Here is a 57,485-nt window from a genome sequence, read left to right as displayed (position 1 = left end):
GCCCCAGACGGGAAGACGCTGGCCACCGGCGGCGAGGACCGCACGGTACGACTGTGGGACATACGCCGACCGGATCGCGCCCGGCAGACCGGGGAGGAACTGGACGGGCACCGCGGGCCGGTCAGGTCGGTAGCCTACTCGCCTGACGGGAAGACACTGGCCACCGGCAGCAGCGACCACACGGTCCGGCTGTGGGACGTGGCACAGCCGGACCGTGCCGAGCCCGCCGGCGGGGAACTCACCGGACACCTCGACACCGTCACCTCCGTCGCCTTCAGCCCGAAGGGCGACACCCTTGCCTCCGCCGGCTACGACCTGACGGCCCGGGTGTGGCTCCTGAACACGCACTACGCCGCGGTCTACGTCTGCGACCACACCGGCGGCATTCTCACGCGTGCCGAATGGGAGGAGCACCTGCCGCAACTCGGACACCGGACGGTGTGCGACACCCCTTGAGCGGTACCCGTTGCACATATCACCTGCACGCGCCCCCTGGCTGCGCCCCCGGCGACAGGCCGGCGGCCGGGCGGGATGGCAGTGCTCAGGGGGTGAGGCTCAGAGGGTGCTGAACTTCAGCACGGCGCCGTCCTCATGGTGTGCAACGACGCTCGCCTTCAACTCGTCACCGAACCCGGCCTCGCCGCCCAGCTGTATCACGGTGTCCGGCGTCTAGAAGATGAGGGAGTCGTCGGCCACGGTGACATGCACGCTCACCCCGTTCGCCGTGGTGTCCGCCGTGGAGGTCACCAGGACCTCGCACGCGCCGTCCGAGCAGGCGTCGGTGTTCATTTCCGTCCGCCGCCTTGGGCAGCGGACCGGTGGGGTCAGACGGGGGGCGAGTCCGTCCCCTCGCCGGGCTCTTTGTGCTTCCAGCCCGCAGAGCACTGCTTCGCCCGCTCGTGCTCCAACTTCTTCAGCCAGGAGGCCAGCAGCCGGTCGGCCGCGGGAACGCCCGACGCGTTGAGCTCCTTAAGGTCGCGGTCCACGGCTTCCACCGCGCTCGGTGTCCCGGAGAGGTAGCTCATGGCAAGGAGTTCGGCCGACGGGCCGGCCTCTGCCGGATTCCGGATCTTCTTCAGATCCGCCGCGCTGTCCTTCCGAGGTTCTCGAGCGTGGTCATCGACTCGCACAGACCGCCGACCCACTGCACCAGCTCCTTGGACGGCGACCGTGTCAGCGCAGGCTCGGCTGACCGCATCGTGATCAATTTTGACCTGTCGCAGCAAAGGCTGAGCGTTCTCATCGAAGGTTGAGCGCAGAACGGCGCGGGACAGGACGGGCCGGGACCGTGTGACGTCCTCCACTGCCCTGGGTTCTACCGCGCGCTTGCCAGCGCCACCCCGTCCCGGGCGCAGCCGCGAATTGTTCAGGGGGACGGATCAGGTTACTGAACAACCAGGCGGATGCTGGAATCGGTGCAGCGGGGCACCGGCTGGCCGGCTCGGATCCGAGCACACAGGGTGCCTGGGCTCCGGCGGCGTAGGAATTCCCCGCCGTACCGTTTCCGACTGAAGGGCGATGACGTGAACCGTATCCGCCGACTGACAGCCGCCACCCCGGTGGCCACCGCCGGTATGCGCCGACGGGCCGCGACGACTGCCGTGACGCTGACCATGGCGGGCACACTCGGGTTCGGCGCGATGACGCCGGTGGCCTCTGCCGCTAACGGGCCCTGCTATGACGGGCGATGCAAGATCACCGTGTCGGCGCCCAAGACCATCAAGGTGGACAGTCGCAAGTTCGGGTTCGGGAAGTTGAAGATCACAAGCGTCAGCTCCCGATTCGTGAAGATGTCGGCCGCCGACGGGCGCCTCAGCGGCAGCACCAGCCCGGGCGGTACCGTCAAGTTCAACAACCTGAAGATTTGGGTGAAGTCGGTCTCCGGCAAGAAGGCCAAGCTCCAACTGTTCCCTACGCGGTACTGAGCCTGTCGTCGAACCCCAGCGCGTTTCTCTCGCGCCAGAGTTCAACGTTTCCCGGATGGCAGGCGTGGCCCTCCTCGCGCTTCGAGATTCGAGCAACGGAGCGCGAGGAACCGGCCGCTTCGACGAGGCTTCTGCGCGCAGAACCTGCCTCACTCCACTCAGCGACCACACTCCGACGAGACCCGCGGACCGCACAAACTTCGATGAGAATGCTCAACCTTCGCTGCAAGAGATCAGTTGGACCGGGGTGACTATCAGTCGTCTTGGCTGACTGATCCCGCCAACTGACGAATTCACCGAGGCTGGTCACGGCAGATTCCTGCTCTACCCGACTTGGCCTCAGAATGAGCAACGACCAGGAGGACGTCAAGCATGAGTACTCGCAATACCTTCGTTGGAACCTTCGCCGCAGCAGCCCTCACCTCAGCCATGCTCACCGTGGTGACTCCAACCACGGCTCAGGCCGCCGAAGGCTGCACCTACGACAACCCCAGGACGGTCGCGTCCACCTCGATTCGCTCCCGCGGCATCGAGCTGCGATACAACGGAACGTGCGCATGGGGCAGGATCACCAACGGCTCCGTGGGCGACCTGGTGTGGGTGGACCGCAGTTTCGACGGCGGCCGAAACTGGACACAGCTCCACGTCGCTAGGATCAACACTGGCGGCAGCCAGAAGACTGAGGCGTATAACAACAAGCGTAACCTCATGCGAGCCTGCGGCAAGGCTAGCAACTATCCCGAGGTCGCCTGCACCACATGGTGGTGATCCGACACCATGGCAGAGGCCGCCAGGAAATCCAGGCGACCTCTGCCATCTCGTCGACGAGGCCGCCGCCCGCGCTGCCGTGAGCGAGGTGGTAGGCGACTGCCAGCCTGTTCACCGCAGGGGGCCTGCGTAGACCCGTTCCGTGTTCGGCGAGCGGCCCTTGCTACGCAATCCCGCCAGCACCACCGTCTCTGACCCGGCCGCCGCCAAGGCCCCGGACCTGATCGGCCGCGCCCGAGACCCGTTCCTTCACCGACCGCCCGATCAGCGAGGGCCGCGAATGCCGAGGTGGAGGCGTATCCGCTGTCGGCGAGCCAGAGCAGGACGGGATGCGCACAACCGGTGCGCTGCTGATCGCAAACCGCGGCGCGCACGGACCCGACGCCCGGTGGCTGGCCCCGCGGCCACTTCGCACGTACGCGGGGCCAGCTGTCTTATGAAACAGGCGCCGCCTACCGAGACGCGTGGCAGTGCTCTGCACTAAGAAGTGCGGGCAAGAGCAGGGGGCTCCTCTCCAGGACGATCCCCGCCCCGGATCGACGACCTACTGCTCAGCTGCTAGCCGCTTCGCTGTGCACGGTGAGAAGCCGCGACAGGAGGACCTGTTGCTGCTCAACTGCCATCTTCTGCACCACCAGTTCCGCGATAGCGTCGCCGTCGTGCCATGGCATTTTGGTCACACGGCCAATCGGCACGAAGGCCGATTCCCCCGGTGCCAACTCCGGAAGGTCTGCCTGCTGTGGGTCGGCTTCCGTGCGCTGGGTTGGCAGCTCGTCAGGAGCGTCCCCCGCCTTTGGGTGAGCGGTTGAGTTATCACGGCGTGATAGGTCTGGCTGCCCCTGCGGTGCGGTCAGCACAACGGTCGGTGCCTCAGGCTGCGTCGTCGGGGCGACGCTCTGCACCACTCCCCCGCTCGGGGCGACCGAAGACTCCTGCTTGACGGAAGCAGCTGCTCGCGCATCCGCCTTCTGGCGCTGCTCCTCCGGGGGCAATTTAGCTAGGTTCCGCACGTGCTCGATTGTGCGGCGGCCCGCGACGAGGTCCGCTTGAAGTTCGGGATTGAGGTCGAGGATCGACAGCTTTGACGAGATGGTCGACTGACCGATGCCCAGCCTCTTGGCCGCCTTGTTCTGCGATCCGTAGAACTCGACGAGCTTGCGAAGAGCCTGTGCCTGCTCGAGAGGATTCATGTCGTCGCGGTGGACGTTGGCGACGAAGGCTGCTTCTAGAAGGGATTCGTCGGTGGAGACGAGGGCGTTGTCGACGCTGACCCTGATCGTCGGAGCCCCGGCAAGCCGAGCAGCCTCGAGGCGGCGGTGGCCATCGATGACGATGTAGCTGACGCCTTCGTCCAGGTCCTTTGCCCTGTCCGGGCGCTCGGCGAGGTAGGCACCCACGCTGGCGATCGTGATGGCGTTGATAAGCCCGATCTCGCGGATGCTGTCGGCCAGGCCGTCGAGGTCGCGGAGCTCGGCCCGCGGGTTATCGGGATTCTGGCTGATCTCGTCGAGGGGGAGTTCGGTGGGATCGGGGACTCCATCGGTCGCCGCTCCGGTGGCGGCCCCGATGGCTGCTCGGCGTGCGCTGATGGGGCGTGCCTGGGCGAAGGATGATCCGGCGCCGAGGTTCTTGGCCTTGCTCACTTGCTGATCTCCCGGGCGAGGGCGCGCAATGCGACGGACTGGTCGCAGCGGGGCGAATAGGCGAGGAGGGGTCGCTTGGCGCGGACGGCCTCCTTCTGTTCCTTGAGGTCTCCGATGACGCCGACGACTCGGGGATCCTTTATGTCCATCCAGGACTGTAGGGATGAGGTGGCGATGTAGCCGCGGCGGGCGTCGTAGTGGTTGACGACGAGCCCGAGGTAGTCGACGTCAAGTCCGAGGTCGGTGCGCATGTCTTCGATCTGGGACGTGAGGAGTCCGTAGGCGTCGGCACTGCTGTCTTCGGCCTGGACCACGATGAGGGCGCCTGAGTTGCCTGGGGACTCCTGTCGGTGGCAACGCGGGTGGGGTAGATCGGTCGCTGAAGGGCCCTACAACCGGTTCGGACGGCTCCCAAGACGAGTCTTCACTGGTCACCGGGATGCCAACTTCGGCTATCCGCCTCGGTGGATATAGATCAAAGCGAGACACCACGCCGTTGACCTGCACCTTTGTTTCGACACATGATCCTCACAGCTTGTTAATAATGAAAGATTAAAGGGGCGGGTTCGGGCGTGTTGACGCAAAAACGGCGGCATGGATGGCGTCAGGCGGTGCGAAGTGGGGCGATGGCCCTCACGCTCCTGGGGGGTGCGGTTCCGGTAGTTGGGGCCGGGGCGACTCCGGCACTCGCCGATGACGGGGCCGCCTCGGTAGCGGCTGATAAGACTCCGGAGTCGGAGGCGAGTGCTCTTGCGGAGGAGAGCGGTGAGCGGGTGGTCGTGGACGCGGAGATCACCAAGTCGTCCCAGGTCTTCGCCAACCCGGACGGCACCTTCACCCAGGAGATGAACGCAGCGCCGGTCCGTGCCCGGAAGGGTGACGGCACCTGGGCGCCCATCGACACCACCCTAGTGCGCGAGGCCGACGGCTCTGTGCGGGCGAGAAATACGACGACCGGTCTTACGTTCACCGGCGGCGGCAGCGGGGACGCCCTGGTGACGCTGGAGGACGAGGGACACGAGCTGCAGTTCGGCTGGCCCACTGTGCTCCCCGAGCCCACACTCGATGACAACACCGCCACCTACGCCGGAGTCATTCCAGGCGTCGATCTGAAACTGACCGCGTTGAGCTCCGGCTACACCTCGGTGCTCGTGGTCAAGACCGCGGAGGCGGCAAAGAGCCCCGCGCTCGCGACGGTCAAAATGAACGTCTCCGCAAACGGCTTGGACATCGCCCCGACCGCCGACGGCGGTTTCGTCGCGCGCGACGGCAACGGCACCCCGGTCTTCGAGAGCCCGGCGGGTCGGATGTGGGACTCGGCCGGTGACACCCCGGCCACTGACGGCGCGACGGCCGGTGTCACCACGCAACTCTCCCGCACTGCTACTTCTTCGGCACGGGCAGAGGGTGAGCTGGAGGCGTCGGAGGCGGCCCCACTGCCCGCAGCCGAGGGCGAGCCGGCCCCTGCGGAGGGCCCCAGCAGCGGTGACGCGGCGGCCGAGCTCCCGCTCAAGGTCACCGGCACCACCCTGGAGATCACACCCGATCCGGCCCTGCTCCACGGCGAGGACACCGTCTTTCCGCTCTACATTGACCCGCCGACCAAGGGCATCGCGCTGGGCGACTGGACGGCTCTGTCCTCGGACGGTGACAAGTTCTGGGAGTTCGACGAGACAAAGGGTGTGGGGCGCTGCTCCAACTACGCCGGCTACCTCTGCTCCTACAGCCCCTACTACCAGCGTTTGTACTTCGAGTACCCGCTCTCCTCGATCCACGGCAAGAAGATCCTGGACGCGACGATGGAGGTGTATCAGGAGTGGACGTTCACCTGTGATCCGCACTGGTACGACCTGAGCCGGGTGGACAAGGGCATCACCTCCAGCACCACTTGGTCGTCGCGTCCTGCCGAGGTGGATCTGATGGGCGACCGGAACGTGGCTTACGGGCGGGGCACCCTGTGTGACCCCTCGCAGCCGGCGGACTGGGTGCGCTTCAGCGACAATGTGGGCGACGAGACGAATGAGAACCTGACGACGACCCTCGCGTCCTACGCCGCGAACAAGACGTCGCAGATCACTTTCTCGCTGACCGCGCATGACGAGTCCGACGCGGGTGCGTGGGCTCGGTTCCGCAACGACGCCAAGCTGTCGGTGACCTATGTGTCCTACCCGGCCACGCCGACGTCGTACGGCGTCCAACAAGGCACCACCGGGCGGGCCTGCAACGCCTCCACATTGCCCTTCGCCACCAGTGACACCACGCCGAAGATGCTGGCAACGGTGCAGTCTGCCGACGGCGCCAACTCTCAGCTGCGCGCTCTGTTCGAGGTATGGAAGGCAGACGGCTCCAGCCGTGCCTGGTACGCGGCGTCGCCGGACGCTGCCTGGGTGGCCGACAACGCTCCGCGCGACGCGACCTCCAGCGCACTGCCCGTGCAGACGGATTATCGGATGCGGGTCATGACGCAGGGGTACTACAAGACGGACCGGGGTGCCACAGGTGTGCTGAACTCGGCTTGGTCGTCCTGGTGTTACTTCCGGGTCGACACCGATTCGCCGCCGCCACCGGTGGTGACCAGCGCAGACGGCATCTACAAGTCGGCCGAAACCTATCCGGCGGCAGGCGGAGTGGGTTCAGCGGGCAAGTTCACCTTCACCCCGCAGACACCAACCCCAACCTGGCCGGCATCCAGTCCGACGTCGTCAGTTACAAGTGGCGGCTGAACAGCGGCGCGGTCTCCGCTCCGATCACAGTGGCTAAGGGCGCAGCCACCACGCAGACGATCACGCCTAACCAGGCCGGTGAGAACACCATCCAGGTCTGGGGCTACGACGCTGCTGCTCACAGCTCACTCACCGGCTACTACAGCTTCCTGGTGAAGGGCGCCGAGAAGCCCTCAGGGCACTGGCACCTGGACAACAGTGGCGTCGACAGCACCTCCGCGACTCAGCATCCGCTGACGTTGGGTGGCTCGTCCGTTTACACGGCGCTGGCACGGTCCGGTGCGGGTGCGCTGAAGCTGAACGGAACCAGTGATTACGCCGCTACCAGCAGCGCCGTGCTCGACACCAGCAAGTCCTTTGCCGTCTCGGCATGGGTACGTCCGGGCGACGTCTCCCGCAGCCAGACGGTCCTCTCGCAGAAGGGCACCAATCTGTCTGGCTATGCCCTGCACTTCTCCGCGTCGGCCGGGAAGTGGGCATTCAGCAAGTACGCCAGTGATGCCGTGGGTGCTGCCACCGTCCGTTCGTACTCCACCGCACAGCCGGTAGCGAATGTCTGGACGCACCTGGCAGGTGTGTACAGCGCGGCGGACCAGACCATCCAGCTGTTCGTCAACGGAGTGCCGCAGGGCCAGCCGGTCACCAGCACGTATGCCTGGAATGCCAGCGGGCCGATGCAGTTCGGACGGTTCCACTCCAGCGGCAGCTACGTCGAGAACCTGAACGGAAGCCTCGACGAAGTCCACGTCTGGTCCCGTGCTGTCACAGACACCGAGATCGCACACGATGCCTGGCTGGAGGACGAGGACATCAGCGACGGCACCGCAGGCGACCCAGTCCCGGCACTCGTCGCCAAGTGGGACGCCACGGACATGGCCAACGCGACCGGCACCACCGTGAAGGACACCAGCGGCTTCGGCCGCAACCTGACGCTCAACGGGGCAGCGCTCACCCAGTTCTCCACCGGCGACCCGGACATCGGCGAGGAGGTCACGACCACACAGACGATGACCTTGAACGGCACAAGCGCGTACGCCACCGCCACCGGTCCGGTCGTCGATGACTCCGGCTCGTTCACCGCGACCGCCTGGGTGACGCTGGACCCCGCCAAACTCGCCGACACCAGCAAGTCGTATGCGGTGCAGGTGTTCGGCCAGTCTGGGACAAGCCGGTCCTCCTGGGGTGTCTGGTACGAGCAGCCCGCAGGCAGCGCCCAGGGACGATGGACGTTCGGCCGTCCCGACAAGGACGCCACCGGGGCGGTCTGGACCGAGAGCAAGTCCACCGCGTTCACCACAGCCACGCTGGGCGTACCCGTCATGGTGACGGTCGTCCACGACGCCCAGGCAGCCGCCGATCCCGACGACACCTCCAAGCTCGGCGGGCTCAAGCTCTACGTCGACAGCGCTCTGATGGGCGATGAGGCCGGCGTGGCGTACACGGCCCCCTGGCAGGGCGGCGGAGCGTTCGAGATCGGCCGGGCGAAGATCAACGGCGCTGCCGCGCGCTACTACCCCGGGAAGATCGACAGCGTCCGCATCTGGGCCGGAGCCACCTCCACCGACACGATCGCCAACCGGCGCAACACCGAACAGTAGAAGAGCCGGACAGCAGGGCGGGTTCCCTCAACCGTCCTGCTGTCCGGCTGGACACACCGTGCGTCCCTGTGGGCGCACCACCGAAATCCAGCGTTCCCGGGTGCCGACGATGCTGCCCGGGCGCTTCCTGCCCAATTCCGAGAACCGGGACATCACCGTGTCTTCATCACCCTTCCGCCGACGCGTGCCAGGGGCGGCCATACGCCGCTGGCTAGGCCGTGGCGGACTCGTCATCTCCCTCTGCCTTCTTCCGCAAGTCGTCGTGCCTGCAGGCTTCGACTTCGCAGCACAGGCCCGGTCCGCAGCAGCTTTTAAGCAGCTAGAAGACCGGCTTGACGCGAAGATCGACAAGGTGGGTGTGCTCAAGCCCGGTACATCCAAAGCCCCGAAGGACAAGGCCGCCTTTGCTGCACTCAAAACCCGTGAGCGGCTGAAGAAGGCCGCCTGGCCGAAGGCCGGTAGGGCCGCTGCCGAGGTCGCTGCTTCTGGCGAGGCCGTTGTTGCCGTCGGTGGGCTCGGCGTTGAGCTAGCCCAGGAACCCGCCGCCCCGGCACGCAAGGGGACCGAGAGTAATACGGTGGTGAAGGCCGCGGGCCCGGCCGAGCAGGTGGCACTCAGCGTCCACTCCCAGTCGGCCGCGAAGAAGGCGGGCGTCAACGGCGTCCTTCTTACCGTCGACCCGAAGGGGGGCACATCCGGGGACTCCGCCGCTGACACAGACAAGCTCCGGGTCTCCCTGGACTACTCCTCCTTCAGCGACGTCTACGGCGGCAACTTCGGCCCTCGTCTGAGCTTGGTGACGCTACCGGTGTGTGCGCTGACCACTCCGGAGAAAGAGTCCTGCCGCACCCAGAGCCCCGTGGCTGGCGCGGACAACGACGCGGAGTCCCACACCCTGACGGGCACTGTCTCCGCCCGCACCCTCGCAGCCGGCACCCCGATGCTGCTGGCTGCCGCAGCCGACAGCTCGGGCGGCGGGGGCGACTACAGCGCCACCCCGCTGTCCCCGACCGCGACCTGGGAGGCCGGCGGCAGCACAGGTGACTTCACCTGGAACTACCCGCTGCGCGTCCCCCCGGCGACGGCCGGCCCGTCCCCGAACCTGTCCATCTCATACAACTCCGCCTCGGTGGACGGCCGCACGGCCGGGGAGAACAACCAGACCTCGGTTGTCGGCGAGGGCTTTTCGATCACCGAGTCCTACATCGAACGCAAGTACGGCTCCTGCAAGGACGACGGCCAGACCGGCAAGGGCGACCTGTGCTGGAAGTACGCCAACTCCACCCTGGTCCTCAACGGCAAGGCCGTCGAGCTGGTCAACACCTGCGCCGACAAGGCGGCCTGCGACACTGCCGCCCTCTCCGAGGCGTCCGGCGGCTCCTGGAAGACCAAGAACGAGGACGGCACCCGCGTCCAGCACCTGACCGGCGCCACCGCCAACGGCGACAACAACACCGAGTACTGGAAGGTCACGGACGCCTCCGGCAACCAGTACTTCTTCGGCAAGCACCGGATGACCGGCTGGAGCGACAACGGCACTGCCGCCGACGACCCTGTCACTAACTCCGTGTGGACAGCCCCCGTCTTCGGCGACGACTCCGGCGAGCCCTGCTACAAGTCCACCGGGTTCGCCGACTCCTCCTGCAACCAAGCCTGGCGCTGGAACCTCGACTACGTCGAGGACACCCACGGCAACGCCTCCACCTACTGGTACGGCAAGGAGACGAACTACTACTCCAAGAACGCCGACACCACCGTCAACGGCACCGGCTACACCCGCGGCGGTTACCTCGACCGCATCGACTACGGCCAGCGCAGCGACCTGATCTACACCAAGCCCGCCGCCCAGCAGGTCAGCTTCACCTACGCCGAGCGCTGCATCGTCTCGGGCGGCTGCTCCAGTCTGACGGCGACCACCAAGGCGAACTGGCCAGACGTGCCCTACGACATGGTCTGCGCGTCCGGCACCAAGTGCACCACCCAGATCGGCCCGGCCTTCTTCACCCGCAAGCGCCTTACCGATGTCACCACCTCGGTGTGGACCGGCACCGGAACCACCCGCCGGAACGTGGATGCATGGCACCTGGAGCAGAGCTTCCCCGACACCGGTGACGCCTCCTCGGCGAGCCTGTGGCTGAAATCCATCCAGAACACCGGAAAGGCCAACACCACCGCTGCCGTCATGCCACCGGTCGTCTTCGGCGGTATGCAGTTGTCCAACCACGTCGAGGGCAGCGGCCCGGACACCCTGCGCTACATCAAGTGGCGCGTGCGCACCATCAAGTCAGAGACCGGATCGACCCTCACCGCCAACTACTCCGACCCCGACTGCATCTGGGGCTCGAGCATGCCGGCGAGCGTCGACAAGAACACCCGCCGCTGCTACCCGGTCAAGTGGTCCCAGTCCGGAGCGACCCCGGTCACCGACTGGTTCCACAAGTATGTGGTCACCTCCGTCTTCCAGGACGACCCCTACGGTCACGGCGACACGGGCGAGACGTACTACGACTACCAGGGCGGCGCCGGCTGGGCCTACGCCGACGACGAGGGCCTGACCAAGGCATCCAACCGCACCTGGTCACAGTGGCGCGGCTACGGCAAGGTCGTGGAGACCTCCGGCGACACCGACGTGGGCCCGCGCTCCAAGAAGTCCACGCTCTACATGCGCGGCCTGAACGGCGAGAAGGAACTCGACGGTACCGCCCGGGTGGAAAAGGTCACCGACTCCACCGGCACCGCCATCGACGACTCCCGCCAGTACGCCGGCTTCGTCCGCGAGACCATCGCCTACAACGGCACCGAGGAAATCAGCGGCACCATCAACACCCCCTGGTCCCACAAGACCGGCAGCCATGTCTACAGCTGGGGCACCACCGACTCCTGGATCGTCCAGGCCGGCGAGACCACCACCCGCTCCAAGACCTCCACCGGCACCCGCACGGTCAAGCAGAAGACCACGTACGACACCACGTACGGCATGCCGATGACAGTGGAGGACACTGGCGACATCGCCAAGACCGGCGACGAATCGTGCGTGCGGACCACCTACGCCCGCAACACCTCCGCCTGGCTGGTGAACGCGGCTTCGCGCACCGAGACCTTCTCGGTTACCTGCGCGACCACCCCGGTGATTCCCAATGATGTCGTATCCGACATCACCCGGGCCTATGACAACCAGGCGGTCGGGGTGGCGCCCACCAAGGGCGATGGCACCGCCTCCTACCGGCTGTCGAGCTATGGCGAGCTCGACCGGAAGCCCGTCTACCAGCAGGTCTCCAGCTCCACCTACGACAAGCTGGGCCGCCCGCTCACCGAGACCAACTCTCTCAACCGCACGATCAAGACCACCTACGTCCCTGACGACACTGGCTACGGCCCGCTGACGTCCAAGACCACGACCGACCCCAAGCTTTACACCTCCACCACCGAAGTTGACCCGGCCTGGGGCACGGCCACCAAGACCACCGACGCCAATGGCAACGTCACCGAGTGGTCCCTGGACGCGCTCGGCCGCCTGCGGTCGGTCTGGAAGCCGGACCGTTCGCACACGCTCGGCGACGCCGCCAGCATCGTCTACGCCTACAGCGTCAACAACGACAAGGAGACCTGGGTCCGCACCGACGCCCTCAAGGCCGACGGACAGACATACAACAGCTCCTACGAGATCCTCGACAGCCTGCTGCGATCCCGCCAGACGCAGACTCCCGCGCCGAACGGCGGCAGGGTGATCTCCGAAACCCTCTACGACGACCGCGGCCTGGCGTACGTCACCAACGCGCAGATCCACGACAACAACGCACCCTCAGGCACTCTGGCCAACACCTTCCCCGGCTCCGTCCCCGCCTCCACCGAGACGCTCTTCGACGCCGCCGGCCGCGCCACCGAATCAATCTTCCGCGTCTACGACCAGGAGAAGTGGCGCACCAAAGCCGACCAGCAGGCCGACCGCACCTCCGTCACCGCCGCCGCGGGCGGCACCGGCACCCTCACGATCGTCGACGCCCGCGGCAGGACCACCGAGCGCCGTGAGTACGCAGGCCCACTTCCGACCGGCAGCGACTACACCCGCACCCTGTACGAGTACACCCCCGGCGGCCAGCTCAAGAAGATGACCGGTCCGGATGGCGCGGTCTGGACGAACGACTACGACCTTCGAGGCCGCAAGACCACCTCCACCGACCCCGACCAGGGTCGTGTCGACACCACCTACAACGACGCCGACCAGCCACTGACCGTCACCACGACCCTCAACGGCGTCTCCCGCACCCTGATCACCGACTATGACGAGCTCGGCCGCACGATCGGAACCTGGGACGGAGTGAAGGACAACGCCCACCAGCTGACCAAGTTCACCTACGACTCGCTGGCCAAGGGAAAGCCGACCGCCTCGATCCGGTATGTCGACGGGACTACTGGCAAGATCTACTCCCAAGTTGCCACCGGCTACGACTCACTGGGCCGCTCCAAGGGCACCAAGACCGTCATCGCCGCAGGCGACCCCTTGGTCGCCGCCGGTGCGCCACAGACTTTCACCACCTCCTCCACCTACAACATCGACGGCACCGTCCAGTCCACCTCAATGCCCGCGATGGCCGGCCTGCCCGCCGAGACCGTGACCAACAGCTACAACAGCCTGGGCATGCTCACCGCCACCGACGGCATGACCGACTACGTCCAGAACATCGGCTACTCCCCATACGGTGAGACCGAAGAGACCCGCCTGGGCACCTCAACCGGTGCCAAGCAGCTCCAGATCCTCAACCGCTACGAGGACGGCACTCGCCGACTGGCCAACACTCACACCGTCGATCAGACCAACACCGGCTACACCAGCGACGCCGACTACATCTACGATGCCTCCGGCAACGTCAAGTCGATCACGGACAAGGCCAACGGCAAGGACGCCCAGTGCTTCGCCTACGACGGCTACCGCCGTCTGACCGAAGCCTGGACCCCGTCCTCCAACGACTGTGCCACCGCCCGCTCGGCGTCCGCCCTCGGCGGGCCGGCCCCTTACTGGACCAGCTGGACCTACAAGCCCGGCGGCCTGCGCGACACCCAGACCGAGCACAAAGCCACCGGTGACACCAAGACCGGATACGCCTACCCCGCCGTCAACGCCTCCGGAACCGGCCAGCCCCACACCCTGAGCTCAGTCACCGTCAACGGCGGCACCGCCAAGTCGTACACCTACGACGAGCAGGGCAACGCCACAAAGCGCTACAGCCCCACCGGCGCCACGCAAAACCTCACCTGGGACATCGAAGGAGAACTCGCCCGCCTCACCGAAGGCACCAAGAGCACCGACTACCTCTATGACGCCAACGGCGAACTCTTGATCCGCCGCGGCCCCGTCAAGACCGTCCTTTACCTGGGCGGTCAGGAACTCCACTACGACACGGCCGCCAAAAAGTTCACTGCTCAGCGCTACTACCCGGCAGGTAATGCCACCGCCGTCCGCACCGAGACCGGCCTGTCCTGGATGGTCACTGATCACCACGGCACCGCCTCGATGACAGTGGACGCCACCACCCAGGCCATCACCCGCCGCTACACAAAGCCTTTCGGCGAGGCCCGCGGCACGACACCACAAGCCTGGCCCGACGACAAGGGCTTCCTCGGCAAGCCCGCCGACGCCGACACCGGACTAACCCACATCGGTGCCCGCGAGTACGACCCACCCACGGGACGCTTCCTCTCCGTCGACCCCATCCTCGCCCCGGAGGATCACGAGTCCCTCAACGGTTACGCGTACGCCAACAACACCCCCGTCACCCTGTCCGACCCCACCGGACTCCGCCCCGACGGCGCGTGCGGTGGTGCCTCAAGTTCCTGCAACGGTGGCACCGAGACCTGGACCAAGACCAGCTCTGGCTGGGACTGGTCGTACACGAAGACCTACACCCAAACGTTCCAGTATGCGGAGCAGGACGGCACGGCCGGAAGCGGCACCATGACCACCACGGTCACCCAGACCGTCGGCGCGACCACAGCAAAGATCGTCTTCAAGAAGGGGCCCGACCCCGAGCCCAAGAAGAACGATGGCGCCTGCAATGCCTGCTGGATGATGGGAACCAATCCCCAATACGACCCCCACGCCAACGACCTGCCAGACGCAGGAGAGCTCGCAACCTGGCAGAAAGTTGCCCTGGGCGCCGTAGCAGCCGTGGGGCTGGCTGTGGCCGTTGCACCCATTGCCGCAGCCATGTGGACGGGATGCCTGGCCACCGCGCCAGTGTGCGCTGCAGAGATCGCGGAAATGGCGACCGGCGGAGCCGCCGGCGGGGGCGTGACGGTTGCGGGAGCTGGAACTTCCTTCACCTGGGCGACCAGCGAGGTGAGGTACAGCAGGACTGCCACGGCCATCGGTGACGACCCCAATACGACACAGAACTTCCTGCGGTCGACCGGCGCCAGGGGGCATGACGTGATTGTGCACGGAGATGAGGCGGGCAATTTCCGGGTGGACGGCCTTCTTACCAACCCTCAGCAGATAGCCCAACTCGTGCGAGAGAATCCGCATTACGAGGGAGGTCCTATTCAGATCGTTTCCTGCCATGCTGCCTGCGGTTCTGCCGGGGAGCTCGCGAAGATTATGGGGGTGCGAATCACTGGCGCAAGCAGGCACCAGGTGGACCTCGACCCCCTCTTGGGTACAGTGCGGGAGTGGCCGACCGGTCCCAGGGGTGAACCGGTGCCATGGGGGATGCGATAGCGAGTAAGATGCATCTGAAAAGCACATAGCGTTACCCCATCCTTCGACTGGGAGACGGTCTTCCGTCTCCCAGTCGAGGGTCGCTTCTATCGTCTGGACATTTCACATGACGCACGTCATCCCCCTAGGGATATTGGGAACAATCGCGAGCCAATCTGCCTTCTCAGAGTACGCTGATGAGCTCCGGCAGCAGACAGGAGCGATTCCGAAAGGGGAGCGATCGAAAGTCGCCGCATACCTTCGTTCTGGCACACCCATCATCGCGCTGATGGGCTTCTCGGAAGATATTTTGGGTGATAAATTTTCCCGACCTGGTGGCACTGCAATTATGAGCGACGGCCGGTTCTTCTGGCGTTTCGACGCTGCTGACTACGTGGAGCATTACGGAATTGCACTGCCGGAGCAGTTCATGTCTCACGGAAATTCTCAGCAATGGAACCCTACCGCTCTCTCTCGAGAAGAGGTTGCTGCTGTTGACGGCCACCTCTGTCATTTGAGGCAGATCGGGGCCCTGTAAGAGAACCGCTGATTAATATTTATGTCGGCGTGACGGGCATATTCTTTTTGATTCGCCAGGGGTGGCGCAGTTTCTTCCGTCACCTCAGACCGTGTTTGAGATCTCGCGCTGTGGTCGGGTAGCCGGAGATCAGCAATGGTCTTCGGCTACGCGGCCACACGCATTCACGGGAGAATGGTCTGGTGACTGTATCTATCCACCGTCGTCCGTCCCTTGAGGAGCTTGAACGTGATCACTGGGAGGCGCCCCCGCCTGACGCCACCCGCCTCATCGCGACGGCGCATGCCCTGCGGAGCCGGCCGGTCGGAACTCTGACCGTTGAGGACCTGCGCCTGCTGATCGGGCAGAACATTGGACTCCCGGTGCTTCTTCCGCTCGCGGTGGAGGTGCTTGGTGACAACCCTCTGGCCGAAGGCCACATGTACGAGGGCGACCTGTTGCGCACGGTCCTGACCAGGAACTCAGCTGTCTGGAGCGCCTATCCGGAACTTGCGAGGCAGCTGACCTTCATCGTCGGCGGCCTCTCCGGCCTCCCGCCGACCTGCGGAGCGGTTCGTAGGCGCCGTCCTGAATTCCTGACGCGCTGCAGGTGCCTGTTGCCTACTACAGGCCTGTACACCGAAGACGTGGTCCTGGCCGGTTGGCCGGGGCAACCGGGTTCGGCGACGGCTCAGAGGTATACCAGAAATGCGGTGAGTTCGATAGACAACCCGAGGGTCCCCCAGAGGAGGATGTCACCAACTGGCCGGACCGGACGTCCTGCTTCTTCACGCAGCACAGTCATGTGGACGGCAAGGGAAGCCGGCGCCGAAGCGGCCCAAAGCACTCCCGCAAACAGCAATCCGTCCAGGGCGAGTTGTCGCCACTCGTGGTCCCGCTCTGCGACATTCGGGCCATCGCGGGCAGGCCGAATGCGGGCAGAAGCCCCACGGCCGTGCTGGCCGCCACCCACCACCACCTTCTCCCGTGCCCTGCGAGTCGCCCGAACCAATGCCCCAGGGCCACAGTCGGCAGGATGTATACGGCGGTCAGCAGCGCGCTCGCTGCCAACAGCACTGGCGGCCCGGCCACCAGCGTGAGGGCGAGCAAGGCGACGCCCGCCGGGAGACTGTCAAGCCTTCCGGTCCAGACCAGTGCCAACGCAGCTCTGCCCGCGCAAGTGCGCAAGTCGGGCCACAAGCATCCGTGGGCATTTAGCCGCCACCCTGGACCCATTTCTGAACACTTTCAATGAGAGATCAGACGCGTGTGCCCGGCATCCGGTGGAGAACCCACCGATCACCCCCGACCCATCGGACACGCCCTAGAACCTCTCACGAAATGACTTCACTGGGCTTGCTGGTGAGCTGGGAGTGTCCAATAGACGGCGGATCCGATGATCAAGGAGACGCCTGAAATGAGCGAGACCATCAGCGAGCACGAGTCGGTGGAGGAGCCGGTCGTCGAGTCGGCCGCGGAGGCGGTATCGGACGAGCAGTTGATCTCGATGCTGGTCGACCGAGCTCGTTTCGACGGGCTGCAGCTGACTGGCGAGGGAGGGCTGCTGCAGCAGTTGACCAAGTGAGTGCTGGAGTCCGCCCCGGAGGGCGAGATCACCGACCACGTCGGCTATGACAAGCACGACGCGGCCGGCCGGAACAGCGGCAACTCCCGCAACGGCACCCGTTCGAAGACCGTGCTGACCGACGTTGGCCCGGTCGAGGTGAAGGTGCCCCGCGACACGGCCGGCACCTTCGAACCGCAGCTCGTGAAGAAGCGGCAGCGCCGACTGACCGGCGTGGACGAGATGGTGCTGTCACTATCCGCGAAGGGCCTCACGCACGGGGAGATATCGGCTCATCTCGCCGAGGTGTACGGCGCGGAGGTGTCCAAGCAAACCATCTCCACGATCACCGACTCGATGATGGAGGGCACGGCGGAATGGCAGGCCCGACCGCTCGATCGCGTCTATCCGGTCGTCTTCGTGGATGCGATCAACGTGAAGATTCACGATGGCAAGGTCGCTAACCGGCCCATCTACGTCGCGATGGTCGTCACCGTCGACGGCACCCGCGACATCCTCGGCATCTGGGCCGGTGATGGCGGTGAGGGCGCCAAGCACTGGCTCCAGGTCTTCCCCGAGCTGAAGAACCGCGGGATTGAGGACGTCCTCATGCTCGTCTGCGACGGACTGAAGGGCCTGCCCGACGCCGTCGAGACAGTCTGCCCCCGAACTGTCGTCCAGACATGCATCGTTCACTTGATTCGCAATAGCATCCGCTACTGTGCCCGCCAGGACTGGGACAAGGTCTCCAAGGACCTTAAGCCCGTCTACACCGCGCCGAGCGAGGCCGCCGCGACCGAACGGTTCCTGGAGTTCTCCGAGAAGTGGGCCAACAAGTATCCGGCCGTGATCAACCTGTGGTCCGACGCCTGGACCGAGATGGTGCCCTTCCTCTCCTTCGACGTGGAGATCCGCAAGGTCATCTGCAGCACGAACGCGATCGAGAGCGTGAACGCCCGCATCCGCAAGGCGCTCCGGGCCCGCGGGCACTTCCCGAACGAGGCCGCCGCCTTGAAGTGCGTCTACATGGCGCTGATGAGCCTGGACCCGACCGGCAAGGGCCGGCGCCGCTGGACGATGCGTTGGAAGGCGCCACTGAACGCCTTCCAGATCGCCTTCGAAGGACGCCTCACCCCCACCACCAGCCACTGACCCTCAATAACCAAGATCAGCCGTTGACTGGACACACCCCCTCATCAGTGCATCTACGGTCAGGAGTTACACCGTTCTTGTTGCCGGCTTGTTGCGTCGCGCCGGGGCTGCTGGCGCAGCCTGGAGGGTGACGGACGTTGCCGGGCCTGTGCCCTGTGGTGGGCTTCGGCGCTCTGGGGAGGGGGCATGGTGGTTGGGCATCGCGGTTGGCGCGGTGTTCGGCGCTGGGGAGGCTGACGTGGTTGGTGCTTCGTGTCCTGAGTGGATGATGCAGCCGGGTCGGAGGCAGTGGGTTCGGGAGTGCGCTTCATATGCGTTTACCGAGGTGCAGCGGGCGGACGTGAAGGCCACGGTGCTGTGTGGGGTGGCCGGGGCTCTGTTGGGTGTGGGGGTTGTCTGTCTGACAGATGCGGGGGGTGTTCCGTGGGTGTTGGCCTGTTCTCTGACGGTGGCGTGTGTGCTGCTGGGGTTGAGTGTCGGCGTTTCGCTGTGGGCCATAAGGCCGGTGATTCCTGCTGGGGGGTTCCAGCGTGAACTGGCGGGGTGTGGGGGCGTGCGCGGTCTTGGGCAGTTCGTGGCCGCAGTCGGGCGTGAGGGTGCGGTCGAGGAGCAGTGGTGGGAGGTGCGTCGGTTGTGGGTGCTGAGTGCGCTGGCCGGTCGCAAGTTGATGTGGGTGCGTCTAGGGGTTGATTTGGTCATTGCGGCTCTGGTTGTGGCTGGATTGGGTGTGTTGATTACCTACGTGCTGGGTTGAGACGATCCATCGTGTGTGCTCGTGAGCACACGTGATGGGGGGCATGTGTACAAGTCACATCTCGAACTGATTGGCGGATCCTTGTGGTCTGCGTTGGAGGGTCTGGCTCCGCAGCGTGTGCGGCCGGCCCGGAGTCTGTTATTGCGGCAGGGGGATCCCGCAACGCACGTGATCATGCTTGATGCCGGTTCGACTCTGATCACGCTGACTGGCCAGCGGGGTGAGCGGGCCCTGCTTGCGGTGCGAGGCGCTGGGGATCTTCTGGGTGAGCTGGCCGTATTGGATGAGCAGCCGCGTACTGCATCAGTCATCGCGGCTGAGGCGTGTCACGTTCGCATCATTCCGGCCTCTGAGTTCCTGGCGTTTGTCGAGGAGCATCGTCTGCTGGCGCCATTGCTGCGGCATGCCATTACTCGGGTGCGGGAGGCAGAAACGGTCCGGCTTGAGCTGTCCACGGCGTCGGTGCCGGTGCGTCTGGCGTCAGCTCTGGGACGGCTGTCCGCTGCGGCGTCCTCTACGGCTTCGGGGCTTGTCGTGCGTCTGACGCAGACGGAGCTTTCCCAGATGATCGGGGCGTCTCGCAACGCGGTGGGAAATGCTCTCAGGCCCTGGCGTGAGGCGGGGTGGGTGACCACGGAATCAGGGGGCGGGCTTCTCATCCGCAACATTGGTGCCATCCAGTCACACGCCCATACGCAGGCGTGAGGAGGGGCACGCTGGTGGTGCCCACTGGTGGGCACCACCAGCCTGACGGGGGGAACACCATGAGGTCTTCGTGCACGCCTGTCCCCCTTTGGAGGGCCGCCCCTCATGGCATCACCGATCCCCCGAGACCATCTCGTGCCCGCGGAACACGCGCTGATGGTCATCGATATGAAGGACTACAGCAAGCTCCCTGAGGCGAAGATGGCCCCGGTCCGCTCCGATGTGAACGACATCCTGGCCACCGTGCTCGCCGAGTGCGGGCTCAAGGACCCGCGCGAAGAGCCGGATGCGTTCAAGGACAGTGGTGACGGCGCCATTTTGGTTTTCCCGGCCCCGTACCTGGCCCGGCTCGTTGATCCGCTGTTGAGGTGTCTGAACGCAGCGCTGACGCGCTACGACCAGCAGCGGCTGAGCAGCGCCCCCGCTGTCTACCTCAGGGCCAGTGTGCACGTCGGGCCACTGTCCCTGCCGGATCACCGGGGTGATGCCATCAACGACGCGTGCCGGTTGGTCGACAGTCAGGAGGTGCGCGGGGCGCTGGCCGCGGCGGTAGAGGGTGGTGCCTTTCTGGCAGTCGCGCTCTCCGAGACCGCCTACCGGCGCACCGTGCGTGCCGGACGGACACCGGGGCTGGACCGGCAGCATTTCCTCGAGACCCTCGCCCACGTCGGTGACAAGCCGCACTTCACGGAGGCGTGCCGCCTTCACGTGCCGGGGCTGACCGGCCAGGCGGTACTTCCCTACCTCGTCGATGCTCCTCTACCGGCCTCGCAGCCGACGAGCGCCTCCACCGCCGCGCCGGCCGCAGGCAGTGGCGGGATCTTCCAGTTCCACCAGCAGGTCAGCGACTCCACGATCGCCAACCACATCGACGAGCTGCGGATCGACCGTCGCCAGCGCTGAGACGGTCCGCCTCTCGTACTCCTCTTGCACTTTCGCGTCCCCCTCACCCTGGAGTACCCGCATGTCCGACACCTCCTCCGATGCCTCATGGCCCCAGCCCTCAGTACCGGAAGATGAGTCCGGTCCAGGTGGCTGGTTGCGCAGGCGGCGCCCAGAGGGACAGCCTCCCCAACCGGCGCATGACACGCCGGATGAGCGTTCTCGCGCGCCTCTGACCGGGCCCGCCGGGTTGGTAGATCCGCACCCCAACGCGCCGAACCTGCTGCGCATCGACGGGGCGTCCACGCACCTGCACGGCGAGGTCGGCGTGGTCGCCAACGTCGTCGAGGAACTGAACCTGCAGACGAACACGCACAAACGGGATGTGCTCGAGGGCGTCGAGATCGACCGCGGACAGCTCCTCGATCAGCCGTTCGTCCGCGGCCCACACTGGGACGCCGCCTGGACCCAGGCACTGGATACCGTCAGCGGCCGCCCGCAGCAACCCGTCCTTGTCATCGTGGCGCCGCGCTCGTTCGGGTCGACAACGTTCGCCCTGCGGCTGCTGGCGCAACACACCGCCAGTCATGTGGATCTCGTCAAACTGGATGCGGACTGGAGCACTCCCACTAAGGGGCGGCTGCCGCTGGAGAAAGAGCATGCCTTCCAGCTCGACCTCAAGCACCCCGAGAACGACCAGCTGTCCTCGGACTTCCTGAACGCGCTGTCGTCACACGCCTCTCAGCTTCGTGCGAACGGCTCCTACCTGGTGCTGACCGTGGCGCAGGAGCTGTGGCGCGATCACCGCCTGGGCAAGCGTGAAGGTGTCCATGTCGTTCATCTGCGGGAGGCACCCGACGCTCAGAAGGTGGTCGAGGCGCACCTGGAGGCTTATGGCTATGAGCGGCTGATCACGGCTCTGCGGTCCTACTCCAAGGCGCAAGCGTCCTTGCGGGGGCTGACCGCTGTCGCTGCCGAGCGCGCAGCTCACACCATCGTGATGGTGTGGCAGGAGCACTCCCATCTGGAGCAGTCGCCAATCTCGGCCCACCTCGGTGAGCAGCCCCCGATGAGCCTGGAAGACCGCCTTACTGCGGCGTTGACCGACTGGCGCAGCGAACTCGACGCTCTGTTCGGCGAAATGACGCGCTTGCACAGCCATGGGAACCCCTCACTTACGGTGGAGGACCGCTGTCTGCTGCTGGCTCTCGCCGTGCAGCAGTCCGCGCCCATGCCCGATGTCGCGCGCAGCGCGCAGGAACTGCTGACACGGGCTGCCGGTCAGACCTCCGCCCCATCCGGTGCAGGCGGTGCGTTCGCTGCGGCCCCCAGCGCCCTTGCCGGTCGGGGACTGCGCCGCCGCATCCTGGACGTGGGGGCCGGTGTAGACGGTCAGGACAAGGTGGTCTTTGATCGACCCGCGTACGGGCGTGCGGTGCTGGAGTACGTCTGGGACAACTACGACACGATGCGTGAGCCGTTGCTGGCCTGGCTGGTCGAAGCGGCGCAGACGCCGAGCCTTGAGGACCCGACGGTCAGTGCGCTGGCCGAACTCACCCTGCGGCACGGGACGATGGGCTACCTCACCACGCTGGGAAAGACGGCGTGCGCCAAGAAGCCCGAGGTGCTTGGCGCAGTCATGGAAAGCGCGGTGCGCAACGAGCACATCGGCCGTCTGGCGTGGGAGGTGCTCTACCGGTGGGCGGAGCAGGACGAGTACGCGCCGGCAGTGATCGTGTTGTGCCGGCGCATCCTGGAGGACACCACCGTCGCTCCTTCCACGGCGAAACGGGCCATGGTGCGTCTGCGCCGGATCGCACACACCACCGGTGAGAGAGCCACCCGTGAACTGGTCCTGGCCGCCTATACCGACCTCGCTGAGCGACCCGTCGGCGCCGCACGTCTGACATCCGAGGTCCGTGAGTGGCAGCAGAGCAAGGGCTCCGCCCGGGGCGGGAGCCTGGCGTTCCTGGCCCTGATGGCGGCCCAGGACGACGGTGCCCCGTGGCTGCTGACGCAGTCTTCACTGGACATCGACGTGTCGCGTGCCGTGCATGATCTGCTCGGCAACCCGCGTACGGTCGCGGAAATCATTCCTCGGCTGTCGACATGGATTCGCGCCAGCACCACCGATCCCGTGGCCTATGGCCGACTGCGGGACCAGCTCCTGCCGGCACTGCGCGGCCACAACATGTTCGAGGCCGGCATGAATCTCATGCGGGAGTTGCGTGGCATCTCCACCGCCGAGGGCACCAGCGTGGCCGACGACTTCTACCACCACCTCGTGGACCCCCGCCTGCACCCTGTCTTTCCGCTGCAGGACGGCGCATGAGGTGGCCGTGGCAGCGTGCTGCCCACACCAGCGCATCGGCCCAACCTCGGTTGTTGCCCAGCGCGAGCGAGGGGGTCTGCTTCGACGCGGTGTACACCGTCGTGTGGCGTCCGCGCTGGGGCGCAGGTCCCCACGTGGAGGAGAGCGTGCGGGCTCATGTCCACGCGACGGCGATGCGTGCAGTGGCCGCCCAGCCGGTGGTCGACCTGCCTGCTGCCCAGGATCAGGTCAATGCAGCCCTCTGCCTCCCCCACGCCAGCCCGTACTACCGGCTGCTGAGTGCGCGGGCGGTGCTGGGACTGCCTGCTGCTGCCCACGATCTGCTCGCTCAGCAGCAGGCCGATGAGCAGCGCATTCGGCGTCTGCGTTTTCTCAAGAAGAACCTCTACGACCGTCCCGATCTCGTCGTCCTGGACCAGATGGAACGCCGAGCAACGGGGGCACTGGACGAGGAGTTAGTAGGTGAGCTCCAGCGCCTGGCCCGTCTGATCAATTCCTGTGACCGCTGGTGGTTTCCCCTGCTGCAGCAGTGGGAGCTGGTGGGCCAAGGCTTCAAGGATCCGGAGAAGCAAAAACAGGCTCTGATCCTGCTGACAGAATCTCTCACCGCTCTCAACGGTGGCACCTTGCCTGAGGCTCTCATTGCCCCTCGGCGCGAGGCAGCTGCGCGGAGGGCACATCCGTGAGACTCCTTCTGTGGCGGATCATGCTCTCTCCCATCACCTGCGTGCATGCCTTACGTATCCGCCAACGCAGCTCCGTGTCCGTGTCGTTCGATGTTGCCTGGCGTCAAGTCCGTATGGACCGCCACCCCGACGAGATGGTCTACCGCCACCACGGACACCGGGCAACTGCTCCCCGGAAAAGCCCGGGTCAGGATCCGAACGACCGGTCTCCGTCAGCCCCTCTCTGAAGATGTCAAGGGCCTCATTTCGTCGCTGATGGATCCGGTTCCTGAGGCCACCACGCCCGGTCACAGATTTGAGTGCTTAGAGCTCGTAACACGATCATGAGTGGGTCTTCTTGAGGCGTCGGTAGCAGATCAGGCTGCAGGCGAGGGTGACGAAGGCGTCGTGGAGTTCGGTGCGGCGTTCCCAGCGGACGGCGAGGCGTTTGAAGTGGTGGAGCAAGGCGAAGGTCTGCTCCACCACGTAGCGGAGCTTGCCGATGCCCTTGATGTTGGGTGATCCCTTACGCGAGATGACAGGCAGGATCCGGCGCTCGCGCAGCGCGTCCCGGTTCGGGTTGGAGTCGTAGCCCTTGTCGCCGAGCAGGACTTCGGGTCGGCGGCGAGGCCGTCCGGGGCGGCCCGCGACAGGCGGGATGCCGTCGACCAGGGCGAGGGTCTGGGTGACGTCGTTGACGTTCACCGCGGTCGTGATGACTTTGAGCGGGGTGCCGTGCCCGTCGCAGATCAGGTGGTGTTTGCTGCCTGTCTTCCGCCGGTCGACCGGCGACGGACCGGTGTCGGCTCCCCCTTTTTCGCCCGGATGTGGGAGCCGTCCACGCAGGCCCTGGACCAGTCGAGGCGGCCGACCGCGTTCAGCTCGGCAAGCAAGATCCGGTGCAGTTGGTCGACAAGCTCAGGAAATCCGTACCAAGCAACGCGATGAACCAGAAGCCGAACGCGGCGACGGCCGGTTCCCCCGCGGGCTCGTCCTCCGGCTCTTCGCCTACCTGGTCGCGGGCCACCTCTTCTCGGGCTTCCTCTATCTGCTGTTCTACCTCGGCAACAACCGCTAACGGACCGCTGCAACCCGTACTCCAGCATCCTCCGCGCCCACTCCGGACCCTGCTCCTGCCACCCTCACGTCTGCCGGAGATCAGGCTCCATGTTCCTCGGCTACGGCCTGTTCGGCTGGGGCCTGGCGCACGTTCCGGCGAGCACCGCGACCACCCTCTCCCTGCGAGAACCCACTGTCGCGGCCGTACTGGCCGTGCTTGTTCGCGGTGAACGTCTGCCCCTGTTGCGGTGGGCCGGCATCGCCCTGGTCGTCGGCTGCCTCACCGTGCACCACCATCGCCCTCAGCCGCAGCGCCGTCGCCCTGGCCGCGCGGACGGCCGGCCTACTTCGTCGCGTTCGACGTGTCGCAGCAGGACGGGGGGAACTGCTGACCCTGCCCTACCAGGAGCGCCGCGCCCGGTCGGAGGCCCTGTTCACCGAGTACGGGCTGACCGCGTGGTGGACCGTGAGCGAGCAACGGTACGACTCGCTCCTGCCGATGCTTCCCAGTGGCGACACCTTTAGCCCGGCCAGGTAATCACCATGTACGAGGACCAATCCGGAGCCGAAACCGCGGTCATCTTGGAGCTTCAGCGCCCCGTGACCACACTCAGCACGTAAGGCTGGCCGACCTCGCCTCGTGTCGTTGGTGCAGAGAAGGTCCGTGAGATACATGCCGTTCCTTCGCGACCTTGCCTCCGCCCTCGAATCGGCCGGCGTCAACGCATCTGGGAGCAGCAGCGCCCGCCACCTCATGGACGACGCGCGCAAGGCAGCTCGCGACCTCGAAGGCCCCGACAGCGGCAGGAGGCCCGGTCGCGTCGTCGGCTTCTGAGAACCACCAGGGGGAGCGCTGACGGCCCCGTGCCTTACGCTTCAGATGGGCGCGGGGCCCGAATGTCCCAGGAGGACGACGTGCGCAACACCCGTGTCAATGCCGCCAGGTTCATTGGCCGCGTGCTTCCCGACCCGTACGAGATTGCACTCGGCGGGCACCACTCGGATGCCACCCACCACCTGCTGGCCACCGTCTTCGCCGACCTGGTGTGCCCGCCGACCGGCCACCGCACCCCCTGGCACGACTGCTACGACACGGCATGGGCTCGGCCGCTGCCGCACAAGGCAAGCTTCATCCTCAACGAGGGCCGGCCTCGGCCAGTGCCTGCCTCCTCACGGGCGCCGCAGCCCGGCGCTTCCTCGCGGCAACACGGATTGCGTTGCGGATTCAGCAGGCAGCCCGCTCGATGCCGCTGGGCAACCAGGGCTGACGAGACCAGCTGGCAGCTCACAGAGTCGGGACGGCCACGGGCATTTCCTCCTCTTGGCCGTCCCAGGTCACGTACAGCGTTCCGGGAATCGGCTGACCAGCGCTGCCCAGCATGGTGAACTCCACAGCTTCGGCAGGGGCCAGGTCGACGCCCGCAATGGGGTTCATGGAGTACGGCCCCCCTCTGCCACTGATCGCCACGCCGGTCGCCCTGCCCGTCCCTATGTTCCGGAGGTAGAACGTGCTGCGGTTGCGGCGCTCGATGGCGAAGGCAGGACGAGGACGGCTGGCTTCCTCTTCTGCGGCCCGCCGCTCTGCCGCTTCGCGGCGCTGATCGGCCAGTGTTTCCTCTGCCACCGCAGCCGACTTTTCCGAAGCGACCCTGGACAGCCGCGCCTCTTCGACCGAGGCCACGGCAGCGTTCGCTGAACGGCGCCCGTCCTTCTGCGCTCTGATGCTGATCCACAGGGCTATCGCCGCCAGCACGAACGCCGCCCAGGCGGGCGCGTCTCCCCAATCCCACGATGCGGCCCACGACCGCGCGTCTGGCCAGTTCATGAGCGGACCGTACCGCCGAAGCTCAGCTGGCCCTGAAACGACCTCGTGTCGGACAACGAGCGGACGGTCTGTCAGGTGCGCGCCGGGCGTCCCGACCGCGACCCGCCGTCTCGTCCGGCCGAGGCACTGGGACTGCCGCTGCCGCGTCTTCGGACAGACCGGTCCTGGGAAGTGTCCGCGGTGTCACCGAGCAGTCTTGGAGTGAGCCCTCGACCGACGCTCAAAGGGGACCGATCATGGGGATAGCGGACACTTCCGTCGCCGCGCAGAGCCGGGCCCGCACCTGGACGAGACTGCATCAGCACTTGGGGTCCGCCCCTGGCCCGCTCACCTACGACATGGTCAGCCGGGCCGCTGCGGACCACCTTGATGAGTCCGACGACCTCGACTGGAAGAGGGACCTTCCCGAGCCGCCCAGAAACGGTCAGTGGAACGAGTTCGCCAAGGACATCAGCGCGATGGCCAATACACGTGGTGGACTGCTCATCTACGGCGTCGCTGACAACCACGAAATCATCGGCATCGACTCGGAAAAGGCGGACCTCCGGCAGTACGCCCAGTGGGTCCGCAACCACGTCCACCCCTACCTGCCAGACCTGGTCATGTTTCGGCTGACCGACGGCGCGACGGCTCTCCTGGTCGTGGATGTCCCTGCCAGCGAGATGGCGCCGCACCTCGTCCACGGCAGATCGGATAAGGACAAAGAGCAACAGGCGGTCACGGTGCCGTACCGCGGCCGAGACCACACCGCCTGGATGGCGGAGCACCAGATCGAACGTGCCTACCGCGACCGCTTTACCCGCACCGACAGTGCCGAGGAAGCGCTGCGCCAGCACTCCGACTTCCTCAACAAAACCATCACCGCGCACGCCGCCAAGCCCTCTGCCTGGCTCGTCGCCGTCGCACGTCCCACCCGGCCCTACCCGCACGGTGCGCCCCGGCTGAACCGGGACGAAGCTCGACATCTTCTTGGCGTCGCCGAGCAGCGAGGAAGCAAGCTGCCGGCGCGACGGATTCCCGGACCGTTGACGGGCATGGGCGACATGCTCATCAATCCCCGCCCGGGGCTGCGACGCTGGATCTCCAGCACCATGGAAATCGACTACGACCGGAGCTCCATGGTCGAGCTGCACCATGACGGCACCGTGACCCTGGCGACCAATCTGTCATGGCGGCCCGCCTCCGAGGAGGAGCGCGGCTTCGCCCAAGAGGCCGGCGTCGTTGATGCTCTACCTGTTTCTCAGCGCGTGGTCGCAGCAGCCTGCGGTGACTTCGTGACCATCGTCCAGGAGCTACAACGGAATCTGCGCCTGGACAGCACCCAGCAGATCACCGCGACGATCTACGCATCAGACGGTCCGCAGGCCCTCGAAGCCCGCACCGCGCACTTCGGAGGTGGCCGCGAGGTCACACCCCCCTATACCCGCCGTCCCCATCACATTCAGCCAGTACACACGCTGCTGCGCACCTTCGCTTGCGGTACGCACTCGCAGAAGAGTCCGTACCAGACCTGGCGGTAATGTTCCGCTGCTGCGGAGTCGGCACTGAGGGCCTTGCAGCCTGTTCCCGCACGTAGGAAGCGCTGTCCCGCCTGCGGATCCAGGGGAGGTGGCGTCGGCCTCGCGGAAGCCACGGTGCGCCGGCCGATGCCACCACTGCGCGAACAAGTAACGCCGTCTCATCCGGGCCCGCGGCAGAGGACGCGCGGACCGGCACGACTACCAGTTCGGGCGGTCCTCCTGCTCGGCGGCCTCGCGCCCGGCGTGCGCTCCCACCTGCAGGTCGATTTCCTGCTCCTTACAACGCGCGGCCCGCTCCTGCTAGAGACGGGCCGCGCGTGCGCGTGCGCCCGCTACGGCCCGGTTCTCGTATTGCTACGGCAAACGGACATATATCGGAGAGGGGCGCCCCATCAGAGCCTGTCGCAGTAAATGCGTGCACCTTACCTGGGTGAGCAGGCCGCCCCACCAGCGTGACCCCTGGGGCAGTGGCGCTCCGTAGACGTAGCCGACCGGCTGGTCGTCGTCACAGCCGATGACGCAGCTCCAGCCGGGCCATCCGGGCTCGTTGACGCAGTCAGCGAAGCAGGTCGTGGAGCGGGGAGGCGTCCTGCAGATCGCGGACCGTGGCGGTGGCCCCGGCGTCAGCCAGTTCCGCGGCCGAGGTACGACCGGTCGCGACAGCCAGTACGGAAACGCCGGCCGCGCGTCCGGCGGCTACGTCGGCGGGGGTGTCTCCGATGAGCAGGACGTCGGCCAGGGCGACGTCGGCGCCCGTGGCAGCACGGGTGCGTGCGATGGCGGTGCGGACCAGCTCGGCGCGGTCGTCGTGGTCTTCTCCGTAACCGCCGTACGGGAAAAGGATGTGGGTGTCGAGCCCGAACACCTGGAGCTTGATCTCCGCGACCGCCCGGATGTTTCCGGTGACAACGCTCTGCACGACGCCGCCCATGGCGGCCACCGCGTCGAGGGCGGCGGACGTCCCGGGCAACGCGTGTCCGCGCCCGCGCAGGTCGTGGGCCCGCCGGCGGTGCAGTTCGGTGGAGCGTCGGGCGAATTCCTCGAACATGGTGCGGTCGCTGGTGATGCCGTGCAGCTGGGCGGTCCGGCGGAAGAGCACGGGTTCGGTCATCCCGTCCTCGGTGGCCTGATCGCGCATCGGTGTACCGGTGACCTGCTCGAAGGCATCTTTGAAGATCTCTCTTCCAACGCCCCGCGTCGCGATGAGGGTGTGGTCGATGTCCCACAGCACGAGCTTCAACGTCGCCTCCCAGACCTCGGACAGCACATGTCCGGGGAAACGGTGTCACACCTTGGGTGAAGCAGACAGCCCGAGCCCGGAGCCGCTCTACTCTGGGTGAACGGCCCGGACCAGGAGGTGCCTTGACGGATCTGCCCACGCTCCCGACAGGTGCGCTCATCCTCGCGGCGCGGCAGCGCGATGGCCGCCCGCAGGCCGCCATCGCAGGTCTCTGCGGCATCAGCACCGACTACCTGTCCCAGATCGAACGAGGTCTGAAGCAGCCGTCGGGGAGGTGCTCGCCGCGCTCGCCGCCGAGCTCCAGGTGAAGGCCGGAACGCTCCTGGGCGACGCCGAAGCCAGACCGGCGAAGGCCGGGCCGCCCGTGGCCGCACGCTCCGCCGTGGTGCAGGCGCTGTTGCAACGGCACGACGCGGCCCGTGGCCCCGTGCTCGCAGCCGAGTTGCGGGCACGGGTGGAGCGGGCCTGGAAGGTCTGGCAGACCTCGCCCCACCGGTTCACCGAGGCCGAAGCTCTGCTGCTCGATCTGATCCGCACCGTTGAAGGGTCCCTACGGGCGTCGCGGCCCGGCACCGATACTGCCGAGCGGCGCGAGGTGCTGAGGGTGTCCGCCGATCTGTACGGGCTGCTGCGCTCGTACTACCGCAGGATCGGCCGGCTCGACCTGTCGCTGATGGTCACCGACCGGGCGCTCCGTGCCGCCGAGGACGCCGATGATCCCCTGCGCATCGCGAGCGCACGGTGGAACCTGGGACATGTGCTGCTCTCCCAGCCGGGCAGCGAGCAGGACGCGGTCGATGTGGCGATTGCCGCCTCCCGGGACCTCGCCGCCGCGGTGGACTCTTCCGCGGCCGCGGCCGTTCGCGGTGCCCTGGAGCTGGTCGCCGTAGTCGCGGACGCGCGCGGCCGCCGCCCGTGGGCGGCCCGGGACCGGCTCGCCAGGCGTGCGGTGCCGCTCGCGCGGCAGTCCTGGGTGAAACAGACGGTCACGAACCGTTGTCCCGCTCCTTCCTGGGACAACATCGCGCTGATCACGTCGTAAGCCGCGTCATCGCTCCACACCGCGTGTCCCTCGGGGGTGGAAAACCAGTGCCACGGCGCACCTGGTAAACCAGCCTCCGCAGCAGTTCGAACGTGGCCGGCCCCAACCCGCCGATCTGCAGCTCCTCGTACGCGCTGTCTGTCACGAGCCCCACCCCGATCCCTGCTCCCCACCAGACGTCTGTGGCCGTGGGGTTCGAGCCTGCTTACACCAGCATCCCGCCTCCGGCGCATGCGACACGCGCATATTTCCCTACCGTGACCAGCGGCCTGATCTGAGCGGGGCGGGGTTGATCCCACTACTCAACCCAGGGGTGGAGGCGCGACGCCTGGCACCTGCGTCGACGGACTGTACGAGGCATCGCGGCGCGCAACGGCGCGAGTACAGGATCGGCGACGCACTGCTGCGAACACTCGACCGCAGCGCAGTCAAGTACGTCATCCGCCATTCCGGCAGGACGCCTTACCTGATCGGCAGCACCCAACAGCTGTACCGCACCGCGAACGCGCGCCCCACCTGCGCCCGCACATCAACACCGTCATCGCCCAACCCGGACTGTCAGCAGCAGCGAACAGCAACGTCTCCTCACCGGCGCCCACTCGTGCGGCCAAGCCCTCACCAGACGCACTTTCGCCGATCACTGCAGCCTGCAGACCGAGCATCATGACCCTGGCCATACTCAGAACAGGTCGATCGGCAGGGAGTTGCACACCTCTCACCTGCGTGAATAGCTGGCTGCCATAGGAGTCGGCACAAGAATGGCCTGGTCTTTCGTCACTATTGTCAGCGCCAATCCGTCACAACCCGACAGCGAGAACTAGCAGGTCACTAGGGCTACACCACTGACATCTAGGTGACGACTCTCCACTGACAGCCTCATGCAGACCATCACTCACGTCTGGGCCAAGCGCGCCGCGACCGGCGGGAGCAGCTGGAGCAGCTCGATCTCGTCGTTCAGCACGCGGCGGGACAGCAGCCGCTTGCCGTCGGCGTCGATCACCACCGCTTTCGCGTGGACCCGGGACGCGGTCGACTTGCGCGGGTGGCGCTACGAGGTGTGGAGCGAGCCGGACCCGCACCTGCTGGAGAACATCGGGTTCCTGGCCGGCTACCGCCGGGACTGGCTCTTCGACGCCGAGCTGCTCAACGCCCTGCGGGTGGTGGGACTGGAGGGGATGTCGCTGGGCGAGGCATTCCTGGTGCCGGCGTATCCCCGGCCGCTGGTGAAGGCAGCGGTGCTGCATCTGCTGTGGTTGCGCCCGTGGCCTCGACCAGGCCCGGCCGCTCACCGTTGACCCGCTGGTCGACCCGCACCAGGTTCTTCTGTCATTAGCGAGACCGACGCCGTACAACCAAAACGGCCCGCCGACGAAGCCGACGGACCGCCACGAAAGAATTGAGGCTACTCCCGGCCGTTGACGCAGTAGCCGACGCGGTAGCAGGTCTGTGCTGCGAGGACATTATCGGGGTCTTCGGTCGTCATGTAGACCCAGATGTTGTCGGACCCACCGACGACGTTCGCGTCAAGGGTGAAGTTCGCCGGCCCGGTTCGGTTGCACCAGGTGCTGCTGCTCTGGAAGTCCAGTGTGGTGCTGCCTGCAAACGCTTTCACGTAGACCCGCCGACAATTGCTGGCCTTGAACGACCCGACGACGCCGACCGACCGGTTGGACCAGGTGGCCGTGCCTTGGTAGTAGCTCGCCGTATAAACAACCGAGAAGTTGGCGGAGCCTGCGGCGGCCGCGGGTGTCGCCGCGAAGACCATCCCGACAGCCGACGCGGCTGCGGTCACGGCCAGGCCGGCCTTCCTCGTGCGGCTCTTCACCTTCGATGTGTCCTTCAATCCCACCATGAGAACCACTCCCAGGTTCTTCGAGTAACGGTTGCACAACTGCGTACTCACCGTCGTGTGGAGGCAGATCGGGCAGTGAACGTTGCTGCCGTTGTTCGGCAGTATCACTGAACCACACGTGGACCTCGAGCCGGGAAGCATTCAAGCCAACTCTACTCAAATAGGCTGGATGGCTTCGTTGATATCTAGTGGTTCTGGCACGACTTCCGTGAAGCGGTCACGATTAGTGATCAGTGGGTGTTTCGAGTGCTTGGAGGATGTGTCGTACTTCCTGGCGCCACTGGTCGGCGTCGGCGCTGTCCACCCAGCCGGTTGCCATTTCTGATCCGTCCTGGAGAACCCGGTCCAGTGCGAGTCTCGCCGACGCGCGAAAGGAGGCTGGCAGTTCGGGCAGCGGTTCCCTGGGGCCGTCGTCCGGGTCAATCACGATGGGACTGTTCGGGAGGGTGCTCGCGACGAGAGCGCCGGCGGCAACAGCTTCGGCTCCGTCTCCGCCATCGACGCGTTCTCCCGAGTAGGTGACTCGCTGGAATGCCCGCCCCAGCACGTCAATGACCTGCTGGTGGGTGAGTCCCTCAAGTTCATCGACTAAGTCTGCGGCGAGGTCGCTGTCGAACGGGCCGGTTCCCCACGTTCCCATGCATGGCTCCTGATACGGCTGTCTCGGACGAAGGCATGGTTCCAGGAGCCACTGACATCGGTCACGGGGCGAGGAGGACCCGCTTGCGGAGCAGTGCGACCGAACATCTGGCGCTTGAGCATCTTGATCCGGTTGACGTGTCCCTCGACGACGCCGGAGTTCCAGGGCAGGGTCAGGCCGGCGATGACGGCGTCGCGGTCGCGGTCGATGCCGGCCGCGAGAGTGTGGAGGCTGGGGAGGTCGTCCTGGCGGACGGCATCGAGCCACTGCGGAAGTCGTTCCCCCTGCCGCTCGGTGAGCATCTGGGCGAGGGACCGGACGTGACCGGTCAGGGCGTCGAGTTCAGGGAAGTTGGCAAGGACGGCCTTGAGCCGGAGCTGTTCGATCTCGGTCAGCGTCTCGGGTCGGCTGAGGATCCATCTCGTCACCACGCGGGGTGCCGGCGGCTGCGCGGTGACCGGCCGTGGCGAGGTGCGCTTCTCGCGCAGGTAGGCGCTGACCCGGCCGTAGCTGCCTCGATAACCCAAGGGAACGATCTCCTCCCAGAGGTTCCAGGCGTTGCTGCAGCCCTCGTCCCAGCGTTCGTCCAGGTAGGGCTTGTACTCGTCGAGGACGGAGGTCCTGTTGTGCTGCCACTGGCCGCGAAAGAGGTCTTCCGGCTTCGCAGCGTCGGCGAGGCTTTTGACGGTCCGGTGGGTCATCTGGAGCTGACGCCCGATGGAGCGGCGGTTGTGGCCGGCTTCCAGCAGCGCGTGGACCGTGGCGTGCCTGGCTCGGACGCGGTTGGCGAACCGCCCGCTCCGCCATGGAGAGTCCGCCTTCTCCTCGGGCGGCGCCGGTTCGTCGGCCTTCCCCTCGCGATCGGGGACCAGGACGCGAAGGCACTGGCAGTGGCGGGCGACAGCCCGCTCAGCGGCCTCCCCGAGGTTGTGCCACAGATGCCAGCGGTCGGCGACCTGCGTCGCCTGGGGTGCCCCGGCTGTGGCGCCTTCCGCGAAGAACGGCGCGCGGTCCCGGCAGACGATCTCGATCCCGGGACGCTTCTCCAGCCATGCGGCCAGGCTGGACGCTTCCCGGTCAGGCAGCAGATCCACCGGCCGACGGGTCTCGACGTCGACGAGCACCGTGCCGTAGACCCGTCCTTTGCGTGTGGCGTACTCATCAACACCAACCACCCGCGGGGCCGGTATTTCGGGTTCGGGCAATGCATCGAGCAGCCGCAACACCGCGCTGCGGCTGATGGACACCCCGAAGGCCCGTGCCATCCGGGCGCCGGCCCGGCCGGCGAGGGCGAGACCCACCGCGGCAAGAGTCGACCGCAACCGCTCCGTCCACCTGCTGTGCCGCCGGGTCAGTCCCGGCAGTTGCTCAGCGAACGTCCGCCGAGCACAGGAAGACTCCGGACAGAAGAACCGCCGGACTCGCAGTTGCAGGACCACCAGACGTCCCCCACTGGGCACGTCTGCAGGAAACCGCAGGTAAGAGCTGTGCACCCGGGTCGACTCGCTCCCACAGTCCGGGCATGCCGCCCCGGCCGCCGTACTGGAGACGTCGATGCGTATCGCCTCGTGGCTTACGTCCAGCGACAGCACCGACACGTCCGCGATGGACGGGAACAGCAGGCCCTCCAGAGGGGGCGATGTCTCTTCCACGACGCCGCACTGTCGACCACACCAAGATTGGCCCTGGTCATTTTCAGGCAACTTCCCGGAGCCTGATCGGAGCGTCAGTCGTCACTCAGCGTGCGCGCATCACGGAAGTCGTGCCAGAACCGCTTGAAGTGAGCGAAGCCACGCGTGGGACCACTGCCACGAGCACGGTCACGTCCGCGGGCCGCTCTGCGGCGGCTGCAACAACCGCGAGTGCAAGACACCTCCCGACTACTTCCTCCGGCTCGAAGGCGGTGCCCTGCACCTTCTGGAGTGCCGCGGCTGCCCTGAGCAGCGGACCCTGCCGCCCCGCTTCCGCCAGAACGTGGTCCACGCACACCTCGAGCGGACCGAGCGGCACGGGCGGTGCCGCAAGCAGCCGTACGCCCGCGAACTGAAGCCCACGCCCGGTGTTCACCGGTTCAAGCTGGAATGCAGCGGCTGGCAGTCCACCAGCAGTTGGGTCAGGGACGTCACGCCGTCCGAGGCGGCCGCTGTCGTGCGGGCCTTCGTCGACGCCGCGCTCCCCGGACAGGCCGCTCCGTCCTCTCCTGACACCGTCACGGGGTGACCCGGCAGTCGTCGCCGCCTTCTCCTTGGCCCCGTGACCACAGCCGACGTGCACAACTCCAGGGCCGCCCTCGCACTGCTGAAGAGTCGGCGCCGGTGTGTCATCGACGGAGCGCCTCGACCGGAGGAATTCGGGCAGCGCGCCAGGACGGGTACAGGCCTGCCAGGAGACCGGTGGCGAGTCCGAGGGCGGGTGCTGTGGCGATGGTTGTCGGGTCGAGGACGGGGGTCCATGCGTTGTGGAAGGAGACGACGACGACCGTTCCGAGCGTTGTTCCGGCGATCCCTCCGACCAGACCGAGGGCAGCTGATTCGGTCAGGAACTACCAGGTGATATGGCGGGCGCGAGCCCCGAGAGCGCGCCGGAGTCCGATCTCGCTGATGCGTTCCATGACCGCGACCAGGGTGGTGTTGGCGATGCCGACCGCCCCGATAATGAGACAGACGATCGACAGCAGGAGGAACAGCTGTCCCAGGTCGCTGCTGACGGCGGTGCGAAGCGCCTTGGGGTTCGGTGGTGGAATGGCCCGAAAGTATTCGGGATGGTCGGGGCGCAGGGCGAAGGCGGCCTCGTGCGCGACCTGGGATGCGGCGCCCAGCTTCGTGGAGATGAGCATCTTGGCGCGCTCGTCCTGCGGCGGTCCCCAGATCTGTTCCGCGCTGGTTCTGGGGACGACGATGGACAGAAGCAGATCGGGCATGCGTTTGGTGTCGTCGAAGATGCCGACCACCGTGAATGCAGTGTCACCGACGAAGATGGCGGGCTGTGTCCGGAGCGTGCTGATGCCCAGGCGGGTGGCCGTCGATGACCCGAGCACAGCCACGGACTGATGGTGTGTGTCGTGAAACGCGTTGTAGCCGCGGCCTTGGACGAAGTGCGGCTTGGCTGCGGAGAGCACGCCCGAGTAAGCTGCAATGACAGGCGTCTGGGACACAGCTCCGTGGCCGTCGTCGACCGGGGAAGAGCGGACCGAGTCGCCTGAGGGGAGGCGGACTTTCCAGTAGACACCGGCGGCCTCGACCCCGTTCACGTGAGCCATCTTCCGGTCGGGATCCGCGGGGAAGGCCAGCGGTACGCGATCGGCGTCGTGTCCGCCCGTGTCCTCGACGGCGACCTCGGTCGCGGTGAGCTGGTTGAAACGAGTGTCGATCTGGGCTGCTGCGGTGCCCATCTCGGGGCCTTAGTCGTCGACGAGCGGATCCCAGCTGACAGCCCAAACTCCTGCTCAGGCGGTGGAGTTCGATGCCGTGGGCAGCCCCGGGGCCGGCACGTGATGGCGCGGCAGGTGCGGAGCCTGTGGCACAACTCTGGTCGGCCATCTAGTTTGGTGGGAAATCGATCATTCGACACAAGTCGTACATGGGCCCGTCTATGACAGCAAAAAGTTGTTTCCATTTATGTCGTTGCTGAGGCAGCATCAGAGTCCCGCGAGGGCTGGCAGTGACCGAATCGCCCTGCTGCGATCGGTGCAGAAAATATCTGAGAACATGGCTTCGCGCGTACCCCTGCCGAAAGAACGGATACCGCTTCCTTTGCATTGTTTTGGTTTCTTTGAGCAATGCGAACGTGTCTTTTGAAGGATCTTTTCGCGAGCGGCAGAAGTCCGATACATGGACCGTGCACTCACTGCACCTTCGGCCGGAAGCGACGCCCCGACTCCACCGCAACGGCGCGCCCGGGCCAGCTCGAGCGGTAACCCCGAGGCACCCTTCCCTGCAAGGGCTGCCCCCATCCCTCTTAGTTCAGGAGTAGCTCGATGGCCGACGAGATGGTGCAGCGCGCCCAGAGGTTCATCAACACCACGTACAACAACGGTGCAACGCTCGGTATATCCAAGCTGGAGGAGAACGGACAAACTGGTTGGACCGTCATGTACGCCCTTACCAGGGCGCTTCAGTATGAAATGGGCATCAGCGCTCTGTCCAACTCCTTTGGACCGACCACCCTCGGCAAGATCGGCGAGCTGTACGGGAAGATCGACGACAGCACTGCTCCGTCGGCGAACTTCTGCCGGATCATCCAGTCTGCCCTGTACTGCAAGGGGTACGACGGCGGTGAGATCGACGGCACGTACAACGACAGAGTCAAGGCCGCCGTCACCAAGCTCCACCAGAACATGGGTGTCTCGACGGTCTACCCGGGCGGTTCCCTCTGGCCGAAGTCGACCAAGGGCCTGTTCAACATGGACGCCTACGTTACGGTCAGCGGCGGCTCTGAAACCATCCGCTCCATCCAGCAGTGGCTCAACGGCCGATACTTGCTGCGCAAGGACTTCTACGTCATCCCCTGTGACGGACACCACTCCCGCGACGTGGCCAAGTCAATGCTCTTCGCCATCCAGTACGAGTTGGGCATGGCCGATGGCACCGCGAACGGTGCCTTCGGCCCCGGAACCCAGTCCGGCCTGAAGTTGCACACGGTCAGCACGGGAACCACCGGCGTCTGGGCAAGGCTCTTCACCGCTGCCATGATCCTCAACAAGCGGAACGTCCCCTTCGGAGACTTCACGGCCACCGTGCAGAGCGGTGTGCAGACCTTCCAGTCCTTCTCCAAGCTCCCCGTCACCGGGAAGGGCGACTTCCAGACCTGGGCCTCGCTGCTCGTCTCCTACGGCGACCAGTCGCGTAAGGGAACGGCCTGCGACGGCGTCACCATGATTACCCCTTCGCGCGCCGCAGCGCTGAAGGCTGCCGGTTACATGTACATCGGGCGCTATCTCTCCAACCCCTCCAGCACCTCGCTGCCCGAGAAGCAGATCCAGCCTGGCGAGCTGGCCACTATCAAGGGCGCCGGGCTGCGCTGCTTCCCCATCTACCAGACGTGGAGCCGCTCGGCCGACTACTTCAGTTACTCCCAGGGCTGCATCGACGCCACCAACGCCATCGAGTGGGCGAAGATCCACGGCTTCAAGGCAGGCAGCATCATCTATTTCGCCGTCGACTACGACGCCATGGACGGCGAGGTCACCGACTACGTCCTCCCGCACTTCCGTGGCGTGATGCGCACGATCGGAGAGAACTCCGCCTACGGGGTGGGCGTCTACGGTCCTCGGAATGTCTGCCAGCGCGTCGCGGACGCCGGCTATGCGGCAGCCAGTTTCGTCTCCGACATGTCCTCCGGGTTCTCCGGGAACCTCGGGTATCCGCTGCCCACCAACTGGGCGTTCGACCAAATCTCCACGATCACTGTCGGCTCCGGTACCGGTGCGATCGAGATAGACAACAACATCGCTTCCGGCCGTGACACCGGACAGGGCGACTTCGACCCCGGAATGTCCCGGGACGACGACCTGGACACCGACCTGGACAAGACGGCTTACAGGGCGCCAATGCTCAGCGATGTGCGGCAGTACCTGGGCTCCATCGGTGTCCCGGAAACCGGCGGCGAGGGCTGGACTGCGGACAACGACTGGGTCACCTACAACGTCGTCTCCACGACCGAGGCGTTCGGGATGGTCATGGACGCCGACTGGCTCTTCACCAACCTGGCTCGCACGCTCAAGATCCGCAAGGCGCTCATCCAGGCCCCGGTTCTGTGGGAACTGCGCAAGCTGAACCCGCTGGACGCGCTCGCGGACGAGGCCGTCAAGGCCGGACTGAAGGACGACGCGAGCACCGGCTGGGGTCAGATCTTCGCATGGGTGACCATCGACGCGCGTAATTACTGCATGCGGCAGGGCATTATCAACGGCACCCCGTTGACCAGCAGCGACACCCGCGCGGTGTGGAACAACCTCCAGGAGCCGGAGTACAACATCCCGTCAGTCGCCTACCTGACCATCTACAACGCCTACCAGCTCGGCATCGCCAGGCCCAATCTGACCACCACTGCGGCTAATACACAGGCGCTGCTCGCCCGCTACAACGGCACCGGTCCCGCCGCCGCCCAGTACGGCCGCGAGCTGGCCGGTCTCTACAACGTCCTGGAGAACTACAACAAGCTCAGCCGCACCAGCTGAGTTCTGGAGATCCCGTGAAGAACACGCAGCCGTGGAAGTCCTTCGCCCCGGTGGCGGTCAACCTGCTGCTCGGCATTCCCGCGATCGTTCCGTGCTTCCTGGTCTGGTACGTCCTGTCCAACGGTCCCCTGGCCGAACTGGGCTGGACCAGCCGCGACCCGAATGAAGACGACGGGATCCTGCTCTGGCTGGTCATCGTCGTTCCGGTAGTGCTCCTCTTCGGGGGATTGTGGGGGCTCGTCAACATCTGGCTGCGGCGCAGGCTTTTCGACGGGCCGCCACCGTACCCGTACTGGCTGCTGTGTGCGACGGCGAGCCTCGTCCCCTTCTTCGTGGGCATCAGCATCGGCTGAATACGTGACAGAGACGGCTACATCAACAACATCGCAGGAGAAGGAAGAAGCATGAAGAACGGAATAACGCGGCGGACCGTCGTCCGGGGCACGGCCGTAGTGGGTGCGATGGCCGCCGCCGGTGTACTGATCCCGGCTGCGGCGTCAGCAGCCGACAGGAGCGGAAAGGGAGTGGGGAAGAGGGGCGCCACGAAGCCTCAGAACGTGACGGCCAACGGCTGGCCCGTACAGGCCATCGCCGATCGCGACTCCCAGGTGTACACCCGCACGGTGTCCGGCACCGGGTTGAGCGTGCCGGTTTGGATCGGCGACCCGGAGGCGATCCTGCTCCACGTCGTGCGTCGCTTCCACTACGAGGTCGATCAGCTCCACAGTCCTGACCTGGCTGGTTGGCAGAAGACCGACGGTCTGGACAGGAGGAAGCCGGAATCAAACCTCGCCTCTGGCACCGCGGTTCGCATCCGTCCCGGTGCGGCCGCCAAGGGAAGCCTTTTCCCCCTTCAGGAGCTTGTTGTACGTGACATCCTCGCCGACTGCCAGGGTACGGTCCGCTGGGGCGGTGACGACTCTTCCGTCGACGAGTCGCTGTTCTACCTCGACCGCGGTCCGGACGACGCCGAGATCCGCAAAATCGCTGACATGTTCCGCACCGCAGAAACCACGCCCGGCCAGGGTGCCGGCACCGAGGTGAACGTACACGCGGCCGCCCGGCGTAAGCGAGCCAAGCAGCTCGTGCGACAGCAGCAGGCGGGCTGAGCAGCACCTGAAGAAGGGCGAGCGTGGTACGCCCGGGGATAGCGACCGGCTCACGACAAAAGCGAGAGCGTGGGCCAGCTGCTGGGACTGCGCGCCGGTTCGCGGGGCCCCTACGGGGCTCCGCGGATCCACGCCGCTCTACGGCTGACCGGGCGGGTGATGAACTCCAAGAGGGGCGAGCGGCTGATGCGCGAGCACCGGATCGTCGGGATCACCCGCCGTCGGCGTGGGGACCTGAAGCGGGCGGTGTTCGCCGTTGGCCTGATCGGCCGGGACTTCACCGCGCCCCGGCCCGTAATGCGGTTGGTCGGCGACATGACCTAACTGGCCACGTTGAGAGTTGCATCTGGCGACCTGTATCGATCTCGCGACGCGGAAGGTGGTCGGCTTGGCGATGGCCGATCACCACCGCGCCAAGCTGCCGGTCGCTGTACGGGTAGGAGGCCCTACAGCTGGAATCCGAGGTTCAGCACGTTGTTGATCTGCACTTCCTGGAGGGTGCCGGCGCGGCGCCCGTTGTCCTGGAAGTATACCTCGCGCAGTGCTTCGGCGGTCAGCTCGCGCAGCCGGTCCTCGCTGGCGCCCTGCTCCTGGGCGTCGAAGAGGCGGGCCGCGTACTGCGGCGGGAGTGCCACGGTGAGCTGCCGTTCGCGGTCCTCGTCCGTGGAGTCCATTGACGCCCCGGAGTAGCCGAGCTGGGCGCGGACGTCGATGACGATGCCGCCGGTCGTCGCCGCCTTCTCCTTGGCCTTGGCACGGATCTGCGGCTGCCAGCGCTTCTTGACCTCGCTCTCCAGGCGTGCGGCGAGGTCCGGGCGGGGCTTCTTGCGCTCGCCCCGCTCGGGCTGGAGTGGGCGGCCACGGAAGGAGCGGCGTGATGAGCCCGAGCGACCAGGACGCCGCGGAGCAGCGGGTGCAGGACGCCGTGCGGCGGCACGCGCGCACCAGGGGGCCTTCGCGGAGGCGGAGGACGTCATCTCCGCTGTGCTGTCCGACCCGGGGGTGCGGAAGGCGCGGGAGCGGGTGGAGGCGGCGGAGACGGAGCTGGGCATGGAGCTGTGCGCCCGTCTCCAGCCGTTCCAGGACCGCTACGACCAGGCCGTGGCGGAGGGCGACACGGACGGGCTCGCCGGGCTCTGCGGGGGCAAGCACGGCCGCTGGGGTCGGATCTGCGTGCTGCCCGAGGGACACGAGACCTCGATGGAGGAATCGCACTGGGGCCGCAACAGCGAGGGCCGGCCGATCGCGTGGGTGGGCAGCGCACCTGACGACTGGTGAGCGGCGGCGGTGAGACCAGCGACAGGACCCCGGGACGCAGGGCGGCCCGGGATCCTTCGCTGTCCGGGGCCAGCGGCACCGCTCCCAGCGTCAGCCGCACTCGCTTCACTCGGGCTGGAATGGGCGGCCACGGAAGGAACCGTGTGATGACTACAGACGCCTCAGAATTTGTGCATCTGTGGTCAGGAAGACCGGCTTTTGTCAGCCGAGTGAGTACAGGGCAGGACGGCGCGGGCCGTCGGGCAACGACGGGATGAGGAGGACTTCATGACGAGGTTGCGCCCCACGAGGCTCTGGCGGGGGCCGGACGGACTGCACTGGGCCGAGACCGGCGAGGACTGGTACGACCGGGAGGCGGAGCGCCGGGTCTACCCGCTCATTGAGGCAGTCCAGGAGCCGGAGACCGGTCGGTGGATGGTCTCACCCACCGGCCACCGCCGGCGCACGGTGGCCGGTCCCCCGGCCCTCGGTGGATACGTCGAGGTGTCCGCGGACCCCCTTGCCGACCCCCAGATCGCGCGCCTTACCACGCGGTAGAGCAGGTGCTGGGTGACTACGAACGGCAGGCCGGGCATCCGCACCCCGATATCGCGGAGCTTCGCGCGGCGTTGGAGGACGTGGCCGCCCTGCCGGAGCAGCTGCGGCGGCGCAGCGCCGGCCGCGTAGCCCAGGCTGCAAGCAGTGGGTTCCACCGCGGGCGCGGCAGCGGTAAGAGAGGCTGATCGAGTTGGCCCCGCACCGGGGTGAGGCCAGCTCGTTCAGGCGAGTTCGCCGAGGAGCGCGTCGATCTCGGCGAGCGGCCTGACCCCCAAACGACTGCGCCCGCCCCGGATTCTCCGGGGCGGGCGCAGTCATCGCGTGAGGTGCTCAGCGCTTGATCGTGACGCAGGGCATGCGGTCGTGTCCCTTGAACTCGACACACAGCCTGCTGCGGTGCGGGAAGCTCTTGTTGATCTTCCACTTCGCGACCTCGAACTTGTGGCCATGCCCCTCGGTGGAGGAGGTGTACGTCCACCCCCGCACCATCCGGACGTAGCTGTCGCCCTTCCAGAGACTGACCCGGGCCTGCGCGCCGGCCTCCCACCCGTCCAGAGTTGCCCGGACCTCCCGCACCTTCAATCCCTCACCGAGGACCCCGATACCGACCGGACCGTCTTCAGTGGTCCCACTGGCGTGGGCGGGGGCCTGCCCCAGACACCCGAGAGCCATCACCGAGACCGTCACACACATGATCCTTCGCATGACGTGCCCAACGCCCCCGCCCCCGCAGGGCACCGAAGGCGACAAGGCCTCACCCGTGAGAGCGAACAGCTCGACCGTGCCCGCCGCACCCGCAGGGACAGCGCAGAGGCATGATGTGCGGTGCCGGACCGGCGAACACTCCTCGCCGGTCCGGCGTTCCCCTCACCGGTCCTGAGCGGATGACGGTCAGGGCCGGTGAGGGCGGTAAGGGCCGTTCCTCAGTCGAGGTCGGCGGAGGCGAGGGCGACCGCGAGGGCCAGGTGGGAAACGGCAGTCAGGCACAGCTCGGCCGCCGTGCTCGGATCGGACGTGGCGGTCGTACGGGCCTCGGCCAGCACCAGCAGCCCGCACACCGCGGCGGCGTCCACCGCCGCGTCCAGGACCTCATCCACGCTCAACTCGCCGCCGGCCGTGAGCTCCAGGTCGGATCCTTTTGGACGGTCCTCGCTGACGCTGGGGGTCCGGCAGGATCCAGTACCCTGCCGGGCCCTCATCAACTTTCCCTTGGTCCAGACCTCTTGACGATTGGTCTAGGCCCTTCTTAGGGTCGCGGCAACACTGCGAGGGTCCCAAGAGCGATCTCGGTGCTCATGGCCGCGCAGTGTTGACGGGCCAGGGACCCCCCTGCCCCTTGGAGCCCCCACTCATGGAGCAGCCTTGAGTACAGAAACGCGATGGCGCCGTGCCAGATCCTCCCAGAGCGCCTCCCTGGGCAGGCGGTCCAAGACCCTCGCGGGAGCCACGGCGCTGCTCGTTCCGCTGGCCGCCATGGTAGGCCTCGCGACCCCGGCAGAGGCCGCGTCCTCAGCCACCGCCGTCTACACCAAGGCATCCGACTGGGGCAGCGGCTTCGAGGGCAAGTGGACGGTGAAAAACACCGGCACCACCACGCTCTCCACCTGGACCGTCGAGTGGGACTTCCCGGCGAACACCAAGGTCACATCCGCCTGGGACGCCACCGTCACCAACTCCGCGAACCGCTGGACCGCCAAGAACCTCGGCTGGAACGGCACCCTCGCCCCCGGTGCGTCCGTCTCCTTCGGATTCAACGGCTCAGGCACTGGCGCGCCCTCCGGCTGCAAGCTCAACGGCAACCCGTGCGACGGTGGCTCCACCAACCCCGGCGACAACGCCCCCTCCGCCCCGGGCAAGCCCACCGCGAGCGACATCACCAACTCCTCGGTGAAGCTGTCCTGGGCGGCCGCCACGGACGACAAGGGCATCAAGAACTACGACGTCAAGCGCGACGGCGCCACGGTCGCAACCGTCACCGGCACCACGTACACCAATACCGGCCTGACCGCCACCACGGACTACAGCTACTCCGTGGTGGCCCGCGACACTGCCGACCAGACGGGCCCGGCCTCGGCCGCCACGACGGTCCGCACCACCGGTAGTGGTGGGGGTGGCGAGAACCCCGGCGGCAACGGGAAGATCAATCTGGGTTACTTCACCAACTGGGGCTCCTACTCGGTGAAGGACCTCGTGACCTCCGGCTCCGCCGAGAAGATCACGCACATCAACTACGCCTTCGGCAACGTGCAGAGCGGTAAGTGCACCATCGGCGACGCGTACGAGGACTACCAGAAGTCCTACAGCGCCGCCCAGTCGGTCGACGGCAAGGCTGATGCTTCGGACCAGCCGCTGCGGGGCCACTTCAACCAGCTGCGCAAGCTGAAGGCGCAGTACCCGAACATCAAGGTCCTGTGGTCCTTCGGCGGCTGGACCTGGTCCGGTGGCTTCGGCCAGGCCGTCCAGAACCCGGCCGCGTTCGCCCAGTCCTGCTACGACCTGGTCGAGGACCCCCGCTGGGCCGATGTCTTCGACGGCATTGACCTCGACTGGGAGTACCCGAACGCGTGCGGGCTGTCCTGCGACACCAGCGGCCCTGCCGCGTTCAAGAACATGATGCAGGCCATGCGGGCCAAGTTCGGCCCGAACAACCTCCTCACCGCGGCCATCACCGCAGACGGCTCCAACGGGGGCAAGCTCGACGCCGCCGACTACGGCGGCGCCGCGCAGTACATCAACTGGTACGACGTGATGACGTACGACTACTTCGGTTCCTGGGCAGCGCAGGGCCCGACGGCCCCGCACTCCCCGCTGACCTCCTACCCGGGCATCCCCGCGCAGGGCTTCAACTCGGCCGACGCCATCGCCAAGCTGAGGGCCAAGGGCGTCCCGGCTTCCAAGCTGCTCCTGGGCATCGGCTTCTACGGCCGCGGCTGGACGGGTGTCACTCAGTCGGCTCCGGGCGGTACGGCGACTGGCCCGGCGGCCGGCGTCGAGCCCGGCAACCAGTACTACAAGGTCCTCAAGACGACGTGCCCGGCCACCGGCACGGTCGGGGGCACGGCGTATGCCCACTGTGGGAAGGACTGGTGGAGCTATGACACTCCGGCGACCGTCGGCACCAAGATGGCGTGGGCCAAGAGCCAGGGCCTGGGCGGCGCGTTCTTCTGGGAGTTCAATGGTGACACGGCAAACGGCGAACTGGTGACGGCCATCAGCAGCGGCCTGAAGTAGTCCCCCGGTACGCCCCCGTGCCCGCCCGTCCCGAGAACAGGGGCAGGCGGGCACGGCACTGTTTGGGGCAGGCGGAGCGGCGCGTCCTGAACGGCTCATGGGTCTGGGAGGGCGACGTTCCCTGAGCCTCCGCCAACTTGAAGTCGCAGGTCAAAGGGCTGGTGTGACCGGTCCTCCGGGTACTCGTGCTGGTCGTGGGCGGTTGTCTGTGGTGTAGATCGTTTGCCAGCGGTCGGCTGTCGGTTCTTGAGGTACGTCTCGTTATGTCGGCCCCTCGCAGAAGGGCGGATTCGCGCCTGGGAGCATGAGCGGATGTCCGAGGAACCGAACCCGATGTCTAGCTTGTGGCCGCTCGTACCGCCTGGGGCCACCGACTGGCTGCTGGAGCTGTGTGGCGACGGCCTAACCGGGTTCATGCCTCCGGCGATGCCCGACGCGGTGTGGGTGCTCAACTCCATGTACGAGCACGAGCATGGACCAACCGAAGTGTCGTACGACGAGTACCACCAGGCACGTCTTGCCGACGGGAGAACCCGGCCCCATATCGTCGCGGGTATCGACCTCGACGCCGTGAGCATCGCCATGGGGGGAGGTCTGGGCCGAGCCCGGCACCCCGGCCCCGGCTGGCGGCGGCTGCGATGGACCGAGCTTGCCCGGCGGACCGGCGACCTGATAGTGCCCGACGGACTGATGCCCTCCTACCGCTGTTTCCCCTCGGCCAAGAAGGAGGGCAGCTGGCCACTGAGCATGATCCCGCCGACCGAAGGAAGCCTGGACCGGGAGACCTGGAACCGGCTGATCGCCACCCTCACCCAGTACAGCCCCGCAGGCCCGGACACCCGCTGCCTTGCCTACTACAACCCGCTGACGCTCGGAGCCACCGACTTCGACAACCTCCACGTGCGTGCGGGCCGGCTCGGCGACGCCGAGCTCCTGTACGACCAGTCCGAAGCAGACTTCAGCCCGTCCAACCTCTGGGCCGATGACCGCTCCTGGGTCCTTTGCACCGACTACGACCTGTGGGCCACCAAGGTCGCCGGTTCACCAGCCCTCATCCACGCATTGCTGAACAACTCCGAAATCGAGGCGGTTCGCCTGCCCTGGGCACACTGATGACGAGCCGCCCTTAGCTCCTTACCCAGCCCTGGAGCGGCGAGCACTCCAGTTCCTGCCCGCCGGGGCCGGACGGCCCTCTACGATCCGGTGCATGCTGGATCCCGAGCTGCTGGAACGGATCACCGCGCGGCGTGCGGAACTGGACGAACTCGAAGAACAGCTGGCCACCCAGCTGGCGGAAGTGCGGGCCGAACGGGACGAACTCGCCGTCGCCGAACGCGTCCTTGAAAGGGTGAGCGAGCAGCTCGCCGAGGAACGCGCCTCCGCCCGACCGATGCCGGGGCAGGTGGGCGGCCGGACGGTGATGCTGATCCCGCACCGCGAACCGGGAGTGGAGGAAGACGCGCTGCCGTGGGACTACCAGCGCATCATCACCGCCGTGCGGCAGGCCGCCGGACCGGTCATGGCCCGCGAGGTCGGCGAGGCAGTGGGGGTGGACGTCAGCGTGAAGGCCAAGCTGCAACCGCTGCGCGGCAAGCTGGTCAGACTCGTCGATCGCGGCTGGCTCCGCAAACTGCCCGACGGCCGGTTCACCACCCGCCTGTGACGAGCAGCACCGCCACTCGGAGCGGCTCAGCATGCGCGTAACCGGGATGCCCCCGGCGGCCGTTGGAATTGTGTGACGAATACCAAAGAGCGCACCGAGGACACCTGCCCGCTTGTCTACCAGTGCCGTCTGCCGCTCTCCACGCGCACCGTCAACCACCTCGCCGACCTACTACGGCGTCATCTGAAGACAATTCGGTCCCGGTGGCGGATCCTGCCACCCGGGAAGATCGCGGTGATCGTCCTGACCGTACTGCGTCACGACCAGCACCTGGCCGACATGGCCGGCGGAAACGGCGTGTCCGAGTCCACGGTCCGCCGCTGGCGCGACGAGCTGATCGGACTGCTCGCCACCCAGGCCCCGCGCCTGGACCGCCCCCTGAAGAAGATCGCCAAGCAGGGCGGGGAGTTGGTCCTGATCGACGGCACCCTCATCCGCACCAGACGCCACACCGGCAAGGCCGATCGGCGGAACTACTCCGGCAAGCACCGAACTCATGGCCTGCACTTCCTCGCCCTGACCGACGAGAACGGGCGCCTGATCTGGATATCCGCCGCGCGGCCTGGCCGCACCCACGACAACACCGCCGCCCGCCACGACCACATCCTGACCCACCTGCGCGCCGCCGGCCTCGGAGCGCTGGCCGACCTCGGCTTCCGCGGCCTGGACAACGACATCCTCGACCCCGTGATCGTCACCGGCTACGCCGCCAGCCGCACCCACAAACTCACCCCAGGCGAGAGGGAAGCCAACCGCGTCCTCGCCGTCGGACGCGCGCCGGTCGAGCACGGCTTCGCCCACCTCAAGAACTGGCGGACCCTCACCAAGCTCCGCACCGACCCCGCCCGCGCCACCCGGCTCCTGCGAGCCCTGCTCGTCTTGACGAACCTCGAAGTCAACCGCTGACGGAGGATTTTCGCCGTGGACTTCCGCCCACGACCAGCATGAGGGCCCCGAGGACCAGTCACACCAGCCCTTTGACCTGCGTCCTCAAGTTGGCGGGGTCTCACGGGAGTGGAGTCCACCGTCAGCCGGTGCACCCGGGAGTGGATTCCATCCGGTGGAATCCAGTCGATGTTCTGCATCCGATGCCGGGCATCGTCCACTGGATGCTGAACATCGTGGATTCCACTCGGTGGGCGATGCCCGGCATCGTCACCACAGCCAGGCACTGGAGTGCCGCATCCGGGACAGGGGGCGAGCATCCCGGCGCGCGGCGGCGTTGCCGATCCGGCTCTGCCGGGAGCGGGGCCGGCGCGACTGCCTTGCGGCAAGGCGGCGCTTCCCGGCGTCCTGGAACCGCCGCCGCTGCTTGTGCAGCTGCAGCTTCTCCGCCACCTTCGACTCCGGCTTCCGCGGCCGCTTCCAGACCGGCTGCCACCCCAGGTCCTGGCCAAGCTCGGGCTCCTGGTTCTCAATGAGCGCGGCGGCCATCTCCTTGTGAGCTGCGCGGGCCCGGTCGAGGGCGTCCTCGAGTCCCGGGATCTCCGGGTTCTCCTCCGGTGTGCTCATGCGACTCCTCCAGTGGGTGTCCGGCCCGGCGTCTGTTGCACGCCGGGCTGCTGGGTGTGCGGTGGCGGGGACGCCGCCGGGGCCGGCTGCGGCGCGGAACGGAGGGCGGCGGCGCGTTCCCGGACACCGTCCTGAAGTTTGGCGGCCATCGTGGCGGCGGCCTCGATCGTGGCCCGGGTCTGCTCCAGCGCGGCGACATCGGTCCCCTGGTCCTGGCCGTGGCCGGCCTTGCGGTCCGTGCGCGACGGATGCGGGCCGCCGAGCACGGCGACGGGGTGCGGGCGGGTACGGGAGCCCAGTCGCTCCGAGCGTCGCGTGGCGTGGACCCGGGCGGTCAGCGACACGGCTGCCGTCCTCGCTCCGCTCACGGAGGCGGACCGGATGCCCACCGCACTGCTCACCTCGATGCAGGCGCCGACGGCCCCATCGAGAGGTGCGGCCAGAACTTCCCGTTCCCCCGGTCAAGACAACGATGACCTATCCGGCCACCGGCACCCCTCAGCAGCCAGCGCAGCGCCACCCGCTTCCCGAGACCACCCCCGCCCCTACGAGGCACCGTACGAGTCGCCACCACCGATTCGGCGAGCTTGCCCTACAACTTGCCTCAGCGGACCGAGCCGGGCGGGCGAAACCGCAGATCAGGTCGGGTGGTCAAGGGACACCGGGCACGCCGACCACTTCCCTGGGAGGCCCCCTGGAAGTACCGACCTGGTTCCGCCGGGTCCCGGAGCCGGCGCACCGGCGGCGAGCGTCGGTTGTAGACGCCCCGCCAGTTGCCGTACCTCTCTGGCAGGTGCACCCATAACGTCCTCGACCGCCCTACCTGGGCCACGCGCCAGGAACTGAGCGCGATCGTCACCTGGATCGAGCGCACCGACCACCGACGTCGGAGACGCCTGGCCCGATTGACCCCGTCGAGTACGAGACCATCATGACCCCAGCCGCAGCTCTGGCTGCATGAAACCGCTGTCAGTCAACCCTGCAGCCGGCCCAAGGGCGCCGCCAGCGGAGGCAGCATTGGCTGAAGGAGGGAGAGAACCTCGGTCCCTTCGTGAACGCGGAGAGTCACGGAAGCCTTGGCTGCGAAAACGTCTTCCAAGCGGGGGCGGTAGAGAGGGTGCAGCCGTTGGAGAGCGTCTTCCACCCCTGCCTATTCGGCAACGCTGGCTTCGGATGTTGGATGCGGCTCTCAGGAGATCGCCGTTGCGATGAAGAGCCCTGCGAGGATGCCCCGGCTTGGATGTTGGTAGACACCCACCAGGCCGTGGACTCGAACGAGGACTCCAGTCGCCTTGTAGGTCTCGCGCTCTGCGGCGTCCTGGAAATCCTCATAAGGGTTGAGTGAGCCCCCTGGAAATTCCCATCGCTCCGGGGAGCGCCGACGGGTGATGAGGACGTGTCCCATGTCGTTGCATGCGACGCACGTCGCGCCCAGGACATATGTTGCGGAAGGCTAAGAGACCTCCCGTTCCTGGTGGTTAGTCACCTCTCCACCTCATCCTGTTGGTTGTGGCAGACCAGGAGGTATCTCCAGAACAGGAGTCGCCGAATGTAGCTCTGTGGAAGGTGAGTGGCCGTATATGCCTTGATTTCAGCAAGGGACATTGCGGGGGGCGCTATGGGGGCCGAAATACCTGCAAGCTCGATCGGGCACGCGGCTTCTCTCGAAAGAACACCACGGTGCGCCATAATGCATTTAACGGGACTGCCCGCACACTCACGGCGTGGTCCCAGAGTGTTGCTTCTCGATAGCAGCCGAGGACTACCAGAACTCCGTTCGGGGTCAGTGATTCGCGGAGTTTCTGGACTGTCTCGATGGGGACGTGTTGGATGCTGGCCAGGCAGGAGATGTAGTCGTACGTCTGAGGCGAAAGAGCCATATGCATGATGTCCGCCTGTTCGAAGTTGATCTGCCCGGGGAAATTGAGTGCAGAAGCCTGCTTCTGAGCAGCGGCGATGACATCGCGCTCCGCGTCAACGGCATCTACCGCGATCCCTCGAAGAGCCAGTTTTTGAGCGAACTTTCCTGCACCGCAGCGCACATCAAGGGCCCTCCGGCAAGGCGTGGGAAGCTCGCGAAGTAAGAGGTCGTGGTAATGATCGTTATGGTTGAATGGCACGGCCCCACCCCCGGCATCCGGCGCCCTGCGCCCGCTGCGCGACCCGGACGCGCCGGCGCTGGACGTGGACGACGGCGGACAAAACTGGGAGTAGCCGGCCAGGGCGGTGGTGAGCGTGCGGGTCCTCGCCTTGTCAGCCGGCGCGCGGCCGTCGCGCGAGCGCAGGTCACAGCACTCGTTCAGATACCAGTGACTTAACGCTGGGTGACCGAAGCTCGCCGGGTTCAGGACTCGCTGTAAGGGACGGTGGACGTGAGCGTCCAGGAGGTGAGGAGGTCGAGTGCATGGCGGGATGGGGAGCCCGCTTCGGTGCTGTAGAGGAAGACAGCTGTCTCAGTGTCTCCGGGGAGGGCGAACGTCTCGTACTGCACGGTCAGCTCGCCGACAAGCGGGTGGAGCAGCCGCTTGGACCCGTGAGTGCGCTGGTGCACGCGGTGCTGCCGCCACCAGCGGTCGAACTCCCTGCTGTGCTCCCTCAGCTCGGTGACGAGGTCCTGGATGGGCTGGTCGTCGGGGGTACGGCCGACGTCGAGGCGGAGGTTTTCCACGGCTGCGCGGGCCTGGAGGTCCCAGTCGACAAAAAGGGTGCGGGCTTCCAGGTCGAGGAGGAGCCACCGTGTGTAGTTGCGTTGAGCTGGCGGCAGGGCGTCGAAGTCGGTGAACAGCGCCTTGGCCATCCGGTTGATGCTCAGGACGTCTCCCCGGCGTCCCAGGACCAGGGCGGGGGTGCCCCCATGGAGTCCAGCAGTTGATGGAGGCCGGAGCGCAGGCGTTGGACGGTTGGCGGACGTCGGCGTCGGGGAGCCGCAGTGGTGGTGCCGATGAGGTCGTTGAGGTGGGCACGGCCAGCGGCGTCGAGTTCCAGTGCCTGGGCCAGTGCTTCGACCACTGCGGGTGAGGGCGTGATGTGGCGTCCCTGTTCGAGGCGCGCGTAGTAGTCGGCGGAGACTCCGGCCAGTCGTGCCACCTCTTCGCGTCGCAGGCCGGGTACGCGACGTACGCGGGTGTCCGGCGGCAGTCCCGCGCGCGCTGGATCGCACTGGGCACGGGCCCGGCGCAGGAAATCGGCGAGTTCGCGGTTCGAGGTGGCCATGGATTCAGTGTGGCCGAATCGCCGCGGCCACGGGCGCCTCAACAGGGACTGTCAGTCCTAGGCAGAGCGGACTCAGGAAGGCCAGGGCCGATGATGGCCGCCTTCGGGCGGCCGGGACGGCCGACAGTGGAAGGGCCGACGGATCAGCCGATCCGACAGCCCGGTCCCACAGGTGACCGGCTGACACCGAGAAGCCGAGGAAACAGTCATGAGTCGCATTCTGATCGTCATGTCCGCAGCCGACGTGTGGGAGCGCACCGACGGCTCGCAGTACCCCACGGGCTATTGGGCGGAGGAGCTCGCCGCGCCGCACGAGGCATTCGTCCGCGCCGGCCACACGGTCGACTTCGCCTCCCCCGGGGGTGTGCTGCAGCCTCTGGACCAGCACAGCGCCGACCCGGCGATCGCCGGTGAGGACTGTGCCCGGCATGTGGCCCACGCGCAGAAGGCGCTCCGCGACTTCGGGCCGCTGCTGAAGCTGGAGGAGGTCTCGGCCTCCGACTACGACGCCGTGGTGCTGCCGGGCGGGCACGGCCCCGTGGTCGACCTCTTCCAGGACGCGAACCTGGGCCGACTGCTGATCGAGACCGACCGCGCCGGCAAGATCGTCGGCGCCGTCTGCCACGGTCCGGCCGCATTGCTGTCCGCGGTCGACGAGCAGGGCAAGTGGATCTTCGCCGGCCGGCGGATGGCTGCGTTCACCGACGAGGAGGAGCGCCTGTTCGGCACCGCCGACAACGCTCCGTGGCTGCTGGCGAGCCGTCTGCGCGAGAGGGGCGCCCGGCATGAGCAGGGCAACCCCTACCAGGTCTTCACCATCCAGGACGCCAACCTCTTCACCGGCCAGAACCCGGCTTCCAGTGCCCCGATGGCCGAAGCGATCAACGCCGCGCTGGCAGCGGGCTGACCCGACCCCTCGCCCCGGGCCGCCGCCGCACACCCCTCCAGGCAGCGGCGGCCCGGGCCGCACCTGTTGCTTTCCCTCCTTCGACGACGGGTGAGAAACCACCATGACGGACCACACGCCACGCCCCTTTGACGTTGATTCTCTGCCGCAGGGGCTGCTGATCGGCGGAAGGTGGCTGCCCGCGACCGGCGGCGCCACGTTCCCCGTGGAGAACCCCGTGACGGGCGAACCGGTGGCCCGGGTCGCCGATGCCGGCACCACGGACGCACTAGACGTCCTCGGCACGGCTGTCGGAGCGCAGCCGCAGTGGGCCGCGACCTCGCCACGGCGGCGGCCGAGTCGCGCAGGCGGGGTCGGGTCCAGCCGAGTGTCTGCTTGAGCATGCGGAAGGTGTGCTCGATGTCGAGCCTTCGCAGGAACGCCGACCAGCACCGGTCGACGTCGGCCGGGGTGGCACCGGTCCTTGACCACCACAGCCAGACCGGCTTGTTCACCCCGCCGGAGGGCAGGTGCTCAACGGCCAGGCGGATGACTGTTCCCTCGATGACCGGCAGCGGGCCGTCGTGCTCCAGCCACGCGGCCCGTTGGGTCAGCCTGGGGCGCAGCCGGTCCCATGCCTGAGCGGTGGCCTTGCCGCAGAGGCGGGTGCCGGTGACCGTAACGGCCTGCTCAGCACCCCAGGTGGACGGGGCGCCGAAGCAGAACTCTCCGCCATGCTTGGGCGGCCGTCCGCCCTTCGGGTGGGCCAGGAGGAGCTCCTCCCGGGAGGGCGCCGGGCGGCGCATCACCCGGTCCGACCGGGTCCGGCCGAGGATCTCGACGGGCAGGCCGGACAGCAAAATGGGTGATGCGCGGGGCGTCGTAGCCGGCGTGCAGCACGACCAAGATCTCCGGGTCCTCCCGGTCCACTGGCCTGCGGCGACGAGCCGTTCGACCACCTCGCAAACCTGACCCCGGCTCCTCCGGGACGAACCGACCCGCTGGGGCCCATCCCTGGGTGCACCGGTCGGCGCCTTCTCGGCGATCTCCCGCGCGAGGTATGTCGGACCTCGCCCCTCATCGGTCCCGTACCGGAGGGCACAGCGGTCCGCTTCGAATTGGCAGGGGTCAGGGACCTGATCGCTCCGCGCACCACGAGCCGGAGCCTCGTACCACGCTCAAGGAGACAACGCGCCTCACGGTGCGCGTCCGCCCTCCTGCCTCTCAGCCTGGTCGAGCTCGTGGAGCCCCCTCTCCCAGCGCAGACGGCGAACCTCGGCAGACTGCTCCCACCAGGGATCACCCCGCTCACCGAGCGCCACCTTCGCGGTGTTCACGCGTTTCCGTGCCCGGCCCTCAGCCTTCGCGTCAGCGGCGCGGCGAGCGGCAGCCACCCCGCGGCGCGCCGCCATCAAATGATGTCGTAGGCGGGAGGCGACGTCCTCGGGGATCTCCGGATCCGTCGCACGCCATCGGCGGTGGTCGACGACCACGTATCTGCCGTCCGGAGTCCGCTCCGGGTCCGCAGGAGGGTTCATCCGGTCGATGCTGTCCTGCGGCTCGGACGGATGACAGCAGGACACGCGGTCAACCGTGACCTTCCTCCTGGTCCAGGGCGCCTCGTTCCTGATCGCGTATCCGTAAGTTCCGGCGCGTACGCGATCCGTCCGCTTCCATGAACTGAAGGTAAGGGGCACCTCATGGCACCCGACCGGCCGAGGCCACACGAGCGGGACGGACCTCAGAGGGCGCGGCGGATGCGGATCGGGCCGCGGACCTTCGAGGGCTCGACGGGGCTACCACCCTGGGTGATCTCCACCGCACCGGCATCGACCAGCCGGTGGGCCGCGCGACGTGCCGGCTCCATCAGCGCGCGCCAGCCGTCGCCCTCCCCTTCGTACACCGCCCGTGCGGCGTCGGAGGGGCAGATCGTGGCTTTCGGGTCACGCCGCTCCAACAGCTCCAGAATGGTCCGTTCCAAGCGTCGGTCCATCTGCCGCTCGTCGTCCTCCACTCCCCCAGTGTCGCACCCTGGAGCAGACGGCCGGAGGCTGTTCTCGCGTACGTTTCCTCCACGACAATCCCGAGGCCAGGACCGCCATCGCCTCGGCCATCGCCGAGGCCGGCGAACGCCTGTCCCGAACGCTCACCGAGCAGGACGACGAACGTGCGGTGACCTGGCGCGACGGCGCACTCAACGCGGAGGACGCCCTCAAGGCCGCTCAGGCCGAGATCCTCACCCAGCGGACCCGCATCGGTGAACTTCTCGGCGAAGTGAGGGACGACACGCAGTCCGAATGGACCGAGGAAGCTATCCAGCGGATCACCACCCTCAAGCAGCAAGTCCGCCAGCACACTGCCGACAACCGCACCCCCGACGAGCGGCTCAAGGCTGCCCGCTCCAACCCCCACGTCCAGGACCGGCGCCTCGCCGACCTCGAAGCACAGATCGCCAACCTGGGGCCATGGCACTCCGCGGCAGCCCCTGGATCAGCCGCCCCGGGTGAGAAGCGCGGCCCGTGACACCATGCGCGCATGCATTTCGAGCTCGCCCCACCCATCGGCGTCGGACCCCTGCAGATTGGCATGTCGCGCCAGGCTGCGAACAGCGCACTGGACTCGCTGCGGGAACCAGCGGCCCTGTCCCGTCCGATCAAGCGGGTCAGCACATCTTCAGGCCAAGCGGCCTGATGATCAGTATCGGGTGCGTGCGTGACCAGCTGGAGGCCGTGGAGCTGGGACGCCCCTCTGGGCCGTCCGACGTCGTGTTCTTCCGTGGAATCGACGTCTTCGGTGTGCGGGCCCGTGAGGTCGTGACCCGAATGTCGGACCTCACGGCCATCGTCGCCGACGACGAGAACCCCGCGTCATTCGTCGCGCCAGACCTGCTGCTCAGCTTTTGGCGCCCCTTTGACGGCGACGATCAGCCGGACGACGAACAGGGCTACTACTTCAACTCCGTGTTGTTGGCCCGGCCCGGCTACTACGACGGTCCCAATGAGGTCTAGATGATCAATTCCAAGGGGTGCCTGCGGAGGGGGTGGGGGTGGGCGGTCAGGCGTCGGGGGGGATTTCGGGGTGTGTGAACCGCACGGGCTCGTCCAACGACCGAGCGTAGGTGATTTCGGCTCGGGTGCTGTCTCCGATGTAGTCGCCGACTACGAGCACCTCATCAGCGAGCCGGATCTTCGCCCGGTGCGGATCGTCGAGTCGCACCTTCAGCGCCTCGACCTCGACCTCGACCTCGACAAGATCGGACCGAAGTCCGTGCTGCGACTTCATGTCACAACCCGGCTTGACGACATTCTTTCCGGCTTCGGTCTCCCGCAGATCGGCCTCGGTCATCTCGGTCATGCACGGGTGGAGCCGCAGATCACGACGGTACGGGGGAGACTCAGCTGCTTCTTCGCGTCGGCGAGTTTCTCCTCCGGGGTGGACGGTTGCGGGTATGACACTGGTTCATCCTGGATCATCTAGTGTGATGCGCCAGAAGTTCTGAGGGTTAGTAAGTACCCTGTTGCCATGTCGCATTCGGGGCCTTCTGCTGTGGCGATCGCGTTGTCCGAGGCCGAGCGTGCCGAGTTGTTGCGCCGGACAGAGGTGCCGCACGGGCGCTCGGCTGAGAAGGCCCACATCATCTTGGCGTGTGCTGACGGCCTGTCAGGCGCGGGTGTCGCGCGGCTCGTGGGTGTCCAGGCCAAGACGGTCGGCAAGTGGCGTCGGGCTTTCGCGGCGGAGCAGATTGCCGGGCTTGAGGACGCCGGCTGGATTGGCCGGCCGAAGGCCGACTTGATTCTCGACGATGCTGAGCGCGGGCAGCTGCAGCAGTGGGCGCGGCGGGCCAGGACCGCCCAGTTCCTCGCGTTGCGAGCCAAGATCGTGCTGCGCTGTGCGGAGGGCGGGACGAACCAGCAGGCCGCGGCCGACCTCGGCATCGACAGGTCGACCGTGGACCGCTGGCGGGCCCGGTTCACCGCGAAGCGCCTCGATGGTCTGCATGACGAGCCACGCTCGGGCCGGCCGCCTTCGATCCTCCTCGACCAGGTCGAGGAGGTCGTCGTGGCCACCCTGGAGTCGGTCCCGGGCCAGGACACGCACTGGTCGCGGGCCTCGATGGCCCAGCGCACCGGCCTGTCGAAGTCGACGATCGGGCGAATCTGGAAACGGTTCGACCTCAAGCCCCACCTGCAGGACTCCTTCAAGCTGTCCACCGATCCGCAGTTCGTCGCCAAGGTCGTCGACGTTGTCGGCCTGTACCACCACCCGCCCGAAAAGGCGGTCGTGCTCTGCGTGGACGAGAAGAGCCAGATCCAGGCGCTGGACCGGTCCCAGCCGGTGCTGCCAATGATGCCGGGCATGCCCGAACGCCGCACCCACGACTATCTGAGGCACGGCATCACCAGCCTGTTCGCCGCCTTCAACATCGCCGACGGTACCGTCATATCGGCACTGCACCGCCGCCACCGAGCGATCGAGTTCAAGAAGTTCCTGATACGGATCGACAAGGCGGTGCCCGCCGGACTCGACGTGCATTTGGTCTGTGACAACTACGCCACCCACAACACCGCCGAGGTCCGGACATGGCTCGGCAAACACCCCCGCTTCCACGTCCATTTCACCCCCACCGGCTCCTCTTGGATGAACCAGGTGGAGCGGTGGTTCGGCCTGCTGACCGACAAGCTCATCCGCCGCGGCGTCCACAGGTCCGTGAAAGCCCTGGAGGACGACATCACTGCGTGGATCGACACCTGGAACGAGGATCCGCGGCCCTTCACCTG

The 57,485-nt window shown here is 66.8% G+C and carries 51 protein-coding genes and 9 pseudogenes (2 of these 60 running past the window's edge); 38 read left to right on the top strand and 22 right to left on the bottom strand.

Going from position 1 to position 57,485, the window contains the following annotated elements; genetic code table 11:
• On the top strand, positions 1-456 hold the 3' end of the coding sequence (locus Sfulv_RS29280; protein WP_173317418.1) for an nSTAND1 domain-containing NTPase. 3,441 nt of this gene lie to the left of the window's left edge; 456 of the gene's 3,897 nt are visible here — the last part of the coding sequence; the start codon falls outside the window, past its left edge; the stop codon is at positions 454-456.
• Positions 457-824: 368 nt separating this feature from the next.
• Here the strand turns inward: Sfulv_RS29280 and Sfulv_RS29275 are convergent, their stop codons facing one another.
• Positions 825-1,025 (bottom strand): hypothetical protein, encoded by a 201-nt coding sequence (locus Sfulv_RS29275; RefSeq protein ID WP_173317415.1) that lies wholly within the window; start codon positions 1,023-1,025, stop codon positions 825-827.
• 498 nt (positions 1,026-1,523) lie between these two features.
• Between Sfulv_RS29275 and Sfulv_RS29270 the strand changes: the two genes are divergently transcribed.
• Both Sfulv_RS29270 and Sfulv_RS29265 read left to right on the top strand, forming a co-directional pair.
• Positions 1,524-1,925, top strand: a complete 402-nt coding sequence (locus Sfulv_RS29270) for a hypothetical protein (RefSeq protein ID WP_256669205.1) — start codon at positions 1,524-1,526, stop codon at positions 1,923-1,925.
• A 372-nt stretch (positions 1,926-2,297) separates the two neighbouring features.
• Positions 2,298-2,693 (top strand): DUF2690 domain-containing protein, encoded by a 396-nt coding sequence (locus tag Sfulv_RS29265; RefSeq protein ID WP_173317413.1) that lies wholly within the window; start codon positions 2,298-2,300, stop codon positions 2,691-2,693.
• A 551-nt stretch (positions 2,694-3,244) separates the two neighbouring features.
• On the opposite strand, the gene Sfulv_RS29260 is transcribed toward Sfulv_RS29265, so the two are convergent.
• Together Sfulv_RS29260 and Sfulv_RS29255 are read right to left on the bottom strand one after the other, a co-directional pair.
• Positions 3,245-4,336 (bottom strand): ParB/RepB/Spo0J family partition protein, encoded by a 1,092-nt coding sequence (locus Sfulv_RS29260; protein WP_173317411.1) that lies wholly within the window; start codon positions 4,334-4,336, stop codon positions 3,245-3,247.
• A pseudogene (locus tag Sfulv_RS29255) lies at positions 4,333-4,680 on the bottom strand (ParA family protein); the annotation flags it as partial. The pseudogene Sfulv_RS29255 and the gene Sfulv_RS29260, both read right to left, overlap by 4 nt.
• Before the next feature lie 429 nt (positions 4,681-5,109).
• Between Sfulv_RS29255 and Sfulv_RS31670 the strand changes: the two are divergent.
• The 10 genes and pseudogenes from Sfulv_RS31670 (at position 5,110) to Sfulv_RS29205 (ending at position 23,943) form a co-directional block, all read left to right on the top strand.
• Positions 5,110-8,657: pseudogene (locus Sfulv_RS31670) on the top strand (LamG domain-containing protein).
• Between the two features lie 199 nt (positions 8,658-8,856).
• The gene (locus Sfulv_RS29245) at positions 8,857-15,372 is read left to right on the top strand and encodes an RHS repeat domain-containing protein (protein ID WP_256669312.1); all 6,516 of its coding nucleotides are present in this window, start codon (positions 8,857-8,859) and stop codon (positions 15,370-15,372) included.
• A 106-nt stretch (positions 15,373-15,478) separates the two neighbouring features.
• Positions 15,479-15,889: a hypothetical protein gene (locus tag Sfulv_RS29240; RefSeq protein WP_173317409.1), complete on the top strand. Its 411-nt coding sequence runs from the start codon at positions 15,479-15,481 to the stop codon at positions 15,887-15,889.
• A gap of 182 nt (positions 15,890-16,071) precedes the next feature.
• Positions 16,072-16,968, top strand: coding sequence for a contact-dependent growth inhibition system immunity protein (locus Sfulv_RS29235; protein ID WP_256669202.1), 897 nt, complete (start codon positions 16,072-16,074; stop codon positions 16,966-16,968).
• Positions 16,969-17,285: 317 nt separating this feature from the next.
• Positions 17,286-18,584 (top strand): annotated as a pseudogene (locus tag Sfulv_RS29230) (IS256 family transposase).
• Positions 18,585-18,849: 265 nt separating this feature from the next.
• Positions 18,850-19,338 carry a Pycsar system effector family protein gene (locus tag Sfulv_RS29225; RefSeq protein WP_503827472.1) on the top strand — a complete coding sequence of 163 codons (489 nt, stop codon included), beginning with the start codon at positions 18,850-18,852 and terminating at the stop codon, positions 19,336-19,338.
• A gap of 15 nt (positions 19,339-19,353) precedes the next feature.
• Complete coding sequence (locus tag Sfulv_RS29220; protein WP_305961397.1) at positions 19,354-20,043, top strand: Crp/Fnr family transcriptional regulator; 690 nt, start codon at positions 19,354-19,356, stop codon at positions 20,041-20,043.
• Between the two features lie 105 nt (positions 20,044-20,148).
• Positions 20,149-20,946 carry a hypothetical protein gene (locus Sfulv_RS29215; RefSeq protein WP_173317405.1) on the top strand — a complete coding sequence of 266 codons (798 nt, stop codon included), beginning with the start codon at positions 20,149-20,151 and terminating at the stop codon, positions 20,944-20,946.
• Between the two features lie 61 nt (positions 20,947-21,007).
• Positions 21,008-23,257, top strand: coding sequence for a hypothetical protein (locus tag Sfulv_RS29210; RefSeq protein WP_246353304.1), 2,250 nt, complete (start codon positions 21,008-21,010; stop codon positions 23,255-23,257).
• A 134-nt stretch (positions 23,258-23,391) separates the two neighbouring features.
• Positions 23,392-23,943 (top strand): hypothetical protein, encoded by a 552-nt coding sequence (locus tag Sfulv_RS29205; protein ID WP_256669199.1) that lies wholly within the window; start codon positions 23,392-23,394, stop codon positions 23,941-23,943.
• 321 nt (positions 23,944-24,264) lie between these two features.
• On the opposite strand, the gene Sfulv_RS29200 is transcribed toward Sfulv_RS29205, so the two are convergent.
• Positions 24,265-24,768, bottom strand: a complete 504-nt coding sequence (locus tag Sfulv_RS29200) for an IS5 family transposase (protein ID WP_246354240.1) — start codon at positions 24,766-24,768, stop codon at positions 24,265-24,267.
• A 79-nt stretch (positions 24,769-24,847) separates the two neighbouring features.
• On the opposite strand from Sfulv_RS29200, the gene Sfulv_RS31055 reads away from it, so the two are divergent.
• The 3 genes from Sfulv_RS31055 (at position 24,848) to Sfulv_RS29185 (ending at position 25,816) form a co-directional block, all read left to right on the top strand.
• The gene (locus Sfulv_RS31055) at positions 24,848-25,000 is read left to right on the top strand and encodes a DUF6126 family protein (RefSeq protein WP_256669311.1); all 153 of its coding nucleotides are present in this window, start codon (positions 24,848-24,850) and stop codon (positions 24,998-25,000) included.
• Between the two features lie 89 nt (positions 25,001-25,089).
• The gene (locus Sfulv_RS31665) at positions 25,090-25,506 is read left to right on the top strand and encodes a DMT family transporter (RefSeq protein ID WP_371874711.1); all 417 of its coding nucleotides are present in this window, start codon (positions 25,090-25,092) and stop codon (positions 25,504-25,506) included.
• A gap of 148 nt (positions 25,507-25,654) precedes the next feature.
• Positions 25,655-25,816 carry a hypothetical protein gene (locus Sfulv_RS29185; protein ID WP_173317401.1) on the top strand — a complete coding sequence of 54 codons (162 nt, stop codon included), beginning with the start codon at positions 25,655-25,657 and terminating at the stop codon, positions 25,814-25,816.
• 450 nt (positions 25,817-26,266) lie between these two features.
• On the opposite strand, the gene Sfulv_RS29180 is transcribed toward Sfulv_RS29185, so the two are convergent.
• Positions 26,267-26,806: a hypothetical protein gene (locus Sfulv_RS29180; RefSeq protein ID WP_246353303.1), complete on the bottom strand. Its 540-nt coding sequence runs from the start codon at positions 26,804-26,806 to the stop codon at positions 26,267-26,269.
• Positions 26,807-27,042: 236 nt separating this feature from the next.
• Between Sfulv_RS29180 and Sfulv_RS29175 the strand changes: the two genes are divergently transcribed.
• Positions 27,043-28,326: an AlbA family DNA-binding domain-containing protein gene (locus Sfulv_RS29175; RefSeq protein WP_173317399.1), complete on the top strand. Its 1,284-nt coding sequence runs from the start codon at positions 27,043-27,045 to the stop codon at positions 28,324-28,326.
• A 556-nt stretch (positions 28,327-28,882) separates the two neighbouring features.
• On the opposite strand, the gene Sfulv_RS29170 is transcribed toward Sfulv_RS29175, so the two are convergent.
• Positions 28,883-29,593 carry an HAD family hydrolase gene (locus Sfulv_RS29170; protein WP_256669198.1) on the bottom strand — a complete coding sequence of 237 codons (711 nt, stop codon included), beginning with the start codon at positions 29,591-29,593 and terminating at the stop codon, positions 28,883-28,885.
• A 95-nt stretch (positions 29,594-29,688) separates the two neighbouring features.
• Here Sfulv_RS29170 and Sfulv_RS29165 point away from each other — a divergent pair, with 95 nt between their 5' ends.
• From Sfulv_RS29165 to Sfulv_RS29155, 3 genes are all read left to right on the top strand, one after another.
• On the top strand, positions 29,689-29,874 hold the full coding sequence (locus Sfulv_RS29165) for a helix-turn-helix domain-containing protein (protein ID WP_218578082.1): 186 nt from the start codon (positions 29,689-29,691) through the stop codon (positions 29,872-29,874).
• Complete coding sequence (locus Sfulv_RS29160) at positions 29,841-30,608, top strand: hypothetical protein (protein WP_173310113.1); 768 nt, start codon at positions 29,841-29,843, stop codon at positions 30,606-30,608. The genes Sfulv_RS29165 and Sfulv_RS29160 overlap by 34 nt, the downstream gene beginning before the upstream one ends.
• 878 nt (positions 30,609-31,486) lie before the next feature.
• Entirely contained in the window at positions 31,487-31,903 is a 417-nt protein-coding gene (locus tag Sfulv_RS29155) for a hypothetical protein (RefSeq protein ID WP_173317398.1), read from the top strand.
• Between the two features lie 107 nt (positions 31,904-32,010).
• Here Sfulv_RS29155 and Sfulv_RS29150 read toward each other — a convergent pair whose 3' ends face one another.
• The 3 genes from Sfulv_RS29150 to Sfulv_RS29140 all read right to left on the bottom strand — a co-directional run bounded on the left by Sfulv_RS29150 (position 32,011) and on the right by Sfulv_RS29140 (position 34,692).
• Positions 32,011-32,460, bottom strand: coding sequence for a hypothetical protein (locus Sfulv_RS29150; RefSeq protein ID WP_173317396.1), 450 nt, complete (start codon positions 32,458-32,460; stop codon positions 32,011-32,013).
• 223 nt (positions 32,461-32,683) lie between these two features.
• The gene (locus Sfulv_RS29145; RefSeq protein ID WP_173317394.1) at positions 32,684-33,100 is read right to left on the bottom strand and encodes a DUF4259 domain-containing protein; all 417 of its coding nucleotides are present in this window, start codon (positions 33,098-33,100) and stop codon (positions 32,684-32,686) included.
• Entirely contained in the window at positions 33,049-34,692 is a 1,644-nt protein-coding gene (locus Sfulv_RS29140) for an ISL3 family transposase (protein ID WP_256669310.1), read from the bottom strand. The genes Sfulv_RS29145 and Sfulv_RS29140 overlap by 52 nt, the downstream gene beginning before the upstream one ends.
• Positions 34,693-34,897: 205 nt before the next feature.
• On the opposite strand from Sfulv_RS29140, the pseudogene Sfulv_RS31050 reads away from it, so the two are divergent.
• Both Sfulv_RS31050 and Sfulv_RS31045 read left to right on the top strand, forming a co-directional pair.
• Positions 34,898-34,960: pseudogene (locus Sfulv_RS31050) on the top strand (endonuclease domain-containing protein); the annotation flags it as partial.
• Between the two features lie 114 nt (positions 34,961-35,074).
• Positions 35,075-35,320 carry a hypothetical protein gene (locus tag Sfulv_RS31045; RefSeq protein ID WP_246353299.1) on the top strand — a complete coding sequence of 82 codons (246 nt, stop codon included), beginning with the start codon at positions 35,075-35,077 and terminating at the stop codon, positions 35,318-35,320.
• Positions 35,321-35,420: 100 nt separating this feature from the next.
• On the opposite strand, the pseudogene Sfulv_RS29130 reads toward Sfulv_RS31045, so the two are convergent.
• Positions 35,421-36,359: pseudogene (locus Sfulv_RS29130) on the bottom strand (ABC transporter permease).
• Positions 36,360-37,076: 717 nt separating this feature from the next.
• Between Sfulv_RS29130 and Sfulv_RS29125 the strand changes: the two are divergent.
• From Sfulv_RS29125 to Sfulv_RS29110, 4 genes are all read left to right on the top strand, one after another.
• On the top strand, positions 37,077-39,278 hold the full coding sequence (locus Sfulv_RS29125; protein ID WP_173317392.1) for a glycoside hydrolase domain-containing protein: 2,202 nt from the start codon (positions 37,077-37,079) through the stop codon (positions 39,276-39,278).
• A gap of 14 nt (positions 39,279-39,292) precedes the next feature.
• Positions 39,293-39,631, top strand: coding sequence for a hypothetical protein (locus Sfulv_RS29120; protein ID WP_173317390.1), 339 nt, complete (start codon positions 39,293-39,295; stop codon positions 39,629-39,631).
• A 204-nt stretch (positions 39,632-39,835) separates the two neighbouring features.
• Positions 39,836-40,387: a hypothetical protein gene (locus Sfulv_RS29115; RefSeq protein WP_246353295.1), complete on the top strand. Its 552-nt coding sequence runs from the start codon at positions 39,836-39,838 to the stop codon at positions 40,385-40,387.
• Between the two features lie 69 nt (positions 40,388-40,456).
• Positions 40,457-40,711, top strand: coding sequence for an IS3 family transposase (locus tag Sfulv_RS29110; protein ID WP_173317387.1), 255 nt, complete (start codon positions 40,457-40,459; stop codon positions 40,709-40,711).
• Positions 40,712-40,833: 122 nt separating this feature from the next.
• Here the strand turns inward: Sfulv_RS29110 and tpg are convergent, their stop codons facing one another.
• Complete coding sequence (gene tpg, locus Sfulv_RS29105; protein ID WP_246353293.1) at positions 40,834-41,364, bottom strand: telomere-protecting terminal protein Tpg; 531 nt, start codon at positions 41,362-41,364, stop codon at positions 40,834-40,836.
• A 7-nt stretch (positions 41,365-41,371) separates the two neighbouring features.
• Here tpg and Sfulv_RS29100 point away from each other — a divergent pair, with 7 nt between their 5' ends.
• Together Sfulv_RS29100 and Sfulv_RS29095 are read left to right on the top strand one after the other, a co-directional pair.
• The gene (locus Sfulv_RS29100) at positions 41,372-41,665 is read left to right on the top strand and encodes a hypothetical protein (protein WP_256669196.1); all 294 of its coding nucleotides are present in this window, start codon (positions 41,372-41,374) and stop codon (positions 41,663-41,665) included.
• A gap of 267 nt (positions 41,666-41,932) precedes the next feature.
• The gene (locus Sfulv_RS29095) at positions 41,933-42,202 is read left to right on the top strand and encodes a hypothetical protein (protein ID WP_173317384.1); all 270 of its coding nucleotides are present in this window, start codon (positions 41,933-41,935) and stop codon (positions 42,200-42,202) included.
• 330 nt (positions 42,203-42,532) lie between these two features.
• Here Sfulv_RS29095 and Sfulv_RS29090 read toward each other — a convergent pair whose 3' ends face one another.
• Both Sfulv_RS29090 and Sfulv_RS29085 read right to left on the bottom strand, forming a co-directional pair.
• Positions 42,533-42,895, bottom strand: coding sequence for a hypothetical protein (locus Sfulv_RS29090; protein ID WP_246354202.1), 363 nt, complete (start codon positions 42,893-42,895; stop codon positions 42,533-42,535).
• A 230-nt stretch (positions 42,896-43,125) separates the two neighbouring features.
• A complete protein-coding gene (locus Sfulv_RS29085; RefSeq protein WP_173317380.1) occupies positions 43,126-43,299 on the bottom strand; it encodes a hypothetical protein in 174 nt (57 codons plus the stop codon).
• A 265-nt stretch (positions 43,300-43,564) separates the two neighbouring features.
• Between Sfulv_RS29085 and Sfulv_RS29080 the strand changes: the two genes are divergently transcribed.
• The 4 genes from Sfulv_RS29080 (at position 43,565) to Sfulv_RS29065 (ending at position 48,002) form a co-directional block, all read left to right on the top strand.
• Positions 43,565-45,433, top strand: a complete 1,869-nt coding sequence (locus Sfulv_RS29080) for a glycoside hydrolase family 18 chitinase (RefSeq protein WP_173317378.1) — start codon at positions 43,565-43,567, stop codon at positions 45,431-45,433.
• Positions 45,434-45,766: 333 nt separating this feature from the next.
• Complete coding sequence (locus Sfulv_RS29075) at positions 45,767-46,546, top strand: hypothetical protein (protein ID WP_246353291.1); 780 nt, start codon at positions 45,767-45,769, stop codon at positions 46,544-46,546.
• A 94-nt stretch (positions 46,547-46,640) separates the two neighbouring features.
• Positions 46,641-47,096 (top strand): hypothetical protein, encoded by a 456-nt coding sequence (locus Sfulv_RS29070; protein ID WP_173317374.1) that lies wholly within the window; start codon positions 46,641-46,643, stop codon positions 47,094-47,096.
• 72 nt (positions 47,097-47,168) lie between these two features.
• Complete coding sequence (locus Sfulv_RS29065; RefSeq protein WP_173317372.1) at positions 47,169-48,002, top strand: transposase family protein; 834 nt, start codon at positions 47,169-47,171, stop codon at positions 48,000-48,002.
• A gap of 249 nt (positions 48,003-48,251) precedes the next feature.
• On the opposite strand, the gene Sfulv_RS29060 is transcribed toward Sfulv_RS29065, so the two are convergent.
• Together Sfulv_RS29060 and Sfulv_RS29055 are read right to left on the bottom strand one after the other, a co-directional pair.
• Complete coding sequence (locus Sfulv_RS29060) at positions 48,252-48,608, bottom strand: hypothetical protein (protein ID WP_173317367.1); 357 nt, start codon at positions 48,606-48,608, stop codon at positions 48,252-48,254.
• The gene (locus Sfulv_RS29055; RefSeq protein ID WP_173317365.1) at positions 48,605-48,952 is read right to left on the bottom strand and encodes a hypothetical protein; all 348 of its coding nucleotides are present in this window, start codon (positions 48,950-48,952) and stop codon (positions 48,605-48,607) included. The genes Sfulv_RS29060 and Sfulv_RS29055 overlap by 4 nt, the downstream gene beginning before the upstream one ends.
• A gap of 459 nt (positions 48,953-49,411) precedes the next feature.
• Here Sfulv_RS29055 and Sfulv_RS31040 point away from each other — a divergent pair.
• Positions 49,412-49,569, top strand: a pseudogene (locus tag Sfulv_RS31040) (IS3 family transposase); the annotation flags it as partial.
• Between the two features lie 228 nt (positions 49,570-49,797).
• Here Sfulv_RS31040 and Sfulv_RS31035 read toward each other — a convergent pair.
• The 3 genes and pseudogenes from Sfulv_RS31035 to Sfulv_RS29040 all read right to left on the bottom strand — a co-directional run bounded on the left by Sfulv_RS31035 (position 49,798) and on the right by Sfulv_RS29040 (position 51,821).
• Entirely contained in the window at positions 49,798-50,043 is a 246-nt protein-coding gene (locus tag Sfulv_RS31035) for an NUDIX hydrolase (protein ID WP_256669309.1), read from the bottom strand.
• Between the two features lie 181 nt (positions 50,044-50,224).
• Complete coding sequence (locus Sfulv_RS29045) at positions 50,225-50,728, bottom strand: class I SAM-dependent methyltransferase (protein WP_305961396.1); 504 nt, start codon at positions 50,726-50,728, stop codon at positions 50,225-50,227.
• Positions 50,729-50,952: 224 nt separating this feature from the next.
• Positions 50,953-51,821: pseudogene (locus tag Sfulv_RS29040) on the bottom strand (helix-turn-helix transcriptional regulator).
• A gap of 208 nt (positions 51,822-52,029) precedes the next feature.
• Here Sfulv_RS29040 and Sfulv_RS29035 point away from each other — a divergent pair.
• Positions 52,030-52,728 (top strand): type 1 glutamine amidotransferase domain-containing protein, encoded by a 699-nt coding sequence (locus tag Sfulv_RS29035; RefSeq protein ID WP_173317363.1) that lies wholly within the window; start codon positions 52,030-52,032, stop codon positions 52,726-52,728.
• Between the two features lie 103 nt (positions 52,729-52,831).
• Positions 52,832-53,107: an aldehyde dehydrogenase family protein gene (locus Sfulv_RS29030; protein WP_246353288.1), complete on the top strand. Its 276-nt coding sequence runs from the start codon at positions 52,832-52,834 to the stop codon at positions 53,105-53,107.
• A gap of 229 nt (positions 53,108-53,336) precedes the next feature.
• Here the strand turns inward: Sfulv_RS29030 and Sfulv_RS31660 are convergent.
• The 3 genes and pseudogenes from Sfulv_RS31660 to Sfulv_RS29015 all read right to left on the bottom strand — a co-directional run.
• Positions 53,337-53,666: pseudogene (locus tag Sfulv_RS31660) on the bottom strand (transposase); the annotation flags it as partial.
• A gap of 237 nt (positions 53,667-53,903) precedes the next feature.
• Positions 53,904-54,245 (bottom strand): hypothetical protein, encoded by a 342-nt coding sequence (locus tag Sfulv_RS29020; RefSeq protein WP_173317361.1) that lies wholly within the window; start codon positions 54,243-54,245, stop codon positions 53,904-53,906.
• A gap of 203 nt (positions 54,246-54,448) precedes the next feature.
• Positions 54,449-54,721, bottom strand: a complete 273-nt coding sequence (locus tag Sfulv_RS29015) for a DUF3253 domain-containing protein (RefSeq protein ID WP_218578080.1) — start codon at positions 54,719-54,721, stop codon at positions 54,449-54,451.
• A gap of 158 nt (positions 54,722-54,879) precedes the next feature.
• On the opposite strand from Sfulv_RS29015, the gene Sfulv_RS29010 reads away from it, so the two are divergent.
• Together Sfulv_RS29010 and Sfulv_RS31030 are read left to right on the top strand one after the other, a co-directional pair.
• Positions 54,880-55,230 carry a hypothetical protein gene (locus Sfulv_RS29010; protein ID WP_246353286.1) on the top strand — a complete coding sequence of 117 codons (351 nt, stop codon included), beginning with the start codon at positions 54,880-54,882 and terminating at the stop codon, positions 55,228-55,230.
• 185 nt (positions 55,231-55,415) lie between these two features.
• The gene (locus tag Sfulv_RS31030) at positions 55,416-55,715 is read left to right on the top strand and encodes a hypothetical protein (protein WP_246353284.1); all 300 of its coding nucleotides are present in this window, start codon (positions 55,416-55,418) and stop codon (positions 55,713-55,715) included.
• Positions 55,716-55,761: 46 nt separating this feature from the next.
• Here the strand turns inward: Sfulv_RS31030 and Sfulv_RS29000 are convergent.
• Positions 55,762-56,162, bottom strand: a pseudogene (locus tag Sfulv_RS29000) (hypothetical protein).
• Between the two features lie 67 nt (positions 56,163-56,229).
• Between Sfulv_RS29000 and Sfulv_RS28995 the strand changes: the two are divergent.
• Positions 56,230-57,485, top strand: the 5' portion of a protein-coding gene (locus tag Sfulv_RS28995) for an IS630 family transposase (RefSeq protein ID WP_218900487.1). It continues 88 nt past the right edge of the window; 1,256 of the gene's 1,344 nt are visible here — the first part of the coding sequence; its start codon is at positions 56,230-56,232; its stop codon lies off the right edge, out of view.

The organism is Streptomyces fulvorobeus (assembly GCF_013167895.1).
GTDB lineage: Bacteria > Actinomycetota > Actinomycetes > Streptomycetales > Streptomycetaceae > Streptomyces > Streptomyces fulvorobeus.
This window is presented reverse-complemented; position numbering and strand designations above follow the sequence as displayed.

Bases quoted from the DNA above. Each gene is read 5' to 3' on its own strand.
- Sfulv_RS29275 (WP_173317415.1), bottom strand. From the start codon at position 1,025: ATGAGCTACCTCTCCGGGACACCGAGCGCGGTGGAAGCCGTGGACCGC.
- Sfulv_RS29265 (WP_173317413.1), top strand. From the start codon at position 2,298: ATGAGTACTCGCAATACCTTCGTTGGAACCTTCGCCGCAGCAGCCCTC.
- Sfulv_RS29240 (WP_173317409.1), top strand. From the start codon at position 15,479: ATGACGCACGTCATCCCCCTAGGGATATTGGGAACAATCGCGAGCCAA.
- Sfulv_RS29225 (WP_503827472.1), top strand. From the start codon at position 18,850: ATGATGCAGCCGGGTCGGAGGCAGTGGGTTCGGGAGTGCGCTTCATAT.
- Sfulv_RS29215 (WP_173317405.1), top strand. From the start codon at position 20,149: ATGGCATCACCGATCCCCCGAGACCATCTCGTGCCCGCGGAACACGCG.
- Sfulv_RS29210 (WP_246353304.1), top strand. From the start codon at position 21,008: ATGTCCGACACCTCCTCCGATGCCTCATGGCCCCAGCCCTCAGTACCG.
- Sfulv_RS31665 (WP_371874711.1), top strand. From the start codon at position 25,090: ATGTTCCTCGGCTACGGCCTGTTCGGCTGGGGCCTGGCGCACGTTCCG.
- Sfulv_RS29185 (WP_173317401.1), top strand. From the start codon at position 25,655: ATGCCGTTCCTTCGCGACCTTGCCTCCGCCCTCGAATCGGCCGGCGTC.
- Sfulv_RS29180 (WP_246353303.1), bottom strand. From the start codon at position 26,806: ATGAACTGGCCAGACGCGCGGTCGTGGGCCGCATCGTGGGATTGGGGA.
- Sfulv_RS29175 (WP_173317399.1), top strand. From the start codon at position 27,043: ATGGGGATAGCGGACACTTCCGTCGCCGCGCAGAGCCGGGCCCGCACC.
- Sfulv_RS29155 (WP_173317398.1), top strand. From the start codon at position 31,487: ATGCAGACCATCACTCACGTCTGGGCCAAGCGCGCCGCGACCGGCGGG.
- Sfulv_RS29150 (WP_173317396.1), bottom strand. From the start codon at position 32,460: ATGGTGGGATTGAAGGACACATCGAAGGTGAAGAGCCGCACGAGGAAG.
- Sfulv_RS29145 (WP_173317394.1), bottom strand. From the start codon at position 33,100: ATGGGAACGTGGGGAACCGGCCCGTTCGACAGCGACCTCGCCGCAGAC.
- Sfulv_RS29125 (WP_173317392.1), top strand. From the start codon at position 37,077: ATGGCCGACGAGATGGTGCAGCGCGCCCAGAGGTTCATCAACACCACG.
- tpg (WP_246353293.1), bottom strand. From the start codon at position 41,364: ATGACGTCCTCCGCCTCCGCGAAGGCCCCCTGGTGCGCGCGTGCCGCC.
- Sfulv_RS29095 (WP_173317384.1), top strand. From the start codon at position 41,933: ATGACGAGGTTGCGCCCCACGAGGCTCTGGCGGGGGCCGGACGGACTG.
- Sfulv_RS29090 (WP_246354202.1), bottom strand. From the start codon at position 42,895: ATGTGTGTGACGGTCTCGGTGATGGCTCTCGGGTGTCTGGGGCAGGCC.
- Sfulv_RS29075 (WP_246353291.1), top strand. From the start codon at position 45,767: ATGTCTAGCTTGTGGCCGCTCGTACCGCCTGGGGCCACCGACTGGCTG.
- Sfulv_RS29070 (WP_173317374.1), top strand. From the start codon at position 46,641: ATGCTGGATCCCGAGCTGCTGGAACGGATCACCGCGCGGCGTGCGGAA.
- Sfulv_RS29060 (WP_173317367.1), bottom strand. From the start codon at position 48,608: ATGAGCACACCGGAGGAGAACCCGGAGATCCCGGGACTCGAGGACGCC.
- Sfulv_RS29035 (WP_173317363.1), top strand. From the start codon at position 52,030: ATGAGTCGCATTCTGATCGTCATGTCCGCAGCCGACGTGTGGGAGCGC.
- Sfulv_RS29030 (WP_246353288.1), top strand. From the start codon at position 52,832: ATGACGGACCACACGCCACGCCCCTTTGACGTTGATTCTCTGCCGCAG.
- Sfulv_RS29020 (WP_173317361.1), bottom strand. From the start codon at position 54,245: ATGAACCCTCCTGCGGACCCGGAGCGGACTCCGGACGGCAGATACGTG.